Raw genomic sequence first — 55916 nt, 5'->3', positions numbered from 1 at the left:
CCTCCGCGGTCGCCCATGTCCTGCCAGCCACCATCGAACCGAGCCGCGGGTCCGCGCGGGTGAAGCAGCTCATCGCGATAGACGGCTCGACGGTGACATCGAGAGTCGAGAACGGCCATCCTGGAGCCGAAGCTGCGCTGTTGAACATCGCCGCGGTCGTAATCGCATTGGCCAAACTGCGCGAACTCAGCCAGCTAGGGCGCAGCGCCGATGATCGGATCCCGAGCCCTGCCGCCGTCAGGGATCTCGAGAATTGCGACACGCTCAGCGCGGTGCTGCCTGGTCGCAACGTCATCGGCATGTCTGCCGACGCGGACACTCCCAAGAGGTTCTTCCGCCAAGTCGTCCACCGCGAGATCAGCGGGGCGACGCTCTCAGGCGACCACGAGACGCTACTGGAGACGCTGCAATCCATAACGAACAACCGGGCAACGCCAATCCAATGCCCCGGCGACTCGTGCGATCAGCATGTGACGCCGCAGGCTGAGACGTCGAACTGCGCTGCGTGCGGCGAGACGGTGTACCCGTCGGACGCCCTGCGCTGTCACGAAAGGTTCGAGGATTACGGCAGCAGCGAGCAAGCGTTCACGATGGTGAGGATCGTCGTGGAGCACCTCGCGATGGTCAATTTGATCCGCTGGTTCGAGAAGCACGACCGGTTCGACGTGCTCGACGGCATCGGATTCGTCATGGACGGTCCGCTGGCGATCTTCGGCATGGCAGCGTGGGTCAAGGCGCACATCCAGGACGAACTGGCCCGGCTGCACAAACTGTCTTTGGACGCAGGCGGATCGGGACTACTGCTGTTGGGAGTCGAGAAGCACGGCTTGTTCATGGACCACCTCGAGGACATCGACTGGTCCGCGGCCGGAGGCGAGCGCGGCCGGCTGCAGCCGGGCACAGTCCTTGCCCCTGATGTCGATTACGTCCACCGGCACATCGCGCTGCGGCCACCGGACGCCAAACCCCACGGGCAGGACACCTACTACGGGCGGCATCTGATGTACAAGTCGCGAAGCGGTCAGCACGCAGCGTTGACACTGCCGATCGTCAACGCCCAGGGAGCGGACCCGGCATGTGTGGACGAGGGCGCCTACCCGCGTGTTGGCGACGCTCTCGACTTAATCGACGAGCTAGGCACTCACCTCTACAAAGACGGCTTCGCGCCGCTGGCTCGAGCGCATCTGCACGCAGCCGTGCCGCTGCATCGCGGCACAGAGATCTTGAAGTCCATCTTCGCGGACTGATGATGGACGCCCTGACGAACCCGACTCCTGATTGCGGCACCGGTTTCGCAACCCCTGAAGCCCGGTGGGCCCGACTGGGCCCCTACTACGCGATGTTCCCGATCCGTTTCGCTCAGGATGCCGTTGATCGCTTCACCGAACCCGGAGACGTGGTCTTGGACCCGTTCTGCGGGCGAGGCACGGCACCCTATGCGGCAATGGTCGCAGGCAGGGACGCGGTCGCATGCGAGATCAACCCCGTCGCCTGGGTGTACGCCGCCACCAAGACAGCTCCGGCGTCGGACCCAGATGCAGTGAAGGATCGCATCGGTGACATTGCCAAGGCTGCCAAACCCAAAGACCGCGAGCCCGAGTCGCAGTTCCAGCAGCTGGCGTTCTGCCCGAAGGTGCTGGGATTCCTCAACGCCGCCCGCCGCGAGCTTCGGTGGCGCGACGGCACTACCGATCGCACCGTGGCCGCATTGATCCTCCAGTACTTGCACAGCAAGGTGCCGCAGGGATTGTCGAACCAAATGCGGCATTGCCGAGCGATGGCGCCGGAATACTGCGTGCGTTGGTGGAACGAGAATGGCTACGAGACTCCGCCCGAGGTCGACCCGATCAGCTTCCTCAACGCCAGAGTCGACTGGCGTTATCGCAAAGGAATTCCCGAGAGATCTCACAGCCGCGGCGTGACCGTCACCCTCGGCGATTCCGCCACCGACCTTGTCGAGCCGCCCGCCCCAGCGCGGCTGGTAGTGACATCTCCCCCATACAGCGGCGTCACCGACTACGGGGTCGACAGCTGGTTGAGGCTGTGGGCGATCGGGGAGGGCCCTGCTCTGCCGAAGTGGGACACTCGGCATAAGCACGTCGGCTTGGCCAAGTACCGCACCATGCTGGAGCGAGTATTCGCTGCCACCGCAGCCAGAGCGCACCCTGATGCGGCCTGGCTGGTGCGCTGTGACGCCCGCGAACGCACGCTCGACGTCGTGCTCCCGATCCTGAGCGACATTGCCGGCGAACGAGAAGTCGAAGTGAGCCCGGCCCCATTCAGTCGCCCCACCCAGACATCGCTCTACGGCGACCGGGCAGACAAGCCCGGCGAGATCGACCTGCTCGTGCGCCCCACAACGGCGACGGTCGCAGCTCATCGGGGCGTGGCAGCGGCCTAGCTAGGGCCGACGAGCGGGCTAATGCCGAGGCCGAACGGTGCCTAACGGCCGTGTCCGAGCTGCTGGCGGCAAGCGTATACGAAGAGCAAAACGGTCACGCGACCGGCCCACAGCAACTACCGTCTCGCTCGCTTGTCAAGTGTTGCCGGCCCAGCTACAAGTGCAATGACTGGACGCAAGGCTTGCTAAGCGATCTGCGAGGAAGCTACATCGCCATGCACATTGGATTCAGAACATCCGGGGGTCGAGGGGAATACGAGCTAGTAGGACACCATCAAGGAGTTCGGGCTTCTGAACTCGACGGTTGGAAGCTCGATTGGCGATTGCCGGATGGCTCCGTCATGTCCAGCGACTTGCACATCAAGCCGGCCCGCAGCGGCAAGGCACGATTTAGGAAGGTCGATCCGAACGCCTCTACTCCGCAAGTCGGTAGGCAGATGGCGTCGCTACTTCTCTTGAGGCCGATTAGAGACTTCCTAAACACCGCCGACCGCTTTCCGGTACTTCAGCAGAGAGGTTACTTGCTGGACAAAGTGGGATTCAGCCCGCAGGTCGAACTTGATGAGACAAGCGAGAGAATCGTCGCGAAGCCAAACTATGTCTCCATCAGGAATCAGAGTGGAATTCAGCACTTAGGCTTTGATGCCCGGTGGAATTCAGTTCTCACGCTACATGCCATGGCCATGGATGACGAATTCGGAGAGCACGGACGTGAAATCCGGAATCTACTGATACAACATGATGAAGCTCTGCGCAGTGGCCCCGCTGACCCCGCAAGCTGGCGATCGACAAGTGCAATCTTCCAATGGCTTGACAGCGTCGCCGGAACCAACCATGCAGAGCCGATTGACGCCTTGTTTGAAACAGTCTATGAATCACCCGAGGTTGACGCCATCGCGCCTGCCACGGAGCTGGAACTTGCACAGCTCGCCGCGGATGACATCCCGATGCGCATACGTACTGCAAGCATTATGCGAGTTAGTAGCGGCCGTGGTTCAAGCGGTTCCCAATTCTCGCACGCAGTTCGCACAGCTTGGCGGCATACATGCGCATTCTGCGGGCTCCGCTTTCCGAGTCAAACGAACGCCGCCTCCGGCGTGGACGCTGCCCATATCCTTGCGTGGAGCGAGTACGACCTCGACGATCTGTCAAATGGCCTGTGCTTGTGCAAGTTCCATCACTGGGCTTTCGACCAGGTGCTGCTCACGGTGCACTACGAAGGAGGAAGATACTTCGTGGACACCACCGCGCTGATAGAAGAGTACGGGGAATCCGAACGCGCACGCCTCAGCGAGGCCGTAGGTGAGATCCCGTCTTCGCGGCTACCAACATTACGCACATCGCGGCCGAATCCAGCGTATCTCCGAAGGCTCTACGAAGATATCGACCTATCGAATCTCGAATAGGCTGTTGAAGGCTTCCGCGCTCGCCTCAAGCTCTATTAGAGAACTTGTAGTAGTCTTCGGCCAAGCCATTCGGCCACTGGCACAGATACCGCATTCCCACAGGCGTGGTATCTAGCGCTATCGAGCGCTTCTAGTTCATCGCGCCTTCGCTTTGGAACTGTCCAATCATCCGGAAATCCTTGCAAACGCTCGGTCTCAAGCGGTGTCAGTCGTCTCACAGCGCCGTGCGGATACGAAACGTAGTTGCGCGACCAGTCAGTACCAGTGTGTCTAGCAGATTCGGCATATAAGCAATGAGCGAGCTTCTTTACGTATCCGACGCGAGAGTCTCCAACGCAGATCTTAAAGGGGGAAACAGATTTCTGCCCATTCGATCGGCGCGTCTCAGAATCCCGGTCGCCGCATTCGGGCTCAAATAATACCGCTCCGGCACTGGCGGCTCCTCCAAGATATCCGACAATGAAGACTCGAGAGCGTGACTGGGGGATGCCGAAGTGTCGACTGTCAATAACTCGCCATGCGAGACCATACCCGAGTTCGGCCAACGTCCGTATGACGATTCCAAAATCTCTTCCTTTGTTGGAAGAGAGGAGAGCCGCAACGTTTTCGATGAGGATAGTTTCGGGGCGACAAGACTCAATGAGTTCAGCAAATGCATAGAAGAGGCCGGATTGGCTTCCGGCGAGTCCTGCTCGTGGCCCCATTCGGGCGAGACTGACGTCTTGACACGGGAATCCGCCGACCCAAATATCGGCGCTTGGTATTTCATGTGACTCCACTTCACGAATGTCTCGTACACGTTCTACATGCGGCCAGTGCTGTTCCAAGATGTCCAGACAGAAGTCATTGATCTCGCATTGCCACACTGTCTCCAGGCCGGCGCGCTCAAACCCGAGATCGAAGCCTCCGATACCAGCAAAGAAGCTGGCGACGCGAGGTCTCGTTGCAGGGGCGTGATCGTCCAGAAGCATGATGAACGAACGGTAGACCGAAGGTGTGACATCAAGGTGGATGCCGAGACCCCGTCTGGATTGTCCAAGCAGGCGGCGTAGCGGTGTCGGGTCGAGGGGGCCCGCGCGCGTCAGCTGCCCAGGAACATGGCCCGGATAGCGAGGCCCATGATGAACAGGGCGCCGAGGCCGAACAGCTCGTAGCGGCGGTGCTCGAGCTGCTGGCGGTAGCCGATGACGAACGCGACCGCCACGGCGCAGCAGACCCCGTAGAACACGTGGAACGCCGGGGCATCGACCGCGGCGACTCGCATGAGGATGACCCCAGCGGTGAGCTGGATGAACACCAGCACCCATGCGCCGCCCAGCAGCCACCACAGGCTGCGGTGCCGCAGCGCGTGCCAGCGGATCGCGCCGAGCGCCCAGAGTCCCGCCGCCCCATTCGACAGCACCATTGCCCAGCCGAGCGCCGTGTGGACCGTCGACCAGACCTCAGCGCTCACTGACGCGGTGAGACGTGCTCGGTGAACAGGTGGATGAACATCATGAGGTTCTGCGCGTCGCCGTGGCCGTTTGCGAGGTTGATCTCGCCGGGTCGGCGCGCCTCGGTCTCACTCAGCTTCATCACGTCGAGGGCTCGCAGGAGCCCAACAGGGGCCCCCGCAGAGACCAGCTCGCTGATGTCGCGCACGAGGTGACGGCCGCGCAGTCCTTGGGACTGGATGAGGCTGCGCAGCAGCAGCCGTGCCAGCGCGCAGGCACTCGCCGGCGACACGTCGGCAACCGCGGCAGCCTCGTCGTACAGCGGCACGAGCTTGCGATCGAGTCCCGGCGGGGCGCTGTGCTGCTCGGCGGGTCTCGAAGGCTCGCCAGACTGATCGGCGCGCCCTGGGCGGGCGCCATCGGGCACGGCGCGCTCCGAATCCGGCGCCGGGGCAGCTTCCGATCCTGGCTCAGGCGACGGCACCGGTATCGCGCAGCTTCGCTATGTCGTCAGGGTCGTAGCCGGCGATGGCCAGCACCTCGTCAGTGTGCTGGCCCGGATGCGCCGGCGGTCCCTGCACGGCCTGGACCGTGCGGCTGAAGCGCGGCGACGGGCTCGGCTGGACCACGCCGGCCACCTCGCAGAAGACGTCGCGATGGACGTTGTGCGGGTGCTGGGGAGCCTCTTCCAGCGTCAGCACCGGGGCGAAGCACACGTCGGTGGCGTCCATGATCTCGCACCACTCATCGCGTGTCTTCGACCTGAAGACCTCCGCGATCCGCTCCTTCTGGTGCGGCCAGCCGCTGCGCGAGTGCTGATTGGCGAACTCAGGGTCCTCGTCGAGGCCGGTGAGGCGCAGCAGCTCGGCGTAGAACTGCGGCTCGATCGATCCGACCGAGATGTAGTTGCCGTCCGCGCACTGGTACACGTCGTAGAAGTGGCTGCCGGTGTCGAGCAGGTTGGTGCCCCGCTCGTCGTTCCACACGCCGAGCGCCCGCATGGAATGGAACATGGCCATCAGCGTTGCGGCACCGTCGACCATCGCTGCGTCGATCACCTGGCCTTGGCCGGAGCGCTGCGACTCGAACAGGGCGCACGCCACGCCGAACGCCAACAGCATGCCGCCGCCGCCGAAGTCGCCCACGAGGTTCAGCGGCGCGATCGGCGGCTCTCCCTTGCGGCCGATGGGGTCGAGCGCGCCGGCCAGAGCGATGTAGTTGATGTCGTGGCCGGCACCCATGTGGTACGGGCCCTCTTGGCCCCAGCCGGTCATCCGGCCATAGACCAGACGCGGGTTGCGTGCGAGGCACTCGTCGGGACCGATGCCGAGCCGTTCCATCACGCCGGGGCGGAAGCCCTCGATGAGGGCATCGGAGTGCTCCACCAGCCGCAGCAGCGCTTCGACCCCGTCGGGGTTCTTGAGATCGAGACCGATGGAAGAGCGTCCGCGGGCGAGCACGTCGATCGGCGGGGTGTCAGGGTCGCGGTCGCGCACTCGGGCCGAGCGGTCGATGCGGATGACCTCCGCCCCCATGTCCGAGAGCATCATCCCGCAGAACGGCCCGGGGCCGATGCCCTGCAACTCGATGATGCGAACGCCTGCCAGCGGTCCTGTGCCCATCGTCACTCCTGATCTCGCGGTTGGTCCGCTGACAACGCTACTGCGCGCCGGCGCGAGCCTCCCCGGCGGGGCCCGCGGGCGGCGTCGGTCCGCTCAACGCCTGCGCGACGGCGTCCGCGACGCGCCGGACGGCGGCGGGCGTGCGCGTTCCCCACCAGAACAGGTCCTGACCGTCGATGAGATGGACGGGGCCGTAGGCGTCGAGCTCATCGAGATTGCGGCGGTGCCACGGGTACGGCTCGGTGGATGCGAGCACGAGGTCGATTGGTTCGCTCGCAAGATCGGCCTCGTCCAGCGTGGGGTACGGGTCGGGCCGGTCGGCGAACGCCACCTCCAGCCCGCAATAGGCCAGCAGGGACGCCCCGTACGTGGGGGCGCCGATCGACATGAATGGGCGGCGCCAGATCGGCACGAACACTCGCACGCGCTCGTCTCCCCCGCCCCGATGACGCAATGGCGGGAGCTGGGACTGGCTCGGCAGCGGCTCGGGCCGCCAATCGGCGCCGACACGCCGTGCCAATCGCAACAGTTCCGGCTCGACGTCGTCGAGGGAGGCGATGTGCAGCGCCTCGACCTCGATGCCGGCGGCCACAAGCGCGTCGTAGTCGGGGCGCCGGTTCTCCTCGCGGTCCACGACGACCAGATCAGGCGCCAGTTCCGCGATGGCAGCGATGTCGGGATTCTTGGTGCCGCCGACGTGTGGCAGATCGGGTCGCTCGCAGTACCGGGTGCACGCCACCGGGTCGATTCCCCACGCCGCCAGCGTCTCGGTAGCGCTCGGGACAAGGCTGATCACCCGCACGAACGCAGGCTAACGAAGGTCTAGTTTCGCCTCGATGAGTGATCCGGCGGAAGCTCCGGCCGATGCCCCGCAGGGGGGTGAAGTGCTGCCGGCCGACGATGGGCTCGATGCCTCGCAGCGCTCGGCGGTGCGCTCGCCCGCTGCGGCGCTGCTGGTGGTCGCCGGACCGGGAAGCGGCAAGACCCGTGTGCTCACCCAGCGCATCGCCTGGCGGGCCGCGACCACCTCGATGCAGGCACGACGGGCTGTAGCGGTGACCTTCACGCGGCGAGCGGCGAGGGAGCTCAGCTCCCGCCTGCGGCAGCTCGATGTCGACGACATGGGACCCGTCGGGACGTTCCACTCGCTTGCGCTCTCGCAGATTCGCCAGTACGACATCGACCACGGTCGGGCCGAGCGCAAGATCCTGCCGAACCGGTCGGCACTGAGCGGTGAGCTGGCTGAGCACCTCCAGCGCGACTTCGGCCACCGGCCGCCGATCACGGTGGCAACTGCCCTGCGGGAGATCGACTGGGCCAAGGCCAGCGACTTGTCGGTCGCCGAGTACCGGGACGGACCCGGCACGCGCCGACTCGGTCCCGACGCCGGCGCGGCCGCTGCGGAGCTGTACCGCCACTTCGAGCGCGTCAAGTCGCGCCGCCGGCTGCTCGACTTCGATGACCTGCTCGCCGAATGCACGCGGCTGATGCGCTCCGACGAGCACTTCGCCGCAGCTCGGCGCTGGCTCCACCGGCACTTCTTCGTCGATGAGTTTCAGGATCTCAACCGGCTGCAGTGGTACCTGCTGCAAGAGTGGATAGGCGGCCCTGAGGCGGTGCACAGCGGGGCCGCCGACATTTGCGCCGTCGGCGATGCCGACCAGGCGATCTATGGCTGGAATGGCGCGGACAGTCGTTACATCACTGAGTTCGAGCGCCATTTCGAAGGGGCGCAGATCGTCCGGCTCGAACTCAACTACCGCAGCCACCCCGCCCTGGTCACGGCGGCACAGGCAGTGTTGGAGCGACACGAAGACCCGTACGCACCGGCGCGGCCGCACGAGACCGGTCCTGCGCCGGCCGTCGCCGCATTCGACGATGCCGCGGCCGAGGCCGCCGGTATCGCTCGATGGATTGCCGATCGTCACATCGGCGGCGTGCGCTGGGACTCATTTGGTGTCCTTGCCCGCACGAACGCCCAGCTCACCGACATTGCGGCTGCGCTCGACGCTCGCGGCATCCCATGTCGACTGAGCGGGCAGCGAAGCCCGTTCCTGCAGCTGCCCGCCGTCCAGCAGATGCTGGAGCGCTTCCGAACCGACGGTGATCGCTTCTCGATCACCGTCGAAGACATGCGCGCCGACGCGCTCGATACGGCGCAGGGCGAGCCGATCGAACCGGTGCTGGCACGCGTGCTCGACCTCGCTGATGCCTACCTCGCCGAGATGTCCCGTGTCTCGGGCCGCACGTCGGGCCGCACGCTCAGTCGCAGCGAGCCCACCGGAGAGGGATTCGCGACCTGGGTCAGCCTGCTGTCGTCGAACGACCGCGAGCTGACCACTGACCTGATCGACAGCGATCGGCGGGGCACTCCCTTCGATGCCACCGACGGGGCCGTGATACTCGCCACCTTCCACGCCGCCAAGGGCCTGCAGTGGCATCACGTCGTGATCGCCGGCGTCGAGGACGGCCTCGTGCCGCTGCGCCGCGACGATCCCGAGGAACGGCGGCTGTTCTATGTGGCCGTCTCGCGGGCCTCACGCACGCTGCATCTCACGTGGGCACGCCACCGGTCCAGGCGCGGCGCGACCGGCGGCCCTCGCAGCCCCTCACCCTGGTTGGCTCAGATCGCGGCCGCCACCGCCGAACCCCCGCCGCTGTCACCCGACGACGTCGCCTCCCGGGTGGCCGCTGCCCGCGCCGCCCTCGACGCAACGCGGCCGTTCTGAGGGCCGGGCTCACGCCCGGCAGCTCAGATCGCGAGATCAGCGAAGACCGGGGTGTGATCCGACGGCTTGTTGCCCTTGCGTGCATTGCGGTCGATGAGGCAGAACTGCGTGGCCTCGACTACGGGCTCGGTGCCGAGCAACAGGTCGATGCGCAGGCCATGACGCTTGTAGAAGGCTCCGTCCCGGTAGTCCCACCAGCTGAACAGCCCGTCGGCGTCGTAGTGCTCGCGAAAGATGTCTGCGAGCCCCCAGTCGCACACCGTGGCTATGGCATCCCGCTCAGGGCCGGTGACGTGCGTGCGCGGCTCGGGGTTGCCGGGGTCCCACACGTCCCTGTCGTCGGGGCACACGTTGAAGTCGCCGCCTACCAACACCGGATCAGCGGGATCGCAGGTGGCCTCGAGATGCGCTCGCAGGCGTCCCAGCCAGTCCAGCTTGTAGTGGTAGTGCTCGTGGTCGACGGCGCGGCCGTTGGGCACATAGACCGAACTCACGGCGACGCCGCCGCAGCGGGCCGAGATGATACGTGCATCGGGGTCAGGCTCACGGCCGTCGGCGAAGCCGGCAACCGGGTCGTCGATCCCGACGCTTGACAGGATCGCCACGCCGTTCCAGCGGCCCTCGCCGTGGTGCACCGAGGCATAGCCCTGCGCTTCGAAATGCAGGTGCGGGAACTGCTCGTCGGACATCTTCGTCTCTTGCAGCAGCAGCACGTCCGGCTCGGCGTAGTCGATCCACTCGTCGACCCGTTCCTGCCTTGCGTTGAGGCTGTTGACATTCCACGTGGCAATCCGCACGCCACGGACGCTAACGGCCCAAATCAACGGGCGAGGGGCTTGTAAGTGATCCGGGTGGGGCCCGCATCAGCGCCCAGCGCGCGCTTGCGGAACGCCTCGTAGTCGGTGAAGTTGCCCTCGAACCAGCGCACCACGCTGTCGCCTTCGAAGGCCAGCACATGGGTGGCGATCCGGTCCAAGAACCAGCGGTCGTGGCTGATGACCACGGCGCAGCCGCCGAAGGACTCCAGGGCAGCCTCCAGCGCCCGCAGCGTGTCGACATCGAGGTCATTGGTGGGCTCGTCGAGCAGCAGCACATTGCAGCCCGACGTCAGCGTGCGCGCGAGGTGCACCCGGTTGCGCTCGCCGCCGGCGAGGTCGCCGACGCGCTTCTGCTGATCGGAGCCGGTGAAGTTGAACGACGCCACGAACGCTCGGCCGTTGACCTCGCGTGCCCCGTCCAGCCCCGAGATGCGCAGCGTGTCGTGCCCATCGGTGATCTCCTCGTAGACCGTACGGCTGTCGTCCAGCACTGCCCGTGACTGGTCCACGTAGGCAATGTCGACGGTCTCGCCGATGGTGACGCTGCCCGCATCGGGCTGCTCGTCGCCCACCAGCAGCCGGAACAGCGTCGTCTTGCCGGCGCCGTTCGCGCCGACCACCCCGACGATGCCGCCCGGCGGCAGGCGGAAGGAGAGATCGTCGAAGAGCAGCTTGTCGCCGAAGGCCTTGACGAGACCCTCGGCCTCGATGACCTGAGAGCCCAGGCGCCGTGACATCGGGATGGTGATCTGCAGCGCATCGGCCCGGCGCTGCTCGTCAGCGGCTTGGCGATGGGTCGCCAGCAGTTCTTCGTATGCGCTGACGCGTGCCCTGCTCTTGGCCTGGCGGGCCCGCGGCGACATGCGCACCCACTCCAGCTCGCGCGCCAGCGTGCGGGCCCGGGCATCGGAGGTGCGTTGCTCCGCGACGAGCCGGTCATTGCGGTGGGCGAGCCACGCGCTGTAGTTGCCCTCGAAGGGATGCGTTCGGCCGTGATCGATCTCGAGGATCCAGCCGGCCACGTTGTCCAGGAAATACCGGTCATGGGTGATGGCGACGACCGTCCCCGAATAGTCAGCCAGGAACCGCTCCAGCCACGCCACCGACTCGGCGTCGAGATGATTGGTCGGCTCGTCGAGCAGCAGCAGGTCAGGGTGGGACAGCAGCAGCCGGCACAGCGCCACACGCCGCCGCTCCCCGCCCGACAGCGTCGTCACGTCGGCATCGCCGGGCGGCAACCGCAGCGCATCCATGGCAATGGCCACCTGGCGGTCCAAGTCCCAGGCATTGGCGGCGGCGATGCGGTCCTCCAGCTCAGCCTGGCGGGTGCCCAGCGCATCGAAATCGGCATCGGGATCGGCCCAGCCGGCCATGACCTCCTCGTAGGACTTCAGCAGGGCAGCAGTCTCGGCAACACCCGCCATGACGTTGCCCTCCACGTCGAGCGCGGCATCCAGCTCGGGCTCTTGGGGCAGCAATCCCACCGAGGCTCCCGCAGCGAGGCGCGCCTCGCCGACATAGCCGTCGTCGAGGCCGGCCATGATGCGCAGCAGCGTGGACTTGCCCGAGCCGTTGTGACCTATCACGCCGATCTTCGCGCCCGGCAAGAACGCCAGCGTGACGTCGCGCAGCACCTCGCGGTCGGGCGGGTAGTAGCGCCCGAGCTTGCGCAGCGTGTAGATGAACCCTGACTCCATCAGCGCATCGCCATCGCCGTCAGGGAGCGCTGGTCATCGCAGCTCGAAGCCGACGAGTGCTTCGAGCTCGCGCAGGGCCTGGTCGGGATCGGTCACCTTGATCGCCGTCATGCCCATCGCCGCGGCCGGCTTGCAGTTGATGCCGAGGTCGTCGAGGTACGCCGTGCTGGCCGGGTCGATGCCCAGCTCGGCACAGGCCAGCTCGTAGATGCGCGGATCGGGCTTGCGCAGGCCCACCACGGACGACTCGATCACCACGCCGAACAGCTTCATCACCTCGGCGATCGCTGCGGCGGTGCCGGCGTCGCGGGACATGCCGGCGCCGTGACCCGTCCTCACGTTGTTGGTGATGCAGCCCACCGGCAAGCGCGCCGCAAGGATCTCCAGCGCCCGCACCATCCGCGGGCGCAGCCCGCCGCTGAGGCACGCCAGCACCTGCGCGCCCGACATCTCGTGCCCCCTGTCGGCGGCCTCTGCTTCGAACAGCTCGGCGAATTCGTCGACGCTGACCTCGCTGCGCTCGAGTCGCGCCCACGCATTGGTGTCGGGGTTGGTGGCGTTGATCTGCCGGATGGTGTCGCGCGGCACGCCGATGCGGTCCTCGTAGCGGTTGAACGCTTCGAATGGGCTCTCGGTGATGACACCGCCGAAGTCGAACAGCACAGCGCTCACGGCCGCCGAGGCGGATTGGCTGTTTGCCCCAGTGCGTAGCGACGGATCTGCTGCGCTGGACAGGCCCTCGGACACGGCCGGGCACGCTATCCGGGCCGATGAGACCGCGGGCACCGGCGCTGTCGGCCGTCGCCGGGCGATCTGGCGCCGGCAGATTCACACCGAATATCACGCGAAAAATCGCGCGCAACGTCTCAGAATTCGCGCGTATCGCGCGAACATCCACCAAGATCGCGCGAACGTTCGGTATGGTCCCGCCATGGCCACGGACTCACCGACGTCGGCGTCGCCAGCTTTGACAGAAGCTCCCGCGAAGAGGAAACGGTGGACGAGCAGGGCTGTCTCTCGGACTGTCGATGCAGGCAACTCCGCGTATTGCGCCGTTTGCGATGAACTCATCAAATTCCGGGCGCGTATCCGCGCAGAGCAGATCATCTGCAACGTGTACGTGAAGAACCGCTGGGATCGTGTCGAGCACTACCACCCGGAGTGCTACGAACAGGCGGGCAGCCCCTACGGCGAGCCCAAGGGCTGAAACCTAAGGCTGAGACCAAGGGCTGACAGCGGCGCGGGCCGGCGCCCGCGGAGCTACAACACCTGGCTCAAGAACAGCTTGGTCCGCTCTTCGGTCGGATCGGTGAAGAAGTGGTGGGGCGTGCCCACCTCGACGATCTCGCCGCCCTCCATGAAGATGACGCGGTCGGCGACCTCGCGGGCAAAACCCATCTCGTGGGTCACGACCATCATCGTCATGCCCGAGCGAGCCAGCTCCTCCATGACGTCGAGCACTTCCTTGATCATCTCGGGATCGAGCGCCGAGGTGGGCTCGTCGAAGAGCATCACCCGCGGCTCCATCGCGAGCGCCCGTGCGATAGCGACCCGCTGCTGCTGACCGCCCGAGAGCTGTCCGGGGAACTTCTCGGCCTGCTCGGGGATGCCCACCCGCTCGAGCAGCGACGCTGCCAGCTCCTCGGCCTCAGGCCGCGACTTCTTGCGCACCCAGATCGGCGCGAGCGTGATGTTGTCCACGACCGTCAGGTGCGGGAACAGGTTGAACTGCTGGAACACCATGCCGACCTCGGAGCGGATCTTCTCGATGTTGCGCAGGTCGTTGGTGAGCTCGATGCCGTCGACGATGATCTGGCCGTTCTGGTGGGCCTCCAACCGGTTGATGCAGCGGATCCAGGTGCTCTTGCCCGAGCCCGAGGGCCCCAGCACCACCACGATCTCCTGCTCCTTGATGGTCGCAGTGATGCCGCTGAGCGCTTGGAAGTCGCCGAACCACTTGTCGACGTCGCGGCAGACGATCATGTCGTCTCGCGCTGCGAGCTCGTCGGACACTGCGACGGTGGCGTCGCTGATGCTCACGTTGTTCTCCCCCTGGGCTCGTTGGTAAGTGTGCACGCCGAAGCGACCGGTGACCGCATCATCGCTCACCCACTCCGAGGCGCCGTTCGAGCCGCTGGCTCTGCTTGGACAAGGTGTAGGCGAAGACCCAGTACACGAGGGACACGAACAGCAGGCCCTCTCGCTTGATCCCGAGGAACTGGGTCTGCGCCGGGATGACGCTGTTCGCCATCCGCAGCACGTCGAAGACGCCGATGATTGCCAACAGCGATGTCTCCTTGAACGTGGCGATCATCTGCCCCACCAGCGGCGGGATCGACACCCGCAGCGCCTGGGGCAGCACGACGAACACGGTGCGCTGGGTGGTGCTCAGCCCGACGGCATCGGAAGCTTCGAACTGCCCCCGGCGCACCGACTGCAGGCCGCCCCGCACGTTCTCGGCGAGGTACGCGGCCGAGAAGAGCGTGTAGCCGAGAGTCGCGCTGGCGATCAGGCTGATCTCCATGCCCACGGGCAGGAACAGATTCAAGATGATGGCGAAGAAGATCAGGATCGTGATGAGCGGCACGCCGCGGATGACTTCGATGTAGCTCGTCGCCATCACCCGGAAGATGGGCAGCCGCGAGGTGCGAGCCAGCGCCAGCAGCACGCCGAGCGGGAACGACAGCATGATCGTGAACACCGCCACGATCACGGTCACCGCGAAACCGCCGATGAGCGCCTCGGTGGGCGTCTCCACCGTCGAGGGTGCGTTCATCAACGTCGCGAAGTAGTGGACGATCGCCATGAGCACCAGCCACGCCATGACCAGGCGCCGACGCTTGACGATCTCGCCCGCGAAATTGTGAGCTGCGAGCGCGACGAGTGCCAGCAGCAGGAAGCTCAGGCGTGCCTTCTGCAGCATCGAGTACCAGCCGAAGAATGCGGCAACCCAGTTGAACGCTGCGACCCCCAGCAGCACGATGGCGATGATGCGGCCGAGTTCGCCGATGCCTGGGCGGGTGAGCATCCACAGCGCTGCCGCACCGATCACGCCGAACAGCACTCCCATCGGGATGTCGACGCTGACGACCCGGTCCCACTCGAGATGCGGATCGCGCAGGATCACCCAGTAGAGGGCGAACGGGCTTGCGAGCCACAGCAAGTTCAGAGGGATGCGCATCCGCTGTTGCTGCTGCTCGTCGAATCCCCGCCGCATCAGCCTGCCCAGGGCCATCGCGGCTACCACCAGCAGCCACATCACGGTCCACGGGACCTTGGTCGACATGGCGACGGTGCGGCCGGGCTCCGCGATGAACGTGCCGTCGACGAACGCGAAGTGACCCCACGGGTAGATCCACGCCGACAGCACGGGCAGGGCAAGCAGGGCGACGGCGAACTCGACGGCGGGCACCGAAGTGATCGAGACCTTCGAGCTGGCGACGGCACGTCGCAGCACGACTCCCGCAGCGATCAGCACTGCAGCCACGAGCCACCACACCCACCGATCGGCCATGGCCTCGAAGAACGACTGCCGCACGACGTCGTCGTTCTCTCGCACAACCGCCCCGTCAGCCCCGATCAGCACCGACGGCTCGCGCAGGATCACCCCCAGCGCAATGGCCGCGCCGACGCCCGCCATCACCGTGGAGATCTTCTTCAGCTGCACGCCTTCGCCCCGGCCCGCGAACAGGCCCAGCGACAGCCCGGTGAGCACCACGAGCGTCCCGACGCAGACCCAGATGCGCACGTACTGCTCTTCGGGGTAGGCGTGGGTGAAGATCAGCCGGAGGTTGGTGCGTACCGCATCCCAGCCGCGCTCCTCGCTGAAGACGAAGTTGAGGAGGCCGCGAGCTGCGAACAGGATCAGCAGCCCGAATGCGATGGTCAGCAGCGAGTTGAACCGGCTGGAGAACAGGTTCTTGCGGATCCACTCCCCTGCCGACCGGTAGGTCTCCTCTGGGGGGCGCGCGCGGGCAGCGGCGGCCGCAGCGACATCGGTGACAGCGGGGTCGACCGGCCCGGCCGGTCCCGCTGCTGCGGTGCCCCTGGTGCCCGGCGCGTCGTCCATCTCAGCGCTCCACGATCCGCATGCGGACGTTGAAGAAGTTGACGACCACCGAGATGGTCAGCGAGCAGGCCAGATAGAACAGCATCCAGATGGACACGACTTCGAGCGTCTTGCCCGTCTGGTTGTAGACCGTCTGACCGACTTGGACGACGTCGCTGTAGCCGATCGCGATGGCCAGCGAGGTGTTCTTGGTGAGGTTGAGGTACTGGTTGCCCAACGGGGGCAGGATCACCCGGAACGCCTGCGGCAGCACGACGCGCCGCAGCATCGTCGAACGGCGAAGACCGACTGCCTGAGCAGCCTCGCTCTGGCCCTTTGGCACCGCAAGGATGCCGCCCCGCACGACTTCGGCGATGAACGCCGCTGTGTAGAGCACGACGCCGAAGTAGACCGCGGCGAGCCCCTGGATGAGGTTGAGGCCCGACGGCCCGTAGTTGGGGAAGTTGCCGACCTGCTCGATGTCGGGTCGCATGGCGTCGATCGGCAGGCCGGTGCGTCCGTTGCCGAACTTGTCTCCGAGCACCTCAAAGAGGTCTCGGCCGGAGTTGATGATCCAGCTCGATAGGCCCGGCCAGCCCAGCGTCACGAACAGAATCACCAAGACCGCGCCCGCTGCCGCAAAGATGATCCGGAACCAGTCGTCGTCGACCAGCTTCGTCAGCCCGGCGGGCGTGCGGTGCGACGCCAGGAACCGGCGGATCCACAGGATCGCCGCGGCCACCGCAGCCACGGAGATGATCACCTGCACGATGCCCGGCGTGAGTGCGTTGATGGCGCTGGCGCCGAAGTCGAAGATGGCGCCGACCCAGCCGAAGATCGGGTGCAGGAACCATCCGGCCACGCCGAACACGCCCACGACCGCGAGGAAGCTCAGCACCGGGTAGGTCGCACGGCCGGTGTCGTCGTGCACGCGGTTGCGCTGGCGCATGACGACCCAGCCGATGGCGGCGCCGATCGCGAGGAAGATCAGCCACTGGTAGAAGCCGTCCGCGACATAGACGCGCGGGATCGAGACCCCTTTGTTGGAGATGTGCAGCCAGCCGGGAATCGGTCCTTGATCGGTAGTGACTCGCGGCAGGCTGGCGATCACGACGAAGATGAGGATGATCTGGACGAGCAGCGGGATGTTGCGCAGGGTCTCGACGAAGACGCTGCTGGCTCGGCTCACGATCCAGTTGCGCGAGAGCCGCCCCACGCCGACGAGCACGCCGAGCACCGTGGCCGCGATGATGCCGCCGAAGGACAGGCGGATGGTGTTGACCATGCCGACCCACAGGGCTCGACCGCTGGTGTTGGGGTTGGTGTCGATGCCCGAGCCGAGGTCGCTTCCCAGCGCTGTGCCCAAGAAGTCGTAGCCCGTCTCGATGTCTTTGGCCTCGAGGTTGCTCCGCCCTTGCGATGCGAGGAAGATCAGGGCGAAGAGCACCAAGGCCAGCGTGAGCACCTGTGAGAGCCACTTGACGACGGTGGCATCTCGATAGAACGGCGGTCGGGCCCCCGCCGCGCTCAGAGATGATCCGCGGTCGACTTGCAGCGGGTCGCTCACCGCAGGTCACCCTACGCGACGAGGTCACACGCATCGGGCTATTGCATCGAGTGCATGGAGTGCATCGAGACATGCAGTGATCGGCTGCTGCCGAAGCGCGCGATGGCCCCCGATCCCGCAGGACCGGGGGCCATGGCGCTCAGCTTGAGTTGTCGCCGCCGGCTGGGCTCTCACCCAGCCGCCGAGCGCATGATCAGCGTGCCGGCGGTGCGTAGATCAGGCCGCCGTCGAGCCAGCCAGCGTTGGCCGAGCCCTCACGTGACAGTCCGACCGGGTTCAGGTGACGGGAGTAGATCTCGTCGTAGTTCCCGACCTGGGCGATCACGTTGTAGAACGCGTTGGCCGACAGGCCCATTGCGGTCTGCAGCTCGCCCTCGCCACCGAGCAGACGGACTGCTTCGGCATCGAGACTGCCGTCGCCGAGACGAGCGTCGATGTTGCCCGAGTCGATGCCCTTCTCATCGGCGATGATCGTGGCGTACACGGTCCAGTTGACCACGTCCGCGAAACGCGACTGGTTCTGGCCGTACGTCGGGCCCAGCGGCTCCTTGGAGATCGGCGTCGGCGGGAAGATCACCCACTCCTCGCCGTCGGGCTGCTGATTGGCCTTGCGGCCGACCAGTGCCGAACCGTCCGTGGTGATGACGTCACACGCCCCCTGGATGAAGTTGGTGGTGACGATGTCGAAGTCTTCGAAGGTGTCGAGCCTCATCTCGATACCCGCAGCCGCGGCAGCGTCAGCGATGTTCTGCTCGGTCGTGGTGCCCGCGTTGGTGCAGACCACAGCGCCGGCGATGTCAGCAACCTGCGAGCTGCCGCTGAAGCCGTCGCTGGCACGCGCCATCAGCTGCTGGCCGTCGTAGTAGGTGGTGGGACCGAAGTCCATGCCAACCTCGGTGTCACGACCTTGCGTCCAGGTGGTGTTGCGCATCAGGACGTCGACTGCACCGGTCTGCACTGCAGTGAAGCGCTCAGCGGCCGTGAGCGGCACGAACTCGACCGCGTCGGCGTCGCCGAAGATCGCCGCGGCCACTGCCCTGCAGTAGTCGGCATCAAAGCCGGTCTGCGAGCCGTCGGGCTGGGTCTCCGAGAAGGCCACGGCCGAACCTGAGACGCCGCACTTGAGCTCACCACGATCGATGATGGCATCGAGCAGGTCGCCCTCCGCCTGTACCAGTTCAACTTCGGTTACGGGTGCCGCGGCCTCGGTGGTCGCCGCCGGTTCGTCGCCATCTGCTTCGGTGTCGTCGCCATCGTCCGAGCCGCAGGCGGCAGCGACCAGTGTGAGCGCCACGAGCACTCCAGCGAGTCGTAGCGCTGTACGCCGCGAAATCGGCGCGATTCGTCTGTTCATTGAGATACGTCCCTCCATCATGAATCTGACCTCAGGCGCAATGCGCGCTGCTCCGCACGCCACCACACCCGACAACCCGCGAGACTAGTAGCCCGCAGCGGCGTTCCCGACAGGGTGGAACCGTTGCATTTCGGTTGCAATTGGGTCGTCCAATCGAGTCTCCGCCAGCCGCCTGCGTGCGCGTCCTCAAGGTGGTGACGGGATCGCTCGAAGGCAGACTTGCCTGATGGCCCATCCTGCCGACCACGCGCTGGCCGCGAGCGTGGCGTCCGAAACCGGGGACCTGCTGCTCGAAACCCGCGAACGGCTCTTCGCTCAGGGTGCCGACACTTGGGAAGTCCGGGACACGGGCGACTACGAAGCCCACCAGCTCATCATGGAGCGCTTGAGTGCGGCGCGGCCCGCGGATGCCGTGCTGTCCGAGGAGGGACGCGATGATCTCGCCCGCTTGTCGGCGGACCGGGTCTGGATCGTCGATCCGTTGGACGGAACGCGCGAGTACTCCGAGCCAGGCCGCTCCGATTGGGCGGTGCACGTGGCACTCGTGGAGGACGGCGTGCCCACCGCGGGCGCGGTGGCACTGCCGGCGGTCGGGCGCACGCTGTGTACCGAGCCCGGGCCGTCGCTGCCCGAGCCGCACAATGGCCGGCCCCGTCTCGTGGTGAGCAGGTCGCGCCCGCCGGCGGCGGCCGTCATCGTCGCTCAGGCGCTCGACGCCGAGCTCATGACGCTGGGCTCGGCCGGCGCCAAGGCCATGGCGGTCGTGATGGGCATGGCCGACATCTACGCCCACTCGGGAGGCCAATTCGAGTGGGACAACTGCGCGCCCGTTGCGGTCGCCCGGGCGGCCGGCTTGCACGCGAGCCGCTGCGACGGCTCAGAGCTGGAGTACAACTTCGCTGACCCGTGGCTTCCCGACCTGCTCATCTGCCGTCCCGAGTACGCCACCGACGCCCTGGAGGCGCTGCGGCAGGTGATCGAGAGCGAAGCCTGAGATCACCCATGAGACACAGCATCGAAGGCGAGGCGTGAGGGTCGGCACAGGGGGAAACATGGAGCTGAAGGCAACGAAGTACGAGGTGGACGGGCCGGTCGCGACGCTGACGCTGTCACGCCCGCATCGCCGCAACGCCTGGACGGGGCGGATGCACACCGAGCTGCGCTGGGTGCTCGAACAAGCCGAGCGTGATGCCGGGATCCGGGCAGTCGTCATCACCGGCGAGGGCCGGGACTTCTGCGTTGGCGCCGATACCCAGGCCCTCGAGGGTCATGGCGAGCGTGGCGGTTACGACCCCGGAACGGCACCTGATCTGGCAATGCCCGGCTATGGCGTGGCACCGCAATTCGATCACAACTTCGCGTTCATGATGGCTCTCGAAACGGTGACGATTGCCGCAGTGAACGGCGCTGCCGCCGGTGCCGGCCTCGTGCTGGCCTGCTACTGCGATCTCCGATTCGCTGCCGCAGATGCCAAGCTCACGACCGCGCACGGTCCGCTCGGCCTGCCCGCCGAGTTCGGTCTGTCGTGGGTGCTCCCTCGACTCGTGGGCGCCACGCGCTCAAACGATCTGCTGCTGTCGAGCCGCAAGTTCCTGGCCTCCGAGACGAGCAGTTGGGGATTGTTCAACGGGATCCTCGACGCCGGCGAACTCATGGACCGTGTCTACGAGTACGCGTATGACATGGCAGCCCGGGTCGCCCCCAGCTCGCTGGCCACGACCAAGCGACAGATCTACCTAGACCTGCACCGCGACGTCGGCACCGCGGTCGCAGAGTCGGATCGGCTGCTCGAAGAGATGATCCCCAGCCCGGACTATCTCGAAGGCGTCCGCGCCTTGACCGAGCGGCGGCTGCCGGACTGGCCCGAACGCTGAGGGATGACAGCTCCAGCACTGTGACGCTGCGCGTCACAGCAACAACACAGGACGCTGCGCGTCACAGCAACAACACAGGACGCCGCGCGTCACAGCTCCAACACGGTGATCATGCCGGTGTCGCCATTCACCTCGACGAGGGCGCCATCGGGGATGCGTCCCGTCGCCCCGGTCGCCGAGATGACGCAAGGCAGGCCCAGCTCGCGGCTCACGATGACGGAATGGCTGAGTGCTGCGCCGACGTCCACCACGACCGCGCTCGCACTGACGAACAGCGGCGTCCACGACGGATCGGTGAGCGGCGCTATGAGCACATCGCCGGGCGACAGCGCGGTCGGGTCGCTGCTGTCGAGCACGACTCGGGCACGCCCGCGGGCGATGCCAGGACAGCCGGGCAAACCTGCGAGCGTCTCGCCTGCCGCGAGCTTCGGCAGCTCAGAGGTCCCCCGGCGAGGCCACTCCGACATCGGCGGTGGGTCGCCGACGATGACGAACGGCTCCTGACGCGAAGCGGCGTCGTCCCACTGGGCCTGACGCTCGGCAATCACCTCTGCCCAGCCGGTCGGATCGTCGAGCATCTCGTGGATCTCGGACAGCCGCAGCATGCCGAATTCGGTCTGCCCGCTGAACTGCCCACGCTCGACGAGTCGCTCGCCCAGCACCCGTGAAGCGATGCGGCACTCGTTCACGAAGCGCACGCAGTTGGTCTTGGTGCGCTCCCGTCCCGGCAGGTACACCGCTGCGGCACCGAGAGCGAGGTTGAACTGCATCTGGGTGTCTGGGTCGGCCTCGAGCAACGCTGAGATCTCCGCAGCCAGCGCCTCTCGCTGGGCGGCCAGCTCGGCCCGCCGCCGCGCCGGCTCTGCATCGTCGGGCGCCAAGCGCATGCGGTCAATGGCCGCCAGCGCTATGTCCGGGTCGGTCTCCCAGGTCGGGCAACTCATTTCCCATTCGTTCGGCCCCCGCGAGCCGAACTCATAGACGAACGAGTCGAAGGCCTCGTTGAACGCCGCAGCGTCGCCTGAAGGTTCCCCAGCACCGGCCGCAGCCAAACGCTCGGCCAAGCCCGCCGGTCCCTCGTCGAACAGCGCACCCAGCGCGCTCGACGCTGCAACCTGGCGCCCGAGCTGCCACATCGCATCGGACGGCGCGGCGGATGCCACGTCCCCGAAGCCCGCCACCAGCTTGAGCGTGTCTTCTGGCCGGCCCAGCGCCGTGCACACCTGCTCGATCGCGCCCAGCGGCACCGCCGCCAGGAACGACACCTTCAGGTGCCGTGCGAACAGCAGCCGGAAGCCGTCGCCGTCGCCGTAGCCCGACTGGAGGAAGTCGTCGATCCAATCGATGATCTCGTGATCGCCCATCTGGGTGAAGTCGGGGCGCTGCGCACGCAGCTCGGCGATGTTCTGCTCGTCTTCGTGCACCTCCGGCAACGCCGGCGCCGCGAACAGCATGAGGAACGTCTCGCCGATGCGCTGCTCAGCTTCGGGGCTGGCGTCGTCGGGATGCGGCTCGTACGGCGGGATGCCCGGCTGCTCGCCGAAGAAGGTCCGGTCGACCGTGTCTACGTCGATGCCGGGGGCGCGGGCGCCGAAGACACGCCCGATCGCAGCGTTCAGGTAGGTGTAGCCGCCGAAGACGCCCAAGAAGACGCAATCGTCGGGATCGAACTCGTCGTAGTCGAACGCGCCCATCTGCACGTAGGCATCGCGGAATCCCAGCTCGGATATGCGAATGCCGTCGTCATTCTGGAACGCGAAGTCGAACGTGCTCATCCTCACCGGATCGGGAAACACCTCGCCCACGTTGGCGCGCGTCCAGATGGGGTAGCGCTCCGAAGGCTTGGTGCCGACGAAGTAGCCGCCGCTCCGGTCTGTCAGATCCGCCATGTTCCCTCCCGGCGGTCGCGTACGCACAATGCGCCGCACAGCCTCGCGCGTCGCAGCGGCAAGCATTGACACGTCAGCCGGGATCTCCGCCGGCTGCGACTCACGGCGGTGCGCCCCGGAGACGACACGGGCCGGGCAGCCGCCTCCCCCTCATGGCGGCTGCCCGACCAGGCCGTGATGTGATGCTAGACCGTCACGCGCGCGTTGCGACCAACTTGGAGGGGCCGATGCCGGTGACCATCGAGCACTACCGGGATCTGGGCGAGTTCACCTATGGCGCCTGCGAAGCGGTGAGCCCGCTCATCCGTCGAGTCATCTGCAAGAACCCGACGCCGTTCACCTACCGCGGCACCGGCACCTACATCGTCGGCCGCGGAGATGTGGCAGTCATCGACGCAGGTCCCCCGCTGGACAGCCATCTCGATGACGTCATGGCGGCTCTGGACGACGGCGAGACGGTCAGCGCTGCACTCGTCACCCACACTCACAGCGATCACTCGCCGCTCACCGGCAATCTGGTCGCCAGGACCGGCGCGCTCAGCTACGGCTACGGACCCCATGCGAGCGTGTGGAAGCTCGATCCTGACGACCGCGTCGATTTCTCTGACTACATCAGCGCTGACGAGCAGGCGAAGTACCAAGCCGAATTCGACGAGCTTCCCGAGGAGCTGAAGCGCGAGGGCGCAGACACCGAATTCGTACCCGATGTGGCGCTGGTAGACGGCGACATCGTGTCCGGTGACGGATGGACGCTGCGCGCCATCCACACCCCCGGGCACTGCTCGAATCACCTCTGCTATGAGCTGATCGAGGAGAATGCGCTCTTCTCGGGGGATCACGTCATGGGGTGGGCGACAAGCGTCGTCGGGCCGCCTGACGGGTCGATGCAGGACTACCTGGCCTCGCTGGCGAAACTGCTCGAATTCGACCATGAGCGGTACTGGCCGACGCACGGCCCACCGATTCCCGAGCCGACCGCATACGTGCGCTCGTTCATCGCGCACCGCAGCGACCGGGAGGAGCAGATCATCGAGCACCTTCGCCCGGGTCCGTGCCGCATCGCGGACTTCGTGCCGAAGATGTACGAGGCCTACGACAAGCGACTGTGGTATCCCGCGGCGAGTTCGGTCTACGCGCACATGCTGCATCTCGTCGAGAGCGGGCGTGCGCGCGTCACCAATGGCGACAGCAATGGCGATGGCGAGCCCAAGCTCACCTCGATCTACGAGCTGACTGCAGCCGCCTAGACCATTGCGCCTAGTCATCGCACGCTGCACGGTCGATTACTCGGGCCGGCTCGACGCGCACCTGTCCGAAGCGGTGCGCCTGATCATGGTGAAGGCCGACGGCTGCGTGGCCATTCATGCCGACGGCGGCGCCTACAAGCCGCTGAACTGGATGAACGCGCCCAACCGGCTCGTCTGCGAACCTGACCTGTGGCGGGTCACGAACGACAAGGGCGAGCGCCTCGAGATCCGTCTTGCCGAGGTGATCAGCGACACCGCGCATGACATGGGGATCGATCCCGGGCTCGAGCGCGACGGCGTGGAGGCTCACCTGCAGGAACTCGTCGCAGCGCATCCCGAGACGCTGGCCGAAGGCGCCGTTCTGGTGCGCCGCGAGTATCCCACCGACATCGGCCCAGTCGACCTACTGTGCCGCGACGGCGAGGGAGCGACGCTGGCCGTGGAGATCAAGCGACGGGGCGAGATCGACGGTGTCGAGCAGCTGAGCCGCTATCTCGCGTACCTGAACCGCGACGCCCGCTTGGCGCCGGTGAACGGCATCTTTGCCGCCCAGGAGATCAAGCACCAAGCGCGGGTGCTCGCCGCGGATCGGGGCATCCGCTGTGTCGTGCTCGACTACGACGAGCTACGCGGCATCACCAGCGATGCCCTCAAGCTGTTCTGAGCTGTTCTGGTTCTAAACGTAGGTGCACAGGCCGTTGTCGATGACCGTGCGTGCCTCGTCGGTGTTTTTCTGGGCGATCGTGCGGTAGATCGCACGTCCCTCGCCGTCGTCCCACACCTGGATGGTCAGCGCATCGCCGGGAAACACCGGCGCAGAGAACCGGGAATCCATCGAGCGGAAGCGTGACGGGTCGCCCTCGCACAGGGTGTGCAGCAGCGCTCGACCGGTGAAGCCGTAGGTGCACAGGCCATGCAAGATCGGCTTGGGAAAGCCAGCGAGCTCGGTGGCGAACCACGGGTCGCTGTGGAGCGGGTTGTAGTCGCCGCTGAGGCGGTAGGTGAGAGCCTGATCGGGACGGGTCTGATACGAGATCTCGTAGTCGGGGTCGCGATCGGGCGCGCTCACCAGCGGGGCCGTGCTGCCCGGCTCGCCCCCGAAGCCCCCCGAACCCCGGATCACCACCGAACTGCGCAGCTCAAAGACGACATCGCCGGAATCGGGATCGACGGCGCTGGCCTCTGTGTCGATGATGGCGTTGCGGCCCTCGCCCTTGTCCCACATCCCAGCGATGCGATCGGTGATCTCGACGGTTCCCTCGGTCGGGATCGGACGGTGCACCGTTATGCCTTGGCTGCCGTGCAGCAGCTTGCCCCAGTCGACATCGCCGGCATTGGCCATGGCGCCGCCGGCGCCGAAGCCGATCACGACGCCCTGGGTGGGGAACGCCTGGTGGTCGATGTTCTTGGAATTGTGCGTCGTGAACTCCAGCTCGGATCCGAACGGATCCTCTGCCCCGGCGCCGATGCCGACTGCATAGAGCAGCGAGTCTCGAAATGTCCACGACCTCGTCGTCGGTTTGCCGGTGGCACCGACTGCATCTGGATTGAGTCCCATCAGGGTTGTCCTCTCTGTGTTGTTCAGATCTGCTGTTCAAATCTTGTTCGAATTGGTCGCATCTGTGCCCGAGCGCCAAGCCGTCGAGCGCAGATGGCTCATTCGTCCACGCCGCCGTCGGCAGGCGCTCCGTTCATGCCGCTGTTGAGGCGGGCGTCGCGCACGAGCTGCCGCGCTGCTTCGCCTATCTTCGTGGGGTCGTCGATGGCGTCGACTGTCGGTCCGCGCTCCCAGCCCTCGGCGACGGCGAGCATCCGCCCCGAGGCCTCGAAGACCCGGCCGCTCACGCCGGCTGCTTCTTCCGAGCACAGCCAGGTGACGATCGGTGCGATGTAGCGCGGGTGCATGAGCGCTTGGTCTTCCTCTGAGGCCTGGCCCATGCCCAAGTCTTCGGTCATACGAGTCAGGGCCCCCGGTGCCACTGCATTGACGCGTACGCCGTAACGCGCCAATTCACGCGCCGCGATGACGGTGAATGCCGCGATGCCCATCTTGGCGGCGCCGTAGTTGGTCTGGCCCGGATTGCCATAGATGCCCGAGACTGAGGTCGTGTTGACGATCGACGCGTTGACCTGCGCGCCGGCTTTCGACTTCTCGCGCCAGTAGGCACCGGCCCAGCGTGCGGGCGCAAAGGTGCCCTTGAGGTGCACCTTGATCACCGCGTCCCATTCGGCCTCGGTCATGTTGACCAGCATGCGGTCTCGCAGAATGCCCGCATTGCTCACGACGCCGTGCAGATCGCCGAAGGTCTCGATGGCTTGGTTCACCAGCCGCTGAGCACCCTCCCAATCCGAGACATCGTCTCCGTTGGCGACGGCCTCCCCGCCCATGGCGGCGATCTCGTTGACTACGTCATCGGCGGGACCGGTGTCAGCGCCAGTGCCGTCTCGGGCACCCCCGAGGTCGTTGCAGACCACCTTCGCCCCGTGCTCGGCGAGCATGAGACAGTGCTCGCGCCCGATTCCCCGGGCACCCCCGGTCACAATGACGACCCGACCTTCGCACAGCTTGCTCATGGTGTCCTGGGTCCCTTCCCTGTCGCTTGCTGCTGTTCACGTACGGCACCGCTGCACGGTCGCACGTGCGGTGCCGACGGCTCGGAGTATCGCACGAGCACCCGATCTTCGCAGCGCTCACGCCTCAGCACCCACACCTCGGAGGCTGACGCTCCGCAGCACCATGCGACCCGTACGCTCAATCTCCGTGCGTTGGCCGTCGTGGGCGCCCAAGTGGTCGATCATCAGCGCAGCAGCGATCTTGGTGGCAGCGATCGTTGCAACAGCCGTCCTGGCAGTGAGGGATCCGGCAGAGGCTCCCGCACCGACGACTGCGGCGACGGCCGGAGGTCCGGTCACCTCCCAGCGGCCAGTGATCCTTCCGACGACTGAGCCCGGCACGCCCACCGAGGTGAGCCCCGATGCGCTGCAACTCCGCATCGCCACGCTTGCGGCTGAGCTGGCCGCCACGCCGGTCGTGGTGCGAACCGATGTCGGGGAGGTGCAGCTGACGGTCGCCGACCTCGGCATCACGCTCGAGAGCGACGCCACCTACGACGCCGTGCGGCAACGGCGGTCCGCGGGCAGCGGGTCGGGCGAGAACTCGGCGGCCGCGCCGTGGTCGGCGCAGTCGGTCGACCCGCAGTTCTCCGAGCGCCGCTACCGCGTCGAGCGACCCATGGCCCGAGCCGTGCTCGCGAATGCCGCGGACATCGGGGTGACGGCCGCTCCCCCGTCAATCGTCGTCGTCAACGACGGCCTTGCGGTCGACTTGGGCCAGCCAGGTCAGGTCGTCGACGCCGATGCCATCGTGGATCAGGTCCTCGAGGGCATCGCACGGGGCTACGCCCGCATCGAGATCGCAGCGCAGCTCCAGCAGAGCTTGCCGCTCGAATACACGCCCGAGCTGCAGCAAGTCGTCAACGAGGCGCACGAGCGCTACGGGCGCAGTCTCGTCGTGGCCTACCAGGACGAGACGCACGAGCTGACGCTTGAGACGATTGCGGGCTGGTTGGTCCTGGACCCGCACTCGATACCACCGGAGATCAGCCTCGACACCGACGGCATCAGCCCGTACCTCGAGGAGGCCTTTGCCGCGCAATCCGCGCCGTTCACCACGGCGGCCATGACAGTGCTGAGCGGCGTGCCGACGGTGGTGGCCAGCGATGGCGGTGTGGCGTGCTGCGCGGACGAAGTGGGCGAATTGGTGGCTGAGGCGCTGGTGGCAGGCGTTGAGGTACCGATTGGGTTGCCGTCGCGTCCGGCGGTGAGCCGCGAGGAGCAGGCGTACCTGGAATCGCTGGGCATCACCGAGCTCGTGGGCACGTTCACCACCAAGCACGCGTGCTGCCAGGGCCGTGTGACCAACATCCAGCTCTTCGCCGAGCTCATGCGCGGCGCTGTGGTGGAGCCCGGCCAGAGCCTGTCGCTGAATGGGCACGTGGGCCGGCGCACCGAGGAGAAGGGCTTCGTCGAGGGCGGCTTCATCGAGAAGGGCGTTCTCATCGATGACATTGGGGGCGGCGTGTCGCAGTTCGCCACCACGATCTTCAATGCGCTGATTCACGCTGGCATGGATATCGACGAGTACCAGACGCACTCGCTGTATCTCAGCCGCTATCCCTACGGGCTGGACCCGACGATCTCGTTTCCCAAGCCTGATCTGCGATTCACCAATCCCACTCCCTACGGGGTGTTGATCTGGCCGAACTACACCGACACGTCGATCACGGTGGAGATCTACTCGACCCGAAACGTCGTGGTGACGATCGGGGAGCCCCAAGAAGAGATGCGCGAGTTCTGCCGCCGTGTGCGCACCGACCGCACGCGGGTGTTCTCCGACGGCGCCACCGAGACCGACACGTTCCACGCGCGTTACCGGCCCGAGGAGGGCCGCAACTGCGACGGCACGCGCTCGGTGCCGCGGATGTGCGTAGATCCACTGCTGGCGACTCCCGGGGCCGCAGATGACGGGCAGACGGTGCCCAGCGATGGGGATCCGGCCGGCGAATCCGAGGTCGAGATGGTCCCCGACGGCAGCGAGCGCGAGGACGGGACCATCGTGGAGTGCCCGCCGCTCGAGTGCGTCGAGAAGCCGGGCGAACGCGACTCCGATCTGGAGCGCTACCCCGACGATCCCTGCCTGGACGTCGATCTCGAACAGCTCGCCCAGGAACGTGAAGCAAGCGAAGGCGCCGCAGGCGAGGGCGAAGATGCCGAAGGCGCCGAGGGCGACGACGACGGCACCGGCGACGACACCGACGACACCGGCGAATCATCGGGCGATCGGACTGGCGTCGACGAGACCACCGAGCCCGAGCGGTCCTGAGGAGATGTCCACCGTTGACGTCCTGATCGTGGGCGCCGGTCCGGCAGGCACGTCAGCCGCCGTGTGGGCCCGGCGCGCCGGGCTCGAGGCGGTGCTCGTCGACCGGGCAGCGCACGGGCGTGACAAGTGCTGCGGTGACGGGCTCACGACGCTGGCGCTGCGCGAACTCTCACGACTCGGGCTGCAGCCCGAGCAGCTCGACTCGTGGATGCACGTCAACACGGCGTGGGTCCGCTCGCCGCAGGGTCGCATTATCGGGCTGCCGCTGCCTGATGGGCGCGGGCAGTTCGCCGCCGTCTGCCGCCGCGCGCAGCTCGACGCTGCGTTAGTCGAACGTGCAGTTGCGTCGGGTGCAGATGTCCGGCTCGGTGTTGCCTTCGAAGGCTTCGACGATGCCGGCCAGCGAGCGAGCGTCGCGTCGGTCCGCCTCAGTGACGGGAGCCGCATTCAGGCACGGTTCGTCGTGGCCGCAGACGGCGTTTATTCGGCTGTCCGCAAAGCGCTCGACATCGGACCTTCCCGCTACCGGGGCGATTGGCACGCCTTCCGCGGCTACCTGCGCGCCAGCGGTCGGGCCGCATCTGACATGTGGGTGTGGTTCGAACCGGACATGCTGCCGGGATACGCCTGGTCATTCCCGCTCGGCGACGGTCGCGTCAATGTCGGCTTCGGCGTGCCACGGGACGCAGTTGGCTACAGCTCGTCCAACGGCACCGGCACGCTGGACGGCAGCCAGATTGCCGCCGTCTGGTCAGGCCTCACCGAGCGTGCCCATATCGCGACGGTGCTCGGCGGCCACGAGCCTGACGGTCCCACCCGGGCGTGGCCGATCCCGGCCCGCCTGGGCGAGCTGTCGTTGGCCCATGGGCGCGTGCTGATCTGCGGCGATGCGGCTGCTGCCGCCGATCCGCTCACCGGAGAAGGCATCGGGCAGGCCTTGCAGATGGGCCGCATGGCAGCCGCAGCAATTGCCAATGGCGGGCCGCCGCACAGCGTGGCCGCTCGCTACGAACGCGCCGCTCGTGCAGAGTTCGCCCTCGACCACCGGCTGGCGCGAGGCCTGAGTCGGATACTGGCTCATGAGCGACTGGCCGAGGCAGCGCTGCGACTGGTCGATGTGTCGGGCTGGACTCGCCGGCAATTCGCCCGCTGGATGTTCGAGGACTACCCCCGGGCCGCCGTCGCGACGCCTCGCAGGTGGCACCGGGGCATGGTCGATGCACAGGGCGCATACGCATCGACCGTCCAACCGGTTGCGCCCACGGCCCCAAGTTCGCCAAGCTAGGCGGGTGACGGACGCAATTTCGCTCGACCGGGGCTTCGAGCCGGGCATCGACAACCGGCATTGCCGGTTCACCCGCGAGCAGTGGGCGAAGCTGCGCGACGCCACTCCACTCGCGTTGACCGAAGACGAACTCGAAGCGCTCGCCGGCCTCGTCGAGCCGGTGACGCTCGACATGGTGCGAGACATCTACCTGCCCCTGTCACGGCTGCTGAACCTGCGGGTTGCCGCAAAGCGTCAGCTGCGTGCGACGACCGAAGGATTCTTCGGCAGGGTGCTGCCACCGAGGCCGTACCTGATCGGCATCGGCGGCAGCGTCTCAGCGGGCAAGAGCACGACGGCGCGCATCCTCCAAGCCGTCCTGGCCTCCTGGCCCGAGCATCCAGAGGTCGACTTGGTCACCACTGACGGGTTCCTGCTGCCGAACGCCGAGCTGACCCAGCGCGGCATTCTCGGTCGCAAGGGCTTCCCCGAGTCCTACCGCCGTGGTGAGCTGCGCGATTTTCTCCAGCGCATCTCCAGCGGCGAGCCTGACGTCGCCGCGCCGGTGTACTCGCACATCATCTATGACGTGACCGACGAGGTCCAGCTCATCAACCAGCCGGACATCCTCATTGTCGAAGGCCTCAACGTGCTGCAGACCGGTCCGCCGTCGAATACCCCGTTCGTGTCGGACTTCTTCGACTTCACCATCTATGTGGACGCCGAAGCCGAAGACCTCGAGGAGTGGTACGTCGAGCGATTCCAGCAACTGCGCAACACTGTGTTCCGCGAGCAGTCTGCCTACTTCGCCCAGTTCGCTGATCTGCCTCCATCTGCGGCCGACGCCGTCGCCCGCACCATCTGGCGCTCGATCAACCTTGTCAACTTGCAGGAGAACATCCTGCCCACGCGGGCTCGAGCCGACTTGGTGCTCGCGAAAGGCCACGACCACGTCATCGACCACGTCGAGCTGCGGTACCACTGACGGGCTGGCCGAGCCGATCCCCCAGTGAACATTCCTGCACCCAATCAGCCGGCTGCGGACCGGATGCCGGGCTGCACGTTCTGCGCGATCGCGGCGGGCGAGGTCCCGGCACTGCGCTTCTACGAGGACGATCACGCCGTGGCGTTCATGGACCGGCTGCCCATGACCGTCGGCCACTGCCTGGTCATTCCGCGCCGCCACGTCACTGACATCTGGGAACTCACCGATGACGACGCAGCGCACGTGATGCAGGCAGCACGTCGGGTCGCGGGCCTGGTGCGCGAGCGGCTGAAGCCGGTGGGTGTGAACCTGCTCAACAACAACGGCGCTGCGGCTGACCAGACGCAGTTTCACTTTCACATCCACGTGATCCCGCGCTACGGGCGCGACCGGCTTCTGCACCCGTGGGAGCGGATCTTCGCACCGGCCGGCGAGATCGAATCTGCGTACCGGAAGCTCAGCGCGCCGGATCCCGAGGCCCGGACGGCTGCGGCCCCTCCGAGCTAGCGTCACCCTCCATGAACGACCGCTACGCCCCCTACTCAGCGCTTCAGATCGTGGGCCCCGACGACGACGGCGTGCTCGAGATCGTGATTGACACGCCCGGACGGCTGAATTCGGTAGATGCGCCGAAGCATCTGGCGTTGGCCGATGTCTGGCGCGCGGTGGACGAGGATCCTGACACCCGGGTGGCCGTCATCCGCGGCGCGAACGGCACCTTTTCCGCCGGCGGAGACCTGGACATGATCCAGGAGATCATGGACGACTTCGAGACGCGCCAGCGGGCACTGCGCGAAGCGCGGGACATCGTCTACAACATGATCAACTGCTCCAAGATCATCGTGTCGGCGATCGAGGGCGTTGCCGTCGGGGCCGGTCTGGCCGCGGCGCTGATGGCCGACATCTCGATCGCTGGGCGCAGCGCCCGGATCGTGGACGGACACACCAGACTCGGCGTGGCCGCCGGCGATCACGCTGCGATCGTGTGGCCGATCCTGTGCGGGATGGCCAAGTCGAAGTACTACCTGCTGACCTGCGACACGATCACCGGCGAAGAGGCCGACGACATGGGCCTCGTCAGCAAAGTGGTCGACGACGATGCCGTGCTCGACGAGGCCTTTGGGGTCGCTCGCAGGTTGGCCAAGGGCAGCCAGAGCGCCATCCGCTGGACGAAGTACAGCCTCAACAACTGGATGCGGATGGCGGGGCCCATCTTCGACGCTTCGGCTGCGCTCGAGATGCTGGGTTTCACGGGTTCGGACGCGCGGGAAGGTCACGCCGCGATCGTCGAGAAGCGCCGACCGAATTTCGCCTGATCCCCGCCGAGGATGGAAGAGATCCCGACATGACGGAGCTGGACGCCCCTGCCGAAGACCATCTCACCGCGCATGAGCGGGTCGCGCCGATGGCAGCCGCGAACACCGGCCCGCTGCAAGGCATCCGCATCATCGACTGCACCCACGCGCTGGCAGGTCCGTGGTCGACGATGATGCTCGCCGACCTCGGGGCTGATGTGATCAAGGTGGAGCCGCCGCGGGGCGAGCTGGCCCGCAAGATGGCGCCGTTCACCCGCGAGGACACCGAACGCAACTTCGGCGCCGGATTCGCCAACTACAACCGCAACAAGCGCGGCGTTGCCCTCGATCTGACCGATGATGAGCAGCGGGAACAGTTCCTGCAGCTCGTCGACACCGCGGATGCACTGGTCGAGAACATGCGCGCGGGTGTGATGGATGCGCTCGGAGTGGGCTGGGAGGTGCTCCACGAGCGCAACCCCAGGCTCGTGTACGGCGCTATCCGCGGCTTCGGCGACCCGCGCTCAGGCGAGAGCCCCTATGTCGACTGGCCGGCGTACGACGTCGTGGCCCAGGCGATGTCGGGCATGGTCTCGGCCACCGGCAGCGGTCCCGACGACCGGCACGTCGTGGGCCCCTACATCGGGGACACATACCCCGGCACGATCGGCGCCATGGGGGTGCTGGCGGCGCTGTTCCACGCGCAGAGGACCGGTGAGGGGCAGTTCGTGGACGTCTCGATGGTGGACGCCGTAATGGCCCTCAGCGAGGTCGGTGTCACCCGCTACAGCGTGTTGGGCCAACCCGACACGCCCCCCAGCGGCAACAAGAACCAGTACATCGTGCCATTCGACATCTTCGAGACCGTCGACGGGGCTATCGCCATCGGCGCCCCCACCGACAACCACTGGCGCGAGCTGGCGGTCGCAATGGGCCGGCCCGAGTGGGCCTGGGCGGAGGAGACCCGCACGCTGCGGGCGCGGTACCACCATCGCGACGAGATCATCGCGGCCTTGACCGAGTGGGCCGCGACGCTCACCAATGCAGAGGTCATCGCTGCCATCGGCGGCAAGGTGCCCTGCGGGCCGGTGAACCATCCGATCGACCTGTTCAGCGATCCTCACGTCGCGGCCCGGGACATGCTCGTTGCGGTCGAGCAGCCGGTCGGTCGGCCGATCGTGCAGATAGCCCCGCCGATCCGCATGAGTGCGACGCCGCCGGGCATCTACCGGCGGGCACCCAAGCTGGGCGAGCACAACGACCAGGTGCTCGCGGAGCTCGACGACGACACCGATTGAGCGCGCCCACCCGGGAGACGGCTCGACAACAAAGCACCCACGGCCCACGGGTAGCGTGAGCACGATGGGCAGGCGCAAGCGTCGAGTGCCAGCAGCGCGGACGAGGCCAGCGGATTTCGAGCCGGTGGTCGCCGGCTTGGTCTCTCCCCGGCGGGCGGTGCCCGCGCACATCGAGTTGCCGCCATACGCGCGCAGCGGCCAGGCCTCGCCGGCTCCGAGCGGCGTGTCGCCCTCCAATCAAGCCACCATCGACGCCATGCGGCTGGCAGGCTCAGCCGCACGGCGCGTGCTGGGTGCCGTGGCAGCAGAGATCGCACCGGGCGTCACCAGCGAACATCTCGACGAGATCTGCCACGAAGCGTGCATCGCTGAAGGCGGTTACCCGAGCCCACTGAATTACAACGGGTTTCCCAAGTCGCTGTGCACGTCGGTCAACGAGATCATCTGCCACGGCATTCCCGACGATCGGCCGCTGCGCGACGGCGACATCGTGAATTGCGATGTGACGATCTTCGTGGGCGGCGTTCACGGCGACCACTCCGAGACCTTCCTGGTCGGCGATGTGGACGCACCTTCGGGGCGGCTGGTCGAGGTGACGCGCGAATCGATGTACCACGGCATCGCGGCGGTGCACCCCGGTGCACGGGTGTGCGACATCGGCAGAGCCATCCAGGCCCGCGCCGAGGCGGAGGGCTACGGCGTCGTGCGCGAGTTCGTCGGTCACGGCATCGGGCAGATCTTCCACCGGCTCCCCAACATTCCCCACTACTACGACCCTGCCGCACGCACCGAGCTGGTCGAGGGCATGACATTCACCGTGGAACCGATGATCACCATGGGAATGCCACGCGCCCAGATGTGGCCTGACGGCTGGACTGCGGTGACTGCCGATCGCAGCCGCACTGCCCAGTTCGAGCACACCGTGGTGGTGACTCCGAGCGGCGCCGAGCTGCTGACCGTGACCGATGACGAACCCCAGCCATTCCTTGCCGGCGATCCGACGGCGCGACTCGATCCGGCAAGCTGGCCCCAGCAGTTGAGCACCGCGTCTGCACGGACGGGCTGAGGGATGTGCCGGGTGCGTGCGGTGGTCGCTGCTGCGTGCGCAGTCACGGTGCTGTGCCTCGCAGCCGTGGGTGCCGCGGGGTGCGCCAGCGAGCCCGAGGCCGAGCCGATCCCGACGACGCTTCCCGTGCTCACCACGCTGCGACCCCAGCTCACGACCACAACCATCGCCCCGCCGCCTCCGCAGCGCCGCATCTATGTCGTCCAGCCCGGCGACACGCTCAGCAAGATCGCGAACGGCTTCGGCGTGACAGTGCAGGCGCTCATGGAAGAGAACGGCAAGGAGGACACGCTGCTGCGCATCGGCGAGCAGCTCGTCATTCCGCCGACGGTCGTCGGCGCCGGCAATTCGCAGTGACGGCGGCACGTGCGCTTGTTCGATACCGGTGCTGGGGTGCGGCAGTGATCGCGATGAGTATCGCTGCCGCGGGGTTGTCGGGGGGCTGCTTGCTGCTCGATGACGAGTCGCGCACGGAGGCCGCTGCGTCCACGGTGCCGCCGACCGCGGCACCCACAACGTCGGTGACCGAGCCGGAGCTGCTGACGCCGTACACGGTGGTGCGGGGCGACACGCTCATCCAGATCGCCGATCGGCACGGCATTCACCTCAATGACCTCGTGCGGGTCAACAACATTGCCGATCCCACGAAGATCTTCGTGGGCCAGATCCTGCTGATTCCCCCGCCGCCGGATCCCGATGCGGGGCCGCTGCTCACCATCGCGCCGGCGACCGATCCGGTCCTGCCGCCGCTGCTGCCGACGACGACAGCACCGCCGATCACCGCTCCGGGGTCTGGCTGATGTCTGCGGCACGGCGGATAGCGGGCTTGGACGAAACCGTCGACCGCTGGTGGGAGATCCTGCGAGGTCGCAAGGTGGTCGATCGCGTCATGTACGGCGCTTCAGATGTCGGCGAATTCAGCCAGATCTGGCACGTGCTGGGCGCTATCCGAGCACTCGCACCGCGGCGAGAGGCATCCGATGCGCTTCGCTTCAGCGCGCTCATGGCGCTGGAGTCGCTGGTCGTGAACCAGGGCGTCAAGCGGCTCTTCGGCCGGCACCGGCCGGGCACGGCGGCGGAGAACCCGACCCAGCACCGGCTGCGCCAGCCGATCTCGTCGAGCTTTCCCTCAGGCCACGCGTCGGCGGCGTTCTGCGCGGCCGCAGTGCTGTCGCGTGGTTCCCGGCTCGGGCCGCTGTACCGGCTCGCGGCGGTCATCGTGGCGGTGTCGCGCATCCATGTGCGGCTGCATCACGCCAGCGATGTCATTGCCGGCGCAGCGCTGGGCGAGGCAATCGGCCGTATCGCCGCCCGCCTGATGCGGCGCTGAGTTCAGGCCCGGGCGACGTCCTGGTCGCTCTTGGTCGCGACGGGCGCCGCTGCGGCTTCGTCGCCGCGGCGCAGCAGCGTGCGCACATCGAGCAGCACGTCGGTGATCTCGACTGAGGAGACCAGTTCGCGGCTGAAGAAGTCGCCCAGTGCGTGGTCGATGACTTCGAGCGCGTCGGAGATGATCTGGGGCTCAGCGGTCCGAGTCGGTTCGGTGGTCTCGGTCATCTGTGCTCCCTCCCCGCGCTCGGCGCCTCTGCAGGCGACGTTGCCGGTTGTGTTGCTCACCCTATCTCGCACTTGCGGTTCGTCACCGTCAGTTCACCAGCACGTCAGGGGCCAGCGGCGGATCTCTGGCGCGCCGCCCGCGGCCGGCGCTCTCTGGTACTGCGGTTGGATACCTATCGCGGTTGTATACGGTGCGCCGCCATGAACACGACTGCATCTGCCACGTCGAACCCCGGCCGGCGTCCCTTCACCGGCTTGACCGTCGGCAGCTTGGGCGTGCTGGGCCCGGATGCGATCATCGAGGTCGCTCAGACCGCACAGGCCCAGGGCTACTCATCTGTCTGGACGGTCGAAGCCACCGGAACCGACGCGTTCTCGACGCTCGGCGCCATCAGCCATGCAGCGCCGGAGCTCGATCTGGCTACCGGAATCATCCCAATCCAACTGCGAACCCCACCGCTCGCCGCCATGACGGCAGCAACGCTGCAATGGATGCGCCCGGACCGTGACGTGCTCGTCGGGCTGGGCGTGTCGGCGCCGGGCATCCTGCGCCAGCACGGTGAACCGCCCCCGGATCGCCCGATCGCCATGATGCGCGAGTACGTGGCACTGCTGCGAGAGTGCCTGAGCGGTGAGGCAGTGACCTTCGAAGGCGATTTCTGGCAGGTGCGCCGGTTCCGGCTGGCCGTGCGGCTGGGCGACCGCCGGCCCAAGATCGTGCTGGCGGCGCTGAACCCCCAGATGCTGCGGCTGGCAGGCGAGATCGCCGACGGGGTTTTGCTCAACTACGTGCCTGCCTCCCATGTGCCCGCAGCGGTGGCTGAGGTGCGTGCGGGAGGCGACGCGCAGATCATCTGCTACATCCACGCGGCCGCCGGCGAGCTGGAGCGCTCTGCACGATCGGCCCGGCGGGACTTGCTCAACTACGTGATGGCCGATGGCTACGCCAACGCCTTCCGGGCGGCGGGCTTCGGCGACGAGGTGGACGAGGCACGCGACCGCCAATCCAAGCGGGATCGTGACGGCGCGCTCGCGGCGATCTCGGACGAGATGATCCAGGCCATCGACTTCATCGGCACACCCGCCGAGATCGGTGACTTCGCCCGCGCCTATGTCGATGCCGGCGTGGAGCACCCCGTGCTGATGCCGCTGCCGTGGGGAGATGACCGGCGAGCGGTAACCGACGCAACGGTCACGGCGTTCGCCGACGCATTCGCCTGATCCGCCAGGACGCCGAGGTGGCGCAGCTCAGTCGGCGGCCGCGACCCCCACGGGGCAGGTCTGGCCGGTGCTGCCCAGGCCGCAATAGCCCCACGGGATCTTGTGCAGGTACTGCTGGTGGTAGTCCTCGGCGTAGTAGTAGGGCCCGGCCAGGCAGATCTCGGTGGTGATGCGGCTCAGGCCGGCAACGTCGAGCACGGCCTGGAACATGTCCCTCGACGACTCGGCAATCGCCAGCTCGGCTTCGTCCGCGACGTAGATGCCCGATCGGTACTGCGTGCCGATGTCGTTGCCCTGCCGCATGCCCTGGGTGGGATCGTGGCCCTCCCAGAATGCCTTCAGCATCACCTCGAAGCTGGTGAGCGCCGGGTCGAACACCGCCAGCACGGCCTCGGTGTGGCCGGTCAGGCCCGAGCACACCTCTTCGTAGCTGGGATTCGGCGTGTGGCCGCCGGCGTAGCCCACGGCGGTGGTGTAGACGCCCGGAAGCTGCCAGAAGATGCGCTCGGCACCCCAGAAGCAGCCCATGCCGACCACGATGTGCTTGAAGCCTTCGGGGAACGGCGGCGTCATCGGCGATCCGAGCACGACGTGCGCCGGGGCGACCGGCATCGTCTGGCTGCGGCCGGGCAGCGCAGCGTCGGCGTCCGGGATCTCCAGTTTCCTCGACCACAACGCCACGGTTCTTCCTCCTGCTGTGCTACAGACGCTAGCGACCTAGTGTCAGGAACATGAGCGAGTCGCTGATCCCGGCCGAGACGCTGGAGCGCGTCGGCGAAGTGCTGTCGGGGCCGGTCACCACTGTCATCGACCGGCGCGAGGCACAGCGCTACGCATACGCCGTCGGCGACGAGAACCCCATCTACTTCGATGAGGTCGCGGCACAGGCGGCCGGGTACCGGACGCTGGTGGCGCCGCCCACCTACGTCACCCACGCAGTGGTGCAGCCGAGAACGGCGTCGGACCTGCGCACCGACGGCCTGTACCGCGAGGGCACCCGGATCCGGCTGCGGGTCGACCGGGTGATGTTCGGCGGCGAGGAATGGGACTTTCTCGAACCCGTCTGCGTCGGCGACGAGATCACCGCCACCGTCCGGCTTGCCGCAGTTGACCAGAAGCAGGGCCGCAAGGGACCCTTCGTCCGGCAAGTGCGCGAGACCACCTTCGTCAACCAATTCGGCGACGAGGTCGCCCGTTCGCGCATGATCGGCATCGCACGATGAGCACTGACACTGGCACGGTCACGACCGCCGCAGCACCGGATCTGGCGACCCTCGAGGCCGGCCGGCAACTGCCGCCAATGCACAAGTTTCCCGACGAGGCACAGCTCTTCCTCTACAGCGCGGCCAGCCACAACCCGCACCGGATCCACTACGACCGCGAGTACGCCCGCTTCGAGGGGCACGACGACATCATCGTGCACGGTCCGCTGCAGGGCGCATGGCTCACGCAGTTCGTGACGGACTGGGCGGGACCGGCCGCCCGGCTGCTGGGCGTGACATGGCAGAACCGCGCCAGCGGCCTTCCCGGCGAGGAGCTGGTGTTCTCGGGCACGGTGACGTCGGTCGACCACGAGACGGGGGTCGTCGAGCTGGAGATCGCCGAGCACACCTCCGACGGGAGACTGCTCATGCCGGCGACAGCTAGGGTCCGCCTGCCCACGACGTAGTTGCAGGAGAGCGTCCACGCATGAAGATCGCCGTCGACTTCCCGTCCATTGCGTTCCGCGAGGGACCCGAGCGTGTGCTCGACCTGGCGAAGGCCATCGAGGATCTGGGCTACGACGAGATTGCCGCATTCGACCACGTGGTGATGGGCCACCCGGGTGAGGGACGCTTCACGATCTACCCGGCCAACATGCCGATTCTCGAAGCGCTGATGCTGCTCGCGAACGTGGCCGCGGTGACCGAGCGGGTGTCGCTGTCGACCGAGGTGCTGGTGCTGCCGCAGCGCCAGCCGGTGCTGGTAGCCAAGCAGATCTCGACGCTGGACACGCTGTCGGGCGGGCGGGTGCGTCTGGGCATCGGCGTGGGCTGGCAGGACTCCGAGTACGACGCGCTCGAGGAGGACTTCGGCACCCGGGGCAAGCGCATGGACGAGGCCATCGACCTCATGCGCACCTACTGGGCAGGCGGGCGGATCGGTTACTCCGGCGAGCACTACAACAGCCACGACATGGGCATGGAGCCCGTCTCACCGCAGGGGGCCGACCTCCCGCTGTGGATCGGCGGCGACAGCCGCGCGGCGTTGCGACGCACTGCCCAGAAGGGCGACGGCTGGATGGCGTCGGGCGTCAGCGACGAGCGGGCGCTCGAGTGCATGACGGAGATCCGCCGCCGCGCCGAGGAGGACTTCGGCCGCGACCCCGACGCGATCGGAATGCAGCTCATGCTGGCCCCGCCGCCCCGCACCGATGCCGACAAGGGCTTCTACAAGGACCTGGACGCCATCGGCGAGCGGGCCGCCGTCGTCAAGGCGCTCGGCTTCGACTGGGCCTCGGTGAACGTGACCGCCATCTTCCAAGCCGGTGCCCGCTCGGTCGAGGCCATGATCGACCGGCTGGGCGAGATTCTCGAATGCATCCGGGCCGAGACGGGCTGAAGCCCAGCAACCGCACGCGCTGCCAGAGAGATCACAACACAGAACAGGACAGACCATGAGTCAGCCGCAACTCATCATCGACAATCTCAAGGCCTGCTGGGCGAGCTGCAAGGAGTTCTACGGCTCGCTCGAGGGCGACCAGTGGCAGGTGCAGTCGCACTGCCCCGACTGGACGGTTCACGGCGTCCTGGTACACCAGGTGTCGGTGGAACAGGCCCTGTCGGGCTGGCTGCCGGAGTCGGTCGAAACACCTCCCCCGTTCGGCGACATCGCCGGCTACGTCGCCGCAGCGGCGGCCATGAGCGGACCGGAGCTGACGGCGTTGGCCGCGGAGGTGTGGGACGGGCGTGCCGTGCAGCTCGAGGCGCTCGACGATGAGGTGTTCGACCGCGGGTCGATCACACCGGTCGGGCCCGGAACCTATGGCCGCTTCATGGCGATCCGGGAATTCGACCACTGGATGCACGAGCGCGACTGCCGCACCCCTCTGGGAATGCCGACCGACAACGGCGGTCCGGCCGCCGAGATGGCGCTCAACGAGGTGCACCTGTCGATCGGCTACATCGCGGGCAAGCGGGTAGGTCTCCCCGACGGCGCCTCCATGCACTTCGACATCACCGGCGCCGTGGAGCGAGACATCTACGTGCAGGTGGAGGGCCGGGCCCGTGAGGTGGACCACGTCGAGAACCCGACGGTCACGCTGCACTGCGACTCGATGGCGTTCATGGATCTGACCTGCGGGCGGATCGACCCCGAAGGCCCGATCACCGCAGGGCTGGTGACGTGGTCCGGCGACGAACAGCTCGGCGCCCACGCCGCCCGCAATCTGCGCTTCACGATGTAACCGCCGGCAAGCCCCATCTCAACAAGCCCAAGGCTCACAAGACAAGGAGCACCCACATGTCAGAGACATCCCTGCCCGTACGGCACCTGTTCAGGATGGACATCGATGCCGACCTGACGAATGCCACCCGCATCCGCGGCGGGCCGGCCGGCACCCGCATGGTCGCCTCGGTCGACAGCGGCACGGTCACCGGCGATCGCATCAACGGCACCATCCTCGGCCCGTCAGGCGACTGGCTGTACCGATCCGCCGACGGCACGATGCATCTCGACGTGCGCATCTCGATCCGCACTGACGATGACGTCGACATCCTGATGGAGTACCAGGGGAAGATCTACGGCGACGGCACGCCGCGCTCCGCGCCGACCTTCCAGACCTCGATCGAGGGCCCGTACAACTGGCTCAACAAGATCCAGGCGATCGGCATCGGCTCGATCGACGACGGCAAGCTGGCCTACGAGGTCTACGAGCTGCTCTAGCCGGCACAGCAGCGTCCGAGGCGGCGGGCCAACGCCTGACGGCTCACGCCCTGAAGCCAATTGGGAGCCGGTGGTACGATCCGGCCATGACGGCTGTCACGCTGAATATCGAACCGCTTGATGCCACGTTCGGAGCGTGGGTGCACGACATCGAGCTCCGATCCATCGACGACGCCACCTTCGAAGCCCTGCACGAAACGTGGCTGGAGTACGCGCTGCTGATCTTCTCGGGTCAGTTCCTGACCAACGACGAGCAGGACGCATTCGCCCTGCGCTTCGGCAACTTGGAGTTCAACGCAGCACCCATCTCGAACGTCGGCAAGGACGGCAAGGTCCACCACGAGTCCAGCGACGACCTCGTGAAGTCGCTGAAGGGCAACTGGGGCTGGCACCACGACAGCACCTACATGCCGCTGCAGGCCAAGGGCGCTGTGTTCACCGCCGAGCTGGTGCCCAAAGACGGCGCCGACACTGGCTGGGCTGACATGCGGGCGGCGTACGAGGTGCTGTCGGACGAGGACCGTGAGCTGGTGCACACGCTCGAAGCGCATCACTCGCTCTACTACAGCCAGGGCCGGGCGGGCCTGCTGCCGAAGAAGAAGGACGACGGCAGCTACGGCATGTACGGCTATCACGATCTGGACATCTCGGTCCGGCCGATGGTGAAGGTCCATCCCGACACCGGCCGTCCCAATCTGCTGATCGGCCGGCATGCGCACGACATCATCGGCATGGATCCAGACGAGTCGGTGGCACTGCTGGACCGGCTCAATCACGAGGCCTGCCAGCCGCCGCGCACCTACCAGCACGCGTGGACCGCGGGCGAAGCGGTGATCTGGGACAACCGCCGGCTGATGCACCAGGGCGTGCCGTTCGACATGTCCCAGCCGCGCAAGATGTGGCATTCACGCATCGCCGGTGAGCTCGAATCCGAGCTGGCGCTCAACCACACGGCCGAGACGGCGGGCTTCAAGCACGGCCGCGACGCCATCATGAACTCGGTTTCGTAGCCGGTCCGATACCTGCAACGAAAGGAACATCGTGGCTGCGTACGTCATCACACGGGTCAACGTCACCGACCCGGACCAGTACGAGAAGTACAAGGCCCTCTCGCCGGCCGCTGTGGCCGAGAGCGGCGGGAAGTTCATCGTGCGCGGCGGTGATTCGGTGACCCTCGAGGGTCCTGAGGAGAATCGCCGGCTCGTCGTGCTGGAGTTCCCCGACGTCGACTCGGCCAAGAACTTCTACGACTCCGCGAAATACCGTCACGCTCGCGATGTCCGAGCCGGCGCCGCCGAATTCCAGATGGTGGTCGTCGAAGGCGTCTGAACCGGTCACCGCATACGTCTACGGTCCGGTATTGAGCACACAGGAGCAGGCACATGGCGCGCAAGTCGATCGAGATTGAGAGCTTCCAGCACGCGAACCCGATTCCCGCGGCGACCCGGATCGGTCCGTTCTTGACGTCGAGCATCACGCCGCCGACCAATCCTGGGTCGCGCGACGTTCCCGACAGCCTCGAGGAGCAGATCGAGAACCTGTTCACCCACGTCGGCCAGATGCTGGAAGGTGCCGGCGCCACCTGGGATGACATGGCCAAGATGACCTTCTACGTCACCGACCCTGCAGCGTCACGCCCGGCGCTGAACGGGCCGTGGCTGGAGCGCTTCCCCGACCCCGAGTCGCGCCCCGCCCGCCACAACATGAAGGTGGAAGGCGGCGGGCCGGTGCAGATCTCCTGCACCTTCGAGGCCTACATCGAAGACTGAGCCTCAGTCGTCATCTGCGGGTAACCCCACACCGAAGCTGATCTGGCCGAGGGGGCCGAAGTCGGCGACGATGGCATCGCCGGGGCGGATCGTGCGGGCTCGGATGAACGAGCCTGACAGGATGGCGTGACCGGCCGACATCGTGACGCCGAACTCGTGGAGCTTGCGGGCCAGCCAGGCCACCGAGTTGAGCGGGTTGCCCATGACGGCGGCAGCCGTGCCGGACTCTTCGAGGTCGCCGTTGAGGTACAGCGCACCGCCGATGTGTCGGATGTCGACGTCGGTGAGCTTGGTGGGGCGGCCGCCCACGATGATGAACCCGCATGAGGCGGCGTCGGCGATGCTGTCGGCCACGCCGGCCTGGGTGCTGCGCCGGTTGTAGCGCCGGTCCACCACCTCGATGGCCGGCAAGATGAAGTCGGTGGCGCGCATCACGTCGATGGCGTTGGTGTCGGGCCCTCCGAGGTCGGACTTCAGCACGAAGACGATCTCGATCTCCACCAGCGGCACGTTGAGGATCGACGCCGGCACGATCGAGCCCTCGTCGAGGAACCAGTTGTCGAACAGCGTGCCGTAGTCGGGCTCGGTGGCACCTGATGTCGAGCGCATGGCCTTGGAGGTGAGGCCGACCTTGTACCCCTTGATGACGCGGCCCGCCGCCACCTTGGCGTCAGTGACGTGCTGGCCGATGGCGTAGGCGTCGTCGTTGTCGGCACCCGGGTAGGTGTCGGTGATCGGGTCGATCCACTCGCGGGTGTTCTCGGCATGCAGCAACGCCGCAGCCGCTTCCCGCCGCTGCTCGTCGGTCATCGCCATGTCGTGCTCCCCGTCTCAAGCGCCCCGGCGCGCCTCATCGCCAGCCGGCCCAGCTGGCCCAGTCAGCCGAGAACGCTAGAGCTTCCGCCTCCCGGCTCCATTGGACAACGTCAGCACAGTGATGCGGCTGCTAGTAGGTGGCGTTGCCCCAAGTCTCGTCGAAAACGATCTCCGACAGCGGCAGCCGGTCGAGCTTGCTCGGGAACGGCGTCGACCGGTAGCCGACGGCGATGTGGGCGGCCGTGGCTACGCCTTCGGGAATGTCGAGCATCTCGGCAACCTGCGGCTCGTACATGCACAGCAGCGTGGTGAGGGCCGTGCCCAGGCCGGCCTCCCGGCAGCCGAGCAGGAAGTTCTGCACGGCGGGGTAGATCGAGCCGCCGCCCACGACGCTGAGCCGGCCCAGCTCGGTGTCGGTGGGATGGACGCCGTCGATGTACCCGCAGGCCACCACGATCACCGGCACCTCGGCGAAGTGCTCAGCGAAGTAGTCGGCGCTGTCGAGCAGCCGCTTGGCCTTGTCGCCGACGATCTCGATGTCGCCGCTGCGAGCCATGCCCAGGTAGGCCTTCCACGGCTCCAAGTACCACTCCTGCAGCTGCTGCTTCTTCGCTTCGTCACGCACCACGATGAAGCGCACCGGCTGGCGGTTACCGCCCTGCGGTGCGTGCCGGGCGTAGTCGAACGCCTGCTCCAGCGTCGCGTCCGACACTGGATCCTTCGTGAAGTACCGCGTCGTCATCGACGTCAGTGCTGCCTCGCCAAGTTCCATGGTTTCCTCGCTTCGCTCAGATGCGGCGCTCGCCGCAGGCCGCCGGGCTCCAGCGACGCTCGCATGACAGTAGCCATGATGCCTGCGACGATTGGCGCCTGCGCTAGCGCAGTAGTGCGATGACCCTGCTCTTGCCATCGTTACCCAGCGGTTGGATTCCACGATCGAACTCCCACACACCTGTAGTGGCGTCGAGGGCCTCGTACATGTGTAGGACAACTTGGCGAACGCTGTGCAGATTCGATGGCCAGTTGTGCTCGTGAGCACAGTCTCGTATCGCCGCCGAATTCGCATCAAGGTGGCGAAGCCAACGCTCTATGGCCGCCGGTCCCAACATCGAGTCAGACTTAGTGCTGTTGACGCTGCGCGTCGTCATCAGAAAGTTCTCTACTTGCGAGAGGCGAGCTCTCGACCACGGCACCACGTGGTCCAGCTCCAGCGAATCTCCGGCGGTTGGCAAGGATGCTCCGGTGAAGATGCATCGCCCCTGCTGAATCTGGACGAGGCGCTCGCGCATCTTCTGCGGCGGCATGATCCGCTCGTGTCCGAACAAGTGCGAATAGACGTCGTCGACTGGCAGATTGAGCGTCTCGTGGTTAATTCTCACCACTTCCTGGGCGAATCTGAACTCGATCAATGGGCGCAGAATGCCCGCGAACCTCGTCAGACTCTCGGCGACTCCTGGCAACAGCGTGAGTCCCTCTCGGCCCGAGGGCGAGTCGTAGAGGAACGGATCGGGATTGCCAGGCAGTTGCTGAAGCAGACGCACGGGGTTCTTCAACAGAGATGCTCGGACTCGCGCTAGCGCCGTCTCCGACGCCTCCTCCCAATCCGAGTGCCATTCGAGGCGTTCGATGCTGCGCTTGACGAACTCCAGCGGTTTGTCGCGGAGATCGCCACGACGGCGCTCCGTCAGCAGCGTCCTGAGTCTGTGCACTTCTTGCATGACGGTCGTGTCATCGGCCGTCGTGCCATCGCCGCGTTCCTTGCGTGCGGAGCTCTGACGCAGCGTCACCCCTTGATAAGGGCGCACATGCTCCCAGTGAATCTCGAGGTAGCGCTCCGCAACCCGGATTGGCGAGATGGTGGCCGCGTCGCCGTCAAGTGTCGGAGCCAAGTCGAGCAACGTAAGCAACAGGCCAAGCTTGTTGGTGCCGGTCATCGCAGCACGGTCAAGAATCTCCAGCACGCCCTGGATTGGATCCAGCCGAACTGACCGACCAGTGCCGTCGGAACTCACGCAGTCGAAGGTAGCGCCAGCCATCGAGACGTCTCGGCAAGCTGTGGTCTCGGGTCGCACGCGACAATGACAGTCGGTAGCTCGAGACGAGGTGACAGGCAGCATGCGGTTGGACGAGATCACAGCTGAGGACTTGACGGCGGAGCAGGCTGCGGTGCTCGATGCCATCCGGAGCGGACCTCGGGGCGCTTCGGGGCGGGGACCGGCACTGCGGGGCCTCGTTGGGCCGTACGGCGTGTGGGTGAGGGCGCCCAGCGTGGGTATCGAGGCGCAGGCGCTGGGGGCCGCGGTGCGGTTCGCGTCACCGCTGCCCGAGAGCGTCAAGGAGGCCGCTATCTGCACCGTCGGGGCCTTCTTCCGAGCCAAGTTCGAGTTTGCCGCGCACCGCATCCTCGGTCTCGAAGCCGGACTCGACCCGGCCGACCTTGAAGCCCTGCGCATCGGCGACACCCCCAGCTTCGCCGGCGACGAAGCCACCTCCCACGCAGTCGCTGCCGAGCTGGTGCGCGACCACCGCATCAGCGACGCCACCTACACCGCGGCCGTCGACGCTTTCGGCGAGACCGGCCTCGTGGAGCTGGTCACCACCGTGGGCTACTACTGCCTGATCTCCGTCACGCTCAACGCGTTCGAGATCCCACTCCCCGACGACTGGGACGACCCCTTCCCCGACTAGCCCGCCAGCTTCCACCGCCCGCACGGCATTGCCTTCCGATGAGGCGGAGCGGAAGACGAAAGTTGTGAGCGGCGCGCAGCGCGCGCCTAGGTTCGGGGCGAGGCAGGCGGAGGCCGGCCTGAGGCGTACTGGGAGGACGGGTGAGCGAGGCAACGGACGCTGAGGAACGGGAGGTGATGGACTGGCAGCGCTACGGCGTCGCCGTGCGGGAGCTGGCACAGATGATCGCCGACGACGGCTACCGGCCCCACATGATCCTGGCGATCGCCCGGGGCGGGCTGTTCTGTGCGGGCTCGCTGGGCTACGCCCTGTCGGTCAAGAACATCTACGTCATGAACTGCGAGTACTACACCGGCGTCGACGAGCGCCTCGAAGTACCGATCATGCTGCCGCCAACGCCTGACCTCGTCGACCACCGCGACTCCGACATCCTCATCGCCGACGACGTCGCCGACACCGGCCACACGCTCAAGCTGGTCTACGACTTCTGCCTGCCGCGGGTGCGCAGCGTCCGCACCGCGGTGCTGTACGAGAAGCCGTGGTCGACGGTCAACTGCGACTGGGTATGGCGCCGCACCGACCTGTGGATCAACTTCCCGTGGTCGACCGAGCCGCCCATCGTGACCGACGAGCAGGCCCGCTCCTGAGCTAGGCGCAACACCAGGCGCTGCGCTACGCGACCTCGCCGCAGTCGGCGCATTCGCCGTAGAGATCGAGGCTGTGGCGCAGCGGCGTGAAGCCCGCCTCGCCCGCAGCGCCAGTCAGTGCACGATCCACCTCGGCCTCGAGCGCACCGTCGATGCGCATGTCCTCGATCGTCCCGCACGACACGCAGATCAGGTGATGGTGATGGCCGAGCAGCGCTTCGGCGAGCTCGAAATGCGCACGGTCGCCGCCCGCGCTGATGCGAACCACGATGCCGCCCTCGCGAAGCGCTTCGAGGTTGCGATATGCAGAGCTCTGGGGCACCTCGGGAACGGTTGACACGATGTCGCGCAGCGTGAGCGGCCGTTGCGCCGACGCCAGCACCGTGACGAGGGCGCGCCGTCCTTCGGTGTAGCGGTGCCCCGCTACCGCGAGCCGCTGCTTCACATCTTCGTGAAGCTGCTCGAGATCCTTCGGAGGCTCCATCCGGCTCTCCCGGTCAGATTCGCGAACGGACCAAGGAGGCGAGGCCCGGTCGCCCCCGGCGGTCACAGCTGTCGGGCGTGCTCATGGGAAGCATCGTGGTCATAGTCGTGGTGGTGACCGTGGTGGCTGCCCGCCGGCAAGAACTGTCCCTGGTGGGAGTGCGAGATAACACCGACGCTCGGGCCACAGCCGGGATCGCCCGCCTCACGGGCGTGGATGCTCTCCATGACGAACTCGTGCTCGGCGCCGTCACGGGCCACCACTTCGCCGCCGAAGGCCGCTGTCAGGTTCGCATCGGTCAGCACCTCGTCGGGAGGCCCGTCGGCAAGCACCATCCCCTTCAGCAGCAGCACACGATCGCAGCGTCGTGCCTCTTGCAGGTGGTGCGTCGACATCACCACGAGATGCCCGGCTGCACGCTCAGCCTCGATCACCTCGAGAATGGTCGTCTGGCTCGGCAAGTCCAGGCCGGTGATCGGCTCGTCGAACAGCAAGCAGTCATATTCCGATGCGAGCACCATCGCCACCATGACTCGCTGGCGCTGACCGCCGGATAGCTCGCCGAAGGAACGCTGACGCAGGTGTGCAACGTCGAGCCGCTCGGCCGCAACACGAACCGCTTCCTTGTCGCTGCGACGAAACCGCTTCAGCAGTCCGCGACTGCGATAGCGCCCGATGGTCAGTACCTCTTGCACCGTCATCGGCATGAAGGGATGCGGCTGGTGGTGCTGGCACACGAACCCCACTCTGACGTCGCCAAGAGACTCCATTCGGCCCGACGTCGGGCGTTGCAGCCCGCTGAGCACCCGCAGCAAGGTGGTCTTGCCGCTCCCATTCGGACCCATGAGTGCGACCGACGACGCGCCCTCGAGCTTCAGATCGCCTGTTTCGAGCACATGGCAAGGCCCAAAAGAGACACGGACGTCGTGGAGATGGAACAGGGCGTGCCTCACTTCGATTTCACAGGTGGTTGGGTGCTCCAGCCTCGATAGGGTAGCTGAAACTGGTTCTCATTCTCAAAACCCGGGGTGAGGCTAGAGCACCACTGGGGCTCTTCCACACCTGAATCGAAGCATAGGGGAGGCACAAATGACGGTCGAAGCTGGCGCGAGTCGACAAAGGCGTCGACGGATCCGCAAGAGCGGATTGGTGGTGGCGGCGGCTGCGGCGCTGTTCGCTGCTGCATGCACCGGAACCGATGCCGAAACCGACGCGGCTGACGCGACAGATGCATCCTCGGCAGTGCCGTCGGTGATCACCACGACGAGCATCTGGGGCGACGTGGTCAGCAACGTGGGTTGCGAGGACAGCGTCTCGGTAACCACCCTCATCCCGCAGGGCGGGGATCCGCACTCCTACGAGCCATCGTTGCGAGACCGCGAGACGATGGGCGCAGCCGATCTGGTGGTCGCGAACGGCCTGGGTCTCGAGGAGCGCATCGAGGACACCCTGGAAGCTGTCGCAGCCGAGGGCGTGCATGTGTTCGAGGTGGCGGAGCACATCGACACCATCGAGTTCGAGTTCAGCGGTGGGCACGACGACCACGACGAAGAGGACGGGCACGACCACCACGACGACCACGACGAGGAAGACGGGCACGACGACCACGACGAGGAAGACGGGCACGACGACCACGACGAGGAAGACGGGCACGACGACCACGACGAGGAAGACGGGCACGACGACCACGACGAGGAAGACGGGCACGACGACCACGACGAGGAAGACGGGCACGACGACCACGACGAGGAAGACGGGCACGACGACCACGACGAGGAAGACGGGCACGACGACCACGACGAAGAGGACGGGCACGACGACCACGACGACGACGACCACGGGCACATGGATGACGACCACGCCGACGAGGACGATCACGGGCACGACCACAGCGGTGGCGACCCCCACGTCTGGCTCGATCTGCAGCGCGTCGCCGGAGTGCTGGGCGAATTGGCCGACGAACTGATCCATGCCGGCGCCGATGCCGACACCGTCAACCGCTGCTTGGAGTCCTACCGAGAGGCCTTGGAAGACGCCGATGCCGAGATCGCCGAGATTCTCGACGCAGTGCCGGCGGATCGCCGCATCCTGATCACCAACCACGATGCGTTCGGATACTTCGCCGACCGCTACGGCTTCGAGATCGTGGGCACCGTGATTCCCTCGCTCTCCACGGCAGCGGAAACCAACCCCGCTCTGCTGGAAGAGCTGACCGAGATCATCGAGCACGAAGGCGTGCCCGCTGTGTTCTCGGAGACGACACACTCCGACGCCGATATCCAGGCCTTGGCAACCGCCGCAGGCAACATCAACGTGGTGCAGTTGCTCACTGGCAGCCTCGCGCCGGAGGGTGAAGACGGCGACACGCTGATCGGAATGCTGAGGTTCAACGCGCAAGCAATTGCGGACGCACTCGGTTGAGAGACCTAGCGTTGCAACGACACCACCCCTGACCAGGGGCGAGCCGACCACCAGCCCATCAGGGGGATGACATGACGTTCCTCACCGATCCGGTGGGCTGGTGGATCGAGCCGTTCACCTCCAACCCGTTCATGACCAAGGCGCTGGCCGCGGGGCTGCTCGCGGTGCTGACCACCTCGATGGTGGGCACCTGGGTGGTGCTGCGAAGCCTCAACTTCCTCGGCGACGCCCTGGCGCACGGGGTGCTTCCCGGCATCGCGATTGCATTCATCGTGGGCTTCGACACGGGCCTCGGCGCGCTGGTAGCGGCAATCGTGATGGTGAGTGCCATCTCGTTCATCCCGCGCATATCGCCGCTCTCCGAGGACACCTCCATCGGCGTGCTGTTCGTGGGACTGCTGGCGCTCGCCGTGGTGATCATGTCGTCGGAGGCAGCCGCTGGCACCGGCGACATCGACCGCTTCCTGTTCGGCTCGATCACCGGGGTACAGAACACAGACCTCGTGCGCCAGGCGGTGGTTTCCGTGGTGGCTGTCGGCGGTGCGGTCGTCTTCTATCGGGCGTTCTTCGTGATGACGTTCTGCGAGGTACAAGCGGAGATGGCCCGGCTTCGCCCACGCCTCACGCACGGCGTGCTCATGGTGTTGCTGGCCATCACCATCGTGGGTTCGTTCCAAGTAGTGGGAAGCCTGCTCGTCATGGCCTTCTTGATCGCCCCGCCAGCGACCGCCTCGATGTTCTTGCGGCGTGTGCCGCTCATCATGGTCGCGGCGGTGCTGATCGGAGCGGTGTCGGTCTATGTCGGCCTGCTGCTGAGCTACCACCATCGGCTGGCCGGTGGGGCAACGATGGCGTTGACCGCGGTGGCGATTCTGTTCGCGGCCATGCTGATCAGAGCCCTCGTGTACGCGTTGCGGCCGGCACCGCCGGAGGATGCACTGCCGGTGCAGATGCTCGCTGATAGTCGCTGACTTGCTGAGGGGAAGCCTGCCGCGGGCTATTCCTCGCCGTCGGTGAAGCTCGTGAAGATCGTGGGGTTCTCGAGGTCGGCGAGCTGCTGGTTGCGGTGATTGACCTCGGCCAGCAATTCGGGGTGCGAGAGCACCCAGAAGCGCCGCTCGTACATCGCCTCGATCACCTTGGCGGCCACTTCGGACGGATCCATGCCTCGCTCCAGCGCTGCGGCGATGTTGGCGTTGCGGCGGCGGGCATCGGCGGTCTCCGACGGCGCCTCGCCCTCGGGGCGCGGCCGGCGTACGCGGCGCAGCTCGTCGGGCCGGTTCCGCTGGGCCGTGGCGATGTTGGTGCGCACCACCCCGGGGCACAGCACCGACACACCCACATCGGCGTTGCGATCACGCTGCATCTCGAGGTGCAGCGTCTCCATGATCGCCACCACGCCGTACTTGGCGGCGTTGTAGGGGCCGAGCCCCGGCACCGACATGAGCCCTGCCACCGAGGCGGTGCTCATGATGTGCGACTCCTCCGCCTCGATGAGATGGGGCAGGAAGTGGTGGACGCCGTGGATCACTCCCCACAGGCACACGTCCACCACCCACTTCCAGTCGACGAGCTGCTGGTTGCGGATCAGCCCTCCCCCGCCGACGCCGGCGTTGTTGCACACCATGTGCACGGCGCCAAAACGGTCGATGGTGGCCTGCGCCAGCGCGCCCACCGAGTCGGCGTCGGTCACGTCGGTGATCACGCCGAGCGCCTCGACGCCGTGGCCGGCGACCTCGGCCTCGGCTGCACGCAGCGGCTCTTCCTCGATGTCGGCCAGCACCACGTTGGCGCCCTCGCCGGCAAAGCCCAGTGCCAGGGCCTTGCCGATCCCCGATGCGGCCCCGGTCACCACCGCGACGCGTCCGGTCATGGTTTCCATGTCTGTCCCCCTCTTGCGAGATTGCCTGGGCTGCGCCAGCGCTCAGGCGTTGAGCTGCTCGAAGCGCTCCATGACGTCGAGATACTCGCTGATCATCTCCTCGACCACCCGTGTGGCCGAGATCGACTCGTTGAGCTGCCCGACGACCTGGCCGACGAAGTAGTTGGCCAGCTCGACCGCGCCAGTGTTGGACGGGTTCATCGCCGCCCGGTCGATGCGACGGCTGGCAGCGCCGATCAGCATCGGCTGCAGCGGCATCGGCAGCGTGCCGGGTGAGTTCTCGCCCTCCCACTCGTCGGTCCAGGCCGAGCGGAGCTGGCGGGCCGGCTTGCCGGTGCGGGAGCGTGAGCGCAGCGTGTCCGACGAGCCTGCCGCCAGGAACTTGTCCTTCACGACGGGATGCGTCTCGGCTTCCTGGGTGGTGAGCCAGACCGACCCGCACCACACGCCCTGGGCGCCGAGTGCCAGCGCGGCAGCTACCTGACGCCCGTTGCCGATGCCGCCTGCTGCCAGCACGGGCACGGGCGCAATGGCATCCACCACCTCGGGCACCAGCACCATCGTGGCGATGTCGCCGGTATGGCCGCCGGCCTCATGGCCTTGGGCGATGACGATGTCTACGCCTGCGGCCACATGACGCTCAGCGTGCACCTTCTTGCCGGCCAGCGCACCCACCAGCACATCGTTGTCATGGGCCCGCTCGATCATGTCGGGCGGCGGCGGGCCGAGTGCGTTCACCGCCAGCCGGATCGGGTACGAGAACGCCACGTCCATGAGCGGCACCGCCTGGGCGTAGGTCATGGGCGGCTCGGCGTCGCCGGCGATGGCGCCGGGCTTGTCCTCGGCCGGCAGCGGCGGGACGTCGTAGCGCTCCATCATGTCGTCGAGAAACTCGCGGTGCGCCGGCGGGATCATCGCCTTGAGGTCCTTGACCGACAGCTCGCCCTCAGACTTGCCCTCGTACTTGGCGGGCACGATGATGTCGACGCCGAATGGCCGGCCGCCCACCTCGTCCTGGATCCAGCCCATGTCGATGTCGAGCTGTTCGGGCGTGTGACCGGCTGCGCCGAGCACGCCGAAGCCGCCCGCCTTGGTCACTGCCGCCACCACGTCCCGGCAATGGGTGAATGCGACGATCGGAACGTCGCAGCCCAGCATCTCGCACACAGGTGTCTTCATGCCCCGAAACTATCCGAACCGGCCCCGTCCGGCCTCAGGGCACCCGTGCGATGAACCAGCGCGGGCCGGCGGAGGCCGACGAATCGATTGCCCAAGTCACGCTGCCTTCGGTCAGCCTGTCCGTCCCGTCGGGGCCGCCCGTCGCCGAGCTACCCGACTCCACTGTGGTGTAGGCCCACACCGACGCGATCACGAAATCCTCGCCGACCGCGAGGCGGACATCGGCAGCGACATCGCCGAGGCCGAACGCTTCTTGGACCGTCTGCCACCCCCAGTCGGCGCCGTCGGCCGACCATCCCACCCAGATGTCCGCGAAAGGCGAGTCTGGCGAACCCATCTGCACGCCGAAGACGGCTGCGAGATCTTCCGCCGTGAATGTCACCAAGTCATCGCCAGTGTCGGGATCCTCAAAAGTCAGCTCGAAGACATCGCCTTCCTCAAACTCTCGCACGCCCTCGGGAGGCTCAATGCTCGAGAAGACCTCCGGGCCGAATTCGTACACAGGCTCGTCAGCCGCGACATCCCACAAGGAGAGTCCGCCGTCGGGCTCTCCGTACCGCAACTCGTAGCCGTCCTTGGCTACCCGACCGATCGGCGGGCCGGAACCGGCACCCGCCGGCGGTTCTGGCGGCGACGGAAGTGCCAATATCGCGAGGCCAGCAGGGCCAAGGCTGACCACGCCCGCGCTGTTGAGCCTCCCGAGCCAAGTGGTCGTGAGAGCTGCGCCGTCCGCGTCCCACCTCGTGAGGTGGCTCTCGGCTCCGTCAGAGCTGACAACCCAAACGGTGCCGTCGGGCGCGATTCCCGTCGGCCCGGGCCAGCCCGGCACTAGGGACGGATCGAGCAACTGGGCAGTCCAGTTCTCGCCGTCGGACGATGTGAGCCTGCGGGCCTCGTTCCTGTCGGTCTGCGTGAGCAACACGAAATCGTCGTCGTTCCCGATCACGCCGGCCCCCCACCCGTCAAGCCTCAGGACCTCAGCGAGCTCGGTGCCTGAACCCGAGTGGACGCGGATGGACTCGCCGGAGACGGGGTCCTCCATGATCGCGATCTGCTCCGCTGACAAATCCAGTTCGTCGACCGTGAACGTCAGCGCCGTCTCGCTGGGCCGTTGCGGGCCTTGGCCATGCGAGTCAGCCTCCGACGACTCCTCGCGGAACCAGACATCGACCTGACCGCCGCCGAACGAGACTCCGTGTACCTGCGCAGCTGCGGGAATGAGGCCTCGATCGGCGAGCAGTGATTCGACATCGAAGTCGAGATGAGTGCTGGTGAGCGCAACCACCTGTGCGCCGGAGGTGGCCACTGCATCCACCCACGTTCGGGCGACGGTGTACTCAGGCAGGTCGGGCCGGTCTAGCTGAAGCTTCACTTCGGTCCAGCTGCCGCCCTGATCGTCGGAGATGTAGATCCGACTGCTGAAGTCGATGTCGCTCGGATCGTCGTGCGACCATCCGGCCACCGCCCAGCGAGCGCCGGTCAAGTCGAACGTGTGCGGCGACAACGTGGCCGGCAACTGCACCGCCGACCAGTCGGAACCATCTGAGGTGATCAAGAGCTGCGACGCCCCTGAGCGCATCTCTTCGCGGATCGCGACTCGGCCGTCGCCGATCGAGACCAGCATGCCGGGACCGTCGACGGCGAGGTCGAGTTCGGTCCACTGCAGAATCGGCCCGCCGGACATCTCCTCGGGCGACAACACCCCAGCAACAGCCTCGTTGCTCGCGCTCGATGCAGCATCCGCTCCATCGAATTTTGCGGCGGCCTGTGACGACGCGGTTTCGGCTCCGACCGCTTCGATCCGCTCGACGGCGTCCCGCTCAGTTTCGGTGCCGGCGATTTCCGCGGCACCGCTGTCGCCCTCAGCCGCAACCACACCGCTCTCGGCACCGCCGCACGCGGCAGTTGCCCATAAAGCAGCACTGGCCCCGAGCGCCACCATCAGGCGCTTCGCGGCCGTCGCCGCAACCGCCCTCACTGCCTAGGCGAGCATCAACCGTTCGCCCTTGGGCTCGGGCACCGGATCTCCGAATTCGCGAGCAGTGTCGATCCACAAGCTCATTGCCGTCTCGGCATTGTTCAAGGCATCCATCTTTGTGTCACCGTGCGCAACACAGCCTGGGAGCTCGGGTACTTCGGCGATGAACGCCTCGTCCGAGTTGCTCCAGTAGATGATGACTTCGTACTTGTGCATGCCGTTGCTCACAGCTCGTTCCTGAGAACAGTCTGGCGGACCTGCCGGACTTGGTACGGCTTCGCCTGGGTACCAGACCGCTGAAGGATGATCAACTCGGGTACCCCCTCTTTCCTGAACACATGGTGGCTGCCTCGAGTGCGCTCAGCAAATCCCAGCTGCAGCAGGTACGAGCGCAAGTCGTCAAATCGGATATTCGCATCGGATCGTCCGCTCAAGATCCTCTGACGCATCTTGCGACTCGTAGTCACCGGTGGAC

General features: G+C 66.6%; 57 protein-coding genes (1 of these 57 running past the window's edge). 31 read left to right on the top strand and 26 right to left on the bottom strand.

Annotated elements, in window-relative coordinates; all coding sequences use genetic code 11:
• The 3 genes from ACOGW9_RS10210 to ACOGW9_RS10200 all read left to right on the top strand — a co-directional run.
• Positions 1-1247 carry the 3' portion of a hypothetical protein gene (locus ACOGW9_RS10210; RefSeq protein ID WP_419910878.1) on the top strand. 97 nt of this gene lie to the left of the window's left edge, so 1247 of the gene's 1344 nt are visible here — the last part of the coding sequence; its start codon lies beyond the left edge, outside the window; its stop codon occupies positions 1245-1247.
• 2 nt (positions 1248-1249) lie between these two features.
• Positions 1250-2401, top strand: a complete 1152-nt coding sequence (locus tag ACOGW9_RS10205) for a DNA methyltransferase (protein WP_419910877.1) — start codon at positions 1250-1252, stop codon at positions 2399-2401.
• 341 nt (positions 2402-2742) lie between these two features.
• The gene (locus ACOGW9_RS10200; protein ID WP_419910875.1) at positions 2743-3807 is read left to right on the top strand and encodes an HNH endonuclease; all 1065 of its coding nucleotides are present in this window, start codon (positions 2743-2745) and stop codon (positions 3805-3807) included.
• 35 nt (positions 3808-3842) lie between these two features.
• Here ACOGW9_RS10200 and ACOGW9_RS10195 read toward each other — a convergent pair whose 3' ends face one another.
• The 5 genes from ACOGW9_RS10195 to ACOGW9_RS10175 all read right to left on the bottom strand — a co-directional run bounded on the left by ACOGW9_RS10195 (position 3843) and on the right by ACOGW9_RS10175 (position 7664).
• Positions 3843-4778: a DNA cytosine methyltransferase gene (locus ACOGW9_RS10195; RefSeq protein ID WP_419910873.1), complete on the bottom strand. Its 936-nt coding sequence runs from the start codon at positions 4776-4778 to the stop codon at positions 3843-3845.
• 110 nt (positions 4779-4888) lie between these two features.
• Positions 4889-5260, bottom strand: coding sequence for a hypothetical protein (locus ACOGW9_RS10190; protein ID WP_419910871.1), 372 nt, complete (start codon positions 5258-5260; stop codon positions 4889-4891).
• Positions 5257-5667, bottom strand: a complete 411-nt coding sequence (locus tag ACOGW9_RS10185) for a hypothetical protein (RefSeq protein ID WP_419910869.1) — start codon at positions 5665-5667, stop codon at positions 5257-5259. Before ACOGW9_RS10185 ends, ACOGW9_RS10190 begins: the two co-directional genes overlap by 4 nt.
• A 43-nt stretch (positions 5668-5710) precedes the next feature.
• Positions 5711-6862, bottom strand: a complete 1152-nt coding sequence (locus ACOGW9_RS10180; RefSeq protein WP_419910867.1) for a CaiB/BaiF CoA transferase family protein — start codon at positions 6860-6862, stop codon at positions 5711-5713.
• Between the two features lie 37 nt (positions 6863-6899).
• Positions 6900-7664, bottom strand: coding sequence for a helical backbone metal receptor (locus ACOGW9_RS10175; RefSeq protein WP_419910865.1), 765 nt, complete (start codon positions 7662-7664; stop codon positions 6900-6902).
• A 34-nt stretch (positions 7665-7698) separates the two neighbouring features.
• Here ACOGW9_RS10175 and ACOGW9_RS10170 point away from each other — a divergent pair, with 34 nt between their 5' ends.
• Positions 7699-9591, top strand: a complete 1893-nt coding sequence (locus ACOGW9_RS10170; RefSeq protein ID WP_419910863.1) for an ATP-dependent helicase — start codon at positions 7699-7701, stop codon at positions 9589-9591.
• Positions 9592-9614: 23 nt separating this feature from the next.
• On the opposite strand, the gene ACOGW9_RS10165 is transcribed toward ACOGW9_RS10170, so the two are convergent.
• The 7 genes from ACOGW9_RS10165 to ACOGW9_RS10135 all read right to left on the bottom strand — a co-directional run bounded on the left by ACOGW9_RS10165 (position 9615) and on the right by ACOGW9_RS10135 (position 19015).
• Entirely contained in the window at positions 9615-10388 is a 774-nt protein-coding gene (locus ACOGW9_RS10165; protein WP_419910861.1) for an exodeoxyribonuclease III, read from the bottom strand.
• Between the two features lie 23 nt (positions 10389-10411).
• Positions 10412-12106 carry an energy-dependent translational throttle protein EttA gene (ettA, locus tag ACOGW9_RS10160; protein ID WP_419910859.1) on the bottom strand — a complete coding sequence of 565 codons (1695 nt, stop codon included), beginning with the start codon at positions 12104-12106 and terminating at the stop codon, positions 10412-10414.
• Positions 12107-12139: 33 nt separating this feature from the next.
• Positions 12140-12778 (bottom strand): HAD-IA family hydrolase, encoded by a 639-nt coding sequence (locus ACOGW9_RS10155; RefSeq protein ID WP_419911298.1) that lies wholly within the window; start codon positions 12776-12778, stop codon positions 12140-12142.
• 588 nt (positions 12779-13366) lie between these two features.
• Positions 13367-14089, bottom strand: a complete 723-nt coding sequence (locus tag ACOGW9_RS10150) for an amino acid ABC transporter ATP-binding protein (RefSeq protein WP_419911296.1) — start codon at positions 14087-14089, stop codon at positions 13367-13369.
• 115 nt (positions 14090-14204) lie between these two features.
• Positions 14205-16175 (bottom strand): amino acid ABC transporter permease, encoded by a 1971-nt coding sequence (locus ACOGW9_RS10145; protein WP_419910857.1) that lies wholly within the window; start codon positions 16173-16175, stop codon positions 14205-14207.
• Between the two features lies 1 nt (position 16176).
• The gene (locus ACOGW9_RS10140) at positions 16177-17721 is read right to left on the bottom strand and encodes an amino acid ABC transporter permease (protein ID WP_419910855.1); all 1545 of its coding nucleotides are present in this window, start codon (positions 17719-17721) and stop codon (positions 16177-16179) included.
• A gap of 193 nt (positions 17722-17914) precedes the next feature.
• On the bottom strand, positions 17915-19015 hold the full coding sequence (locus ACOGW9_RS10135; RefSeq protein WP_419910853.1) for an amino acid ABC transporter substrate-binding protein: 1101 nt from the start codon (positions 19013-19015) through the stop codon (positions 17915-17917).
• A gap of 286 nt (positions 19016-19301) precedes the next feature.
• Between ACOGW9_RS10135 and ACOGW9_RS10130 the strand changes: the two genes are divergently transcribed.
• Together ACOGW9_RS10130 and ACOGW9_RS10125 are read left to right on the top strand one after the other, a co-directional pair.
• Positions 19302-20069, top strand: coding sequence for a 3'(2'),5'-bisphosphate nucleotidase CysQ (locus ACOGW9_RS10130; protein WP_419910851.1), 768 nt, complete (start codon positions 19302-19304; stop codon positions 20067-20069).
• 58 nt (positions 20070-20127) lie between these two features.
• Positions 20128-20949 (top strand): enoyl-CoA hydratase-related protein, encoded by an 822-nt coding sequence (locus ACOGW9_RS10125; RefSeq protein ID WP_419910849.1) that lies wholly within the window; start codon positions 20128-20130, stop codon positions 20947-20949.
• An 89-nt stretch (positions 20950-21038) separates the two neighbouring features.
• On the opposite strand, the gene ACOGW9_RS10120 is transcribed toward ACOGW9_RS10125, so the two are convergent.
• Entirely contained in the window at positions 21039-22838 is a 1800-nt protein-coding gene (locus ACOGW9_RS10120; RefSeq protein WP_419910847.1) for a PEP-utilizing enzyme, read from the bottom strand.
• Positions 22839-23065: 227 nt separating this feature from the next.
• On the opposite strand from ACOGW9_RS10120, the gene ACOGW9_RS10115 reads away from it, so the two are divergent.
• Positions 23066-24085, top strand: a complete 1020-nt coding sequence (locus ACOGW9_RS10115; RefSeq protein ID WP_419910845.1) for an MBL fold metallo-hydrolase — start codon at positions 23066-23068, stop codon at positions 24083-24085.
• A 4-nt stretch (positions 24086-24089) separates the two neighbouring features.
• Positions 24090-24749 (top strand): endonuclease NucS, encoded by a 660-nt coding sequence (gene nucS / locus ACOGW9_RS10110; protein WP_419910843.1) that lies wholly within the window; start codon positions 24090-24092, stop codon positions 24747-24749.
• Between the two features lie 12 nt (positions 24750-24761).
• Here the strand turns inward: nucS and ACOGW9_RS10105 are convergent, their stop codons facing one another.
• Both ACOGW9_RS10105 and ACOGW9_RS10100 read right to left on the bottom strand, forming a co-directional pair.
• Positions 24762-25643, bottom strand: coding sequence for a MaoC/PaaZ C-terminal domain-containing protein (locus ACOGW9_RS10105; RefSeq protein WP_419910841.1), 882 nt, complete (start codon positions 25641-25643; stop codon positions 24762-24764).
• A 98-nt stretch (positions 25644-25741) separates the two neighbouring features.
• Positions 25742-26659 (bottom strand): SDR family oxidoreductase, encoded by a 918-nt coding sequence (locus tag ACOGW9_RS10100; RefSeq protein ID WP_419910839.1) that lies wholly within the window; start codon positions 26657-26659, stop codon positions 25742-25744.
• A 187-nt stretch (positions 26660-26846) separates the two neighbouring features.
• On the opposite strand from ACOGW9_RS10100, the gene ACOGW9_RS10095 reads away from it, so the two are divergent.
• The 10 genes from ACOGW9_RS10095 (at position 26847) to ACOGW9_RS10050 (ending at position 36205) form a co-directional block, all read left to right on the top strand.
• On the top strand, positions 26847-28967 hold the full coding sequence (locus ACOGW9_RS10095) for a VanW family protein (protein WP_419910837.1): 2121 nt from the start codon (positions 26847-26849) through the stop codon (positions 28965-28967).
• 4 nt (positions 28968-28971) lie between these two features.
• Entirely contained in the window at positions 28972-30252 is a 1281-nt protein-coding gene (locus ACOGW9_RS10090) for an NAD(P)/FAD-dependent oxidoreductase (protein ID WP_419910835.1), read from the top strand.
• A gap of 46 nt (positions 30253-30298) precedes the next feature.
• Positions 30299-31216: a type I pantothenate kinase gene (gene coaA, locus ACOGW9_RS10085; protein WP_419911294.1), complete on the top strand. Its 918-nt coding sequence runs from the start codon at positions 30299-30301 to the stop codon at positions 31214-31216.
• A gap of 24 nt (positions 31217-31240) precedes the next feature.
• Complete coding sequence (locus tag ACOGW9_RS10080; protein ID WP_419910833.1) at positions 31241-31723, top strand: HIT family protein; 483 nt, start codon at positions 31241-31243, stop codon at positions 31721-31723.
• Between the two features lie 11 nt (positions 31724-31734).
• Positions 31735-32532 (top strand): enoyl-CoA hydratase/isomerase family protein, encoded by a 798-nt coding sequence (locus ACOGW9_RS10075; protein WP_419910831.1) that lies wholly within the window; start codon positions 31735-31737, stop codon positions 32530-32532.
• A gap of 29 nt (positions 32533-32561) precedes the next feature.
• Complete coding sequence (locus ACOGW9_RS10070) at positions 32562-33809, top strand: CaiB/BaiF CoA transferase family protein (RefSeq protein ID WP_419910830.1); 1248 nt, start codon at positions 32562-32564, stop codon at positions 33807-33809.
• A gap of 64 nt (positions 33810-33873) precedes the next feature.
• Positions 33874-34875: a type I methionyl aminopeptidase gene (gene map / locus ACOGW9_RS10065; protein WP_419910828.1), complete on the top strand. Its 1002-nt coding sequence runs from the start codon at positions 33874-33876 to the stop codon at positions 34873-34875.
• Between the two features lie 12 nt (positions 34876-34887).
• Positions 34888-35232 carry a LysM peptidoglycan-binding domain-containing protein gene (locus ACOGW9_RS10060; RefSeq protein ID WP_419910826.1) on the top strand — a complete coding sequence of 115 codons (345 nt, stop codon included), beginning with the start codon at positions 34888-34890 and terminating at the stop codon, positions 35230-35232.
• Positions 35233-35285: 53 nt separating this feature from the next.
• Positions 35286-35675 carry a LysM peptidoglycan-binding domain-containing protein gene (locus tag ACOGW9_RS10055; protein WP_419910824.1) on the top strand — a complete coding sequence of 130 codons (390 nt, stop codon included), beginning with the start codon at positions 35286-35288 and terminating at the stop codon, positions 35673-35675.
• Complete coding sequence (locus tag ACOGW9_RS10050) at positions 35675-36205, top strand: phosphatase PAP2 family protein (RefSeq protein WP_419910822.1); 531 nt, start codon at positions 35675-35677, stop codon at positions 36203-36205. The genes ACOGW9_RS10055 and ACOGW9_RS10050 overlap by 1 nt, the downstream gene beginning before the upstream one ends.
• 2 nt (positions 36206-36207) lie before the next feature.
• On the opposite strand, the gene ACOGW9_RS10045 is transcribed toward ACOGW9_RS10050, so the two are convergent.
• Entirely contained in the window at positions 36208-36432 is a 225-nt protein-coding gene (locus ACOGW9_RS10045) for a hypothetical protein (protein ID WP_419910820.1), read from the bottom strand.
• Between the two features lie 201 nt (positions 36433-36633).
• Here ACOGW9_RS10045 and ACOGW9_RS10040 point away from each other — a divergent pair, with 201 nt between their 5' ends.
• Complete coding sequence (locus tag ACOGW9_RS10040) at positions 36634-37653, top strand: LLM class flavin-dependent oxidoreductase (RefSeq protein WP_419910818.1); 1020 nt, start codon at positions 36634-36636, stop codon at positions 37651-37653.
• A gap of 27 nt (positions 37654-37680) precedes the next feature.
• On the opposite strand, the gene msrA is transcribed toward ACOGW9_RS10040, so the two are convergent.
• The gene (gene msrA / locus ACOGW9_RS10035; RefSeq protein ID WP_419911292.1) at positions 37681-38265 is read right to left on the bottom strand and encodes a peptide-methionine (S)-S-oxide reductase MsrA; all 585 of its coding nucleotides are present in this window, start codon (positions 38263-38265) and stop codon (positions 37681-37683) included.
• A gap of 119 nt (positions 38266-38384) precedes the next feature.
• Between msrA and ACOGW9_RS10030 the strand changes: the two genes are divergently transcribed.
• From ACOGW9_RS10030 to ACOGW9_RS09995, 8 genes are all read left to right on the top strand, one after another.
• Positions 38385-38876, top strand: coding sequence for an FAS1-like dehydratase domain-containing protein (locus tag ACOGW9_RS10030; protein ID WP_419910816.1), 492 nt, complete (start codon positions 38385-38387; stop codon positions 38874-38876).
• A complete protein-coding gene (locus ACOGW9_RS10025; protein WP_419910814.1) occupies positions 38873-39322 on the top strand; it encodes a MaoC/PaaZ C-terminal domain-containing protein in 450 nt (149 codons plus the stop codon). The genes ACOGW9_RS10030 and ACOGW9_RS10025 overlap by 4 nt, the downstream gene beginning before the upstream one ends.
• A gap of 20 nt (positions 39323-39342) precedes the next feature.
• Positions 39343-40254: an LLM class F420-dependent oxidoreductase gene (locus ACOGW9_RS10020; protein WP_419910812.1), complete on the top strand. Its 912-nt coding sequence runs from the start codon at positions 39343-39345 to the stop codon at positions 40252-40254.
• A gap of 55 nt (positions 40255-40309) precedes the next feature.
• Complete coding sequence (locus tag ACOGW9_RS10015) at positions 40310-41098, top strand: maleylpyruvate isomerase family mycothiol-dependent enzyme (protein ID WP_419910810.1); 789 nt, start codon at positions 40310-40312, stop codon at positions 41096-41098.
• A 56-nt stretch (positions 41099-41154) separates the two neighbouring features.
• Complete coding sequence (locus ACOGW9_RS10010; protein ID WP_419910808.1) at positions 41155-41577, top strand: DUF3237 domain-containing protein; 423 nt, start codon at positions 41155-41157, stop codon at positions 41575-41577.
• Between the two features lie 86 nt (positions 41578-41663).
• On the top strand, positions 41664-42587 hold the full coding sequence (locus tag ACOGW9_RS10005) for a TauD/TfdA dioxygenase family protein (RefSeq protein ID WP_419910806.1): 924 nt from the start codon (positions 41664-41666) through the stop codon (positions 42585-42587).
• 31 nt (positions 42588-42618) lie between these two features.
• The gene (locus tag ACOGW9_RS10000; protein WP_419910804.1) at positions 42619-42906 is read left to right on the top strand and encodes a DUF1330 domain-containing protein; all 288 of its coding nucleotides are present in this window, start codon (positions 42619-42621) and stop codon (positions 42904-42906) included.
• A gap of 53 nt (positions 42907-42959) precedes the next feature.
• Positions 42960-43346, top strand: coding sequence for a RidA family protein (locus ACOGW9_RS09995; protein ID WP_419910802.1), 387 nt, complete (start codon positions 42960-42962; stop codon positions 43344-43346).
• A gap of 3 nt (positions 43347-43349) precedes the next feature.
• Here ACOGW9_RS09995 and ACOGW9_RS09990 read toward each other — a convergent pair whose 3' ends face one another.
• From ACOGW9_RS09990 to ACOGW9_RS09980, 3 genes are all read right to left on the bottom strand, one after another.
• Complete coding sequence (locus tag ACOGW9_RS09990; RefSeq protein ID WP_419910800.1) at positions 43350-44162, bottom strand: 2-keto-4-pentenoate hydratase; 813 nt, start codon at positions 44160-44162, stop codon at positions 43350-43352.
• A gap of 130 nt (positions 44163-44292) precedes the next feature.
• A complete protein-coding gene (locus ACOGW9_RS09985; RefSeq protein ID WP_419910798.1) occupies positions 44293-44934 on the bottom strand; it encodes a nitroreductase family protein in 642 nt (213 codons plus the stop codon).
• 103 nt (positions 44935-45037) lie between these two features.
• Entirely contained in the window at positions 45038-46174 is a 1137-nt protein-coding gene (locus ACOGW9_RS09980; protein WP_419910796.1) for an HNH endonuclease, read from the bottom strand.
• A 103-nt stretch (positions 46175-46277) separates the two neighbouring features.
• Here ACOGW9_RS09980 and ACOGW9_RS09975 point away from each other — a divergent pair, with 103 nt between their 5' ends.
• Positions 46278-46850, top strand: coding sequence for a carboxymuconolactone decarboxylase family protein (locus tag ACOGW9_RS09975; RefSeq protein WP_419910794.1), 573 nt, complete (start codon positions 46278-46280; stop codon positions 46848-46850).
• A 176-nt stretch (positions 46851-47026) separates the two neighbouring features.
• Positions 47027-47497 (top strand): phosphoribosyltransferase, encoded by a 471-nt coding sequence (locus ACOGW9_RS09970; protein WP_419911290.1) that lies wholly within the window; start codon positions 47027-47029, stop codon positions 47495-47497.
• Between the two features lie 25 nt (positions 47498-47522).
• Here the strand turns inward: ACOGW9_RS09970 and ACOGW9_RS09965 are convergent, their stop codons facing one another.
• Together ACOGW9_RS09965 and ACOGW9_RS09960 are read right to left on the bottom strand one after the other, a co-directional pair.
• Positions 47523-47981 carry a Fur family transcriptional regulator gene (locus ACOGW9_RS09965; RefSeq protein WP_419854170.1) on the bottom strand — a complete coding sequence of 153 codons (459 nt, stop codon included), beginning with the start codon at positions 47979-47981 and terminating at the stop codon, positions 47523-47525.
• Positions 47982-48043: 62 nt separating this feature from the next.
• Positions 48044-48877 carry a metal ABC transporter ATP-binding protein gene (locus ACOGW9_RS09960; protein ID WP_419910792.1) on the bottom strand — a complete coding sequence of 278 codons (834 nt, stop codon included), beginning with the start codon at positions 48875-48877 and terminating at the stop codon, positions 48044-48046.
• Positions 48878-49070: 193 nt separating this feature from the next.
• On the opposite strand from ACOGW9_RS09960, the gene ACOGW9_RS09955 reads away from it, so the two are divergent.
• Entirely contained in the window at positions 49071-50402 is a 1332-nt protein-coding gene (locus ACOGW9_RS09955; RefSeq protein ID WP_419910790.1) for a metal ABC transporter solute-binding protein, Zn/Mn family, read from the top strand.
• Positions 50403-50473: 71 nt separating this feature from the next.
• On the top strand, positions 50474-51373 hold the full coding sequence (locus ACOGW9_RS09950) for a metal ABC transporter permease (protein WP_419910788.1): 900 nt from the start codon (positions 50474-50476) through the stop codon (positions 51371-51373).
• 26 nt (positions 51374-51399) lie between these two features.
• On the opposite strand, the gene ACOGW9_RS09945 is transcribed toward ACOGW9_RS09950, so the two are convergent.
• From ACOGW9_RS09945 to ACOGW9_RS09930, 4 genes are read right to left on the bottom strand one after another with little or no spacing between them, the layout of a single operon-like run.
• Positions 51400-52284 carry an SDR family NAD(P)-dependent oxidoreductase gene (locus tag ACOGW9_RS09945; RefSeq protein ID WP_419910786.1) on the bottom strand — a complete coding sequence of 295 codons (885 nt, stop codon included), beginning with the start codon at positions 52282-52284 and terminating at the stop codon, positions 51400-51402.
• Positions 52285-52326: 42 nt separating this feature from the next.
• Positions 52327-53463: a nitronate monooxygenase gene (locus tag ACOGW9_RS09940; RefSeq protein WP_419910784.1), complete on the bottom strand. Its 1137-nt coding sequence runs from the start codon at positions 53461-53463 to the stop codon at positions 52327-52329.
• 34 nt (positions 53464-53497) lie between these two features.
• Positions 53498-55441, bottom strand: a complete 1944-nt coding sequence (locus ACOGW9_RS09935; protein WP_419910782.1) for a hypothetical protein — start codon at positions 55439-55441, stop codon at positions 53498-53500.
• A gap of 3 nt (positions 55442-55444) precedes the next feature.
• Entirely contained in the window at positions 55445-55657 is a 213-nt protein-coding gene (locus ACOGW9_RS09930; protein ID WP_419911288.1) for a type II toxin-antitoxin system HicB family antitoxin, read from the bottom strand.
• Positions 55658-55916 lie beyond the last annotated feature (259 nt).

The sequence above is a fragment of the Candidatus Poriferisodalis sp. genome (assembly GCF_965203655.1).
Taxonomy (GTDB): domain Bacteria; phylum Actinomycetota; class Acidimicrobiia; order Acidimicrobiales; family Poriferisodalaceae; genus Poriferisodalis.
Note: the sequence above shows the minus strand (reverse complement) of the source record. Positions and strands in the feature narration are given on the sequence as shown.

What these genes read in the sequence shown, in the direction of transcription:
- ACOGW9_RS10205 (WP_419910877.1), top strand. Translation starts at nt 1,250, where the DNA reads ATGGACGCCCTGACGAACCCGACTCCTGATTGCGGCACCGGTTTCGCA.
- ACOGW9_RS10200 (WP_419910875.1), top strand. Translation starts at nt 2,743, where the DNA reads ATGTCCAGCGACTTGCACATCAAGCCGGCCCGCAGCGGCAAGGCACGA.
- ACOGW9_RS10195 (WP_419910873.1), bottom strand. Translation starts at nt 4,778, where the DNA reads ATGCTTCTGGACGATCACGCCCCTGCAACGAGACCTCGCGTCGCCAGC.
- ACOGW9_RS10180 (WP_419910867.1), bottom strand. Translation starts at nt 6,862, where the DNA reads ATGGGCACAGGACCGCTGGCAGGCGTTCGCATCATCGAGTTGCAGGGC.
- ACOGW9_RS10170 (WP_419910863.1), top strand. Translation starts at nt 7,699, where the DNA reads ATGAGTGATCCGGCGGAAGCTCCGGCCGATGCCCCGCAGGGGGGTGAA.
- ettA (WP_419910859.1), bottom strand. Translation starts at nt 12,106, where the DNA reads ATGGAGTCAGGGTTCATCTACACGCTGCGCAAGCTCGGGCGCTACTAC.
- ACOGW9_RS10150 (WP_419911296.1), bottom strand. Translation starts at nt 14,089, where the DNA reads ATGATCGTCTGCCGCGACGTCGACAAGTGGTTCGGCGACTTCCAAGCG.
- ACOGW9_RS10145 (WP_419910857.1), bottom strand. Translation starts at nt 16,175, where the DNA reads ATGGACGACGCGCCGGGCACCAGGGGCACCGCAGCAGCGGGACCGGCC.
- ACOGW9_RS10130 (WP_419910851.1), top strand. Translation starts at nt 19,302, where the DNA reads ATGGCCCATCCTGCCGACCACGCGCTGGCCGCGAGCGTGGCGTCCGAA.
- ACOGW9_RS10125 (WP_419910849.1), top strand. Translation starts at nt 20,128, where the DNA reads ATGGAGCTGAAGGCAACGAAGTACGAGGTGGACGGGCCGGTCGCGACG.
- ACOGW9_RS10120 (WP_419910847.1), bottom strand. Translation starts at nt 22,838, where the DNA reads ATGGCGGATCTGACAGACCGGAGCGGCGGCTACTTCGTCGGCACCAAG.
- ACOGW9_RS10115 (WP_419910845.1), top strand. Translation starts at nt 23,066, where the DNA reads ATGCCGGTGACCATCGAGCACTACCGGGATCTGGGCGAGTTCACCTAT.
- ACOGW9_RS10105 (WP_419910841.1), bottom strand. Translation starts at nt 25,643, where the DNA reads ATGGGACTCAATCCAGATGCAGTCGGTGCCACCGGCAAACCGACGACG.
- ACOGW9_RS10100 (WP_419910839.1), bottom strand. Translation starts at nt 26,659, where the DNA reads ATGAGCAAGCTGTGCGAAGGTCGGGTCGTCATTGTGACCGGGGGTGCC.
- ACOGW9_RS10090 (WP_419910835.1), top strand. Translation starts at nt 28,972, where the DNA reads ATGTCCACCGTTGACGTCCTGATCGTGGGCGCCGGTCCGGCAGGCACG.
- ACOGW9_RS10075 (WP_419910831.1), top strand. Translation starts at nt 31,735, where the DNA reads ATGAACGACCGCTACGCCCCCTACTCAGCGCTTCAGATCGTGGGCCCC.
- ACOGW9_RS10070 (WP_419910830.1), top strand. Translation starts at nt 32,562, where the DNA reads ATGACGGAGCTGGACGCCCCTGCCGAAGACCATCTCACCGCGCATGAG.
- map (WP_419910828.1), top strand. Translation starts at nt 33,874, where the DNA reads ATGGGCAGGCGCAAGCGTCGAGTGCCAGCAGCGCGGACGAGGCCAGCG.
- ACOGW9_RS10055 (WP_419910824.1), top strand. Translation starts at nt 35,286, where the DNA reads ATGAGTATCGCTGCCGCGGGGTTGTCGGGGGGCTGCTTGCTGCTCGAT.
- ACOGW9_RS10050 (WP_419910822.1), top strand. Translation starts at nt 35,675, where the DNA reads ATGTCTGCGGCACGGCGGATAGCGGGCTTGGACGAAACCGTCGACCGC.
- ACOGW9_RS10045 (WP_419910820.1), bottom strand. Translation starts at nt 36,432, where the DNA reads ATGACCGAGACCACCGAACCGACTCGGACCGCTGAGCCCCAGATCATC.
- ACOGW9_RS10040 (WP_419910818.1), top strand. Translation starts at nt 36,634, where the DNA reads ATGAACACGACTGCATCTGCCACGTCGAACCCCGGCCGGCGTCCCTTC.
- msrA (WP_419911292.1), bottom strand. Translation starts at nt 38,265, where the DNA reads ATGCCGGTCGCCCCGGCGCACGTCGTGCTCGGATCGCCGATGACGCCG.
- ACOGW9_RS10030 (WP_419910816.1), top strand. Translation starts at nt 38,385, where the DNA reads ATGAGCGAGTCGCTGATCCCGGCCGAGACGCTGGAGCGCGTCGGCGAA.
- ACOGW9_RS10025 (WP_419910814.1), top strand. Translation starts at nt 38,873, where the DNA reads ATGAGCACTGACACTGGCACGGTCACGACCGCCGCAGCACCGGATCTG.
- ACOGW9_RS10020 (WP_419910812.1), top strand. Translation starts at nt 39,343, where the DNA reads ATGAAGATCGCCGTCGACTTCCCGTCCATTGCGTTCCGCGAGGGACCC.
- ACOGW9_RS10015 (WP_419910810.1), top strand. Translation starts at nt 40,310, where the DNA reads ATGAGTCAGCCGCAACTCATCATCGACAATCTCAAGGCCTGCTGGGCG.
- ACOGW9_RS10010 (WP_419910808.1), top strand. Translation starts at nt 41,155, where the DNA reads ATGTCAGAGACATCCCTGCCCGTACGGCACCTGTTCAGGATGGACATC.
- ACOGW9_RS10005 (WP_419910806.1), top strand. Translation starts at nt 41,664, where the DNA reads ATGACGGCTGTCACGCTGAATATCGAACCGCTTGATGCCACGTTCGGA.
- ACOGW9_RS09995 (WP_419910802.1), top strand. Translation starts at nt 42,960, where the DNA reads ATGGCGCGCAAGTCGATCGAGATTGAGAGCTTCCAGCACGCGAACCCG.
- ACOGW9_RS09990 (WP_419910800.1), bottom strand. Translation starts at nt 44,162, where the DNA reads ATGGCGATGACCGACGAGCAGCGGCGGGAAGCGGCTGCGGCGTTGCTG.
- ACOGW9_RS09985 (WP_419910798.1), bottom strand. Translation starts at nt 44,934, where the DNA reads ATGGAACTTGGCGAGGCAGCACTGACGTCGATGACGACGCGGTACTTC.
- ACOGW9_RS09975 (WP_419910794.1), top strand. Translation starts at nt 46,278, where the DNA reads ATGCGGTTGGACGAGATCACAGCTGAGGACTTGACGGCGGAGCAGGCT.
- ACOGW9_RS09970 (WP_419911290.1), top strand. Translation starts at nt 47,027, where the DNA reads ATGGACTGGCAGCGCTACGGCGTCGCCGTGCGGGAGCTGGCACAGATG.
- ACOGW9_RS09965 (WP_419854170.1), bottom strand. Translation starts at nt 47,981, where the DNA reads ATGGAGCCTCCGAAGGATCTCGAGCAGCTTCACGAAGATGTGAAGCAG.
- ACOGW9_RS09955 (WP_419910790.1), top strand. Translation starts at nt 49,071, where the DNA reads ATGACGGTCGAAGCTGGCGCGAGTCGACAAAGGCGTCGACGGATCCGC.
- ACOGW9_RS09950 (WP_419910788.1), top strand. Translation starts at nt 50,474, where the DNA reads ATGACGTTCCTCACCGATCCGGTGGGCTGGTGGATCGAGCCGTTCACC.
- ACOGW9_RS09945 (WP_419910786.1), bottom strand. Translation starts at nt 52,284, where the DNA reads ATGGAAACCATGACCGGACGCGTCGCGGTGGTGACCGGGGCCGCATCG.
- ACOGW9_RS09940 (WP_419910784.1), bottom strand. Translation starts at nt 53,463, where the DNA reads ATGAAGACACCTGTGTGCGAGATGCTGGGCTGCGACGTTCCGATCGTC.
- ACOGW9_RS09930 (WP_419911288.1), bottom strand. Translation starts at nt 55,657, where the DNA reads ATGCACAAGTACGAAGTCATCATCTACTGGAGCAACTCGGACGAGGCG.